General features: G+C 56.7%; 39 protein-coding genes and 5 pseudogenes. 9 read left to right on the forward strand and 35 right to left on the reverse strand.

Features of this window, described 5'->3' with window-relative positions; genetic code table 11:
- Positions 1-79 precede the first annotated feature (79 nt).
- Together EJA70_RS17105 and EJA70_RS17110 are read right to left on the reverse strand one after the other, a co-directional pair.
- Positions 80-427 (reverse strand): hypothetical protein, encoded by a 348-nt coding sequence (locus tag EJA70_RS17105; RefSeq protein WP_158832213.1) that lies wholly within the window; start codon positions 425-427, stop codon positions 80-82.
- A 225-nt stretch (positions 428-652) separates the two neighbouring features.
- Positions 653-796: pseudogene (locus EJA70_RS17110) on the reverse strand (DNA-binding protein); the annotation flags it as partial.
- Positions 797-1129: 333 nt separating this feature from the next.
- Between EJA70_RS17110 and EJA70_RS17115 the strand changes: the two are divergent.
- Positions 1130-1927 (forward strand): class I SAM-dependent methyltransferase, encoded by a 798-nt coding sequence (locus tag EJA70_RS17115; protein WP_158832217.1) that lies wholly within the window; start codon positions 1130-1132, stop codon positions 1925-1927.
- A 153-nt stretch (positions 1928-2080) separates the two neighbouring features.
- On the opposite strand, the gene EJA70_RS17120 is transcribed toward EJA70_RS17115, so the two are convergent.
- The 17 genes from EJA70_RS17120 to EJA70_RS17200 form a co-directional block, all read right to left on the reverse strand.
- On the reverse strand, positions 2081-2773 hold the full coding sequence (locus EJA70_RS17120; RefSeq protein WP_158832219.1) for an N-acetyltransferase: 693 nt from the start codon (positions 2771-2773) through the stop codon (positions 2081-2083).
- Between the two features lie 114 nt (positions 2774-2887).
- A complete protein-coding gene (locus EJA70_RS17125) occupies positions 2888-3679 on the reverse strand; it encodes a ChbG/HpnK family deacetylase (protein ID WP_158832221.1) in 792 nt (263 codons plus the stop codon).
- Entirely contained in the window at positions 3651-4835 is a 1185-nt protein-coding gene (locus EJA70_RS17130; protein WP_158832224.1) for a GNAT family N-acetyltransferase, read from the reverse strand. Before EJA70_RS17130 ends, EJA70_RS17125 begins: the two co-directional genes overlap by 29 nt.
- Before the next feature lie 4 nt (positions 4836-4839).
- Positions 4840-5529 (reverse strand): N-acetyltransferase, encoded by a 690-nt coding sequence (locus EJA70_RS17135; RefSeq protein WP_158832226.1) that lies wholly within the window; start codon positions 5527-5529, stop codon positions 4840-4842.
- A 313-nt stretch (positions 5530-5842) separates the two neighbouring features.
- The gene (locus EJA70_RS17140) at positions 5843-7765 is read right to left on the reverse strand and encodes a hypothetical protein (protein ID WP_158832228.1); all 1923 of its coding nucleotides are present in this window, start codon (positions 7763-7765) and stop codon (positions 5843-5845) included.
- On the reverse strand, positions 7762-9066 hold the full coding sequence (locus tag EJA70_RS17145) for a lipopolysaccharide biosynthesis protein (protein WP_158832230.1): 1305 nt from the start codon (positions 9064-9066) through the stop codon (positions 7762-7764). The genes EJA70_RS17140 and EJA70_RS17145 overlap by 4 nt, the downstream gene beginning before the upstream one ends.
- On the reverse strand, positions 9063-10064 hold the full coding sequence (locus tag EJA70_RS17150; protein WP_158832232.1) for a polysaccharide deacetylase family protein: 1002 nt from the start codon (positions 10062-10064) through the stop codon (positions 9063-9065). The genes EJA70_RS17145 and EJA70_RS17150 overlap by 4 nt, the downstream gene beginning before the upstream one ends.
- A 13-nt stretch (positions 10065-10077) precedes the next feature.
- Positions 10078-11214 carry a glycosyltransferase gene (locus tag EJA70_RS17155; RefSeq protein ID WP_158832234.1) on the reverse strand — a complete coding sequence of 379 codons (1137 nt, stop codon included), beginning with the start codon at positions 11212-11214 and terminating at the stop codon, positions 10078-10080.
- On the reverse strand, positions 11207-12175 hold the full coding sequence (locus EJA70_RS17160; RefSeq protein WP_158832236.1) for a glycosyltransferase: 969 nt from the start codon (positions 12173-12175) through the stop codon (positions 11207-11209). Before EJA70_RS17160 ends, EJA70_RS17155 begins: the two co-directional genes overlap by 8 nt.
- Complete coding sequence (locus EJA70_RS17165) at positions 12172-13545, reverse strand: O-antigen ligase (protein ID WP_158832238.1); 1374 nt, start codon at positions 13543-13545, stop codon at positions 12172-12174. The genes EJA70_RS17160 and EJA70_RS17165 overlap by 4 nt, the downstream gene beginning before the upstream one ends.
- A complete protein-coding gene (locus EJA70_RS17170) occupies positions 13542-14633 on the reverse strand; it encodes a glycosyltransferase family 4 protein (RefSeq protein WP_158832240.1) in 1092 nt (363 codons plus the stop codon). The genes EJA70_RS17165 and EJA70_RS17170 overlap by 4 nt, the downstream gene beginning before the upstream one ends.
- Positions 14630-16222 carry a Wzz/FepE/Etk N-terminal domain-containing protein gene (locus EJA70_RS17175; protein ID WP_158832242.1) on the reverse strand — a complete coding sequence of 531 codons (1593 nt, stop codon included), beginning with the start codon at positions 16220-16222 and terminating at the stop codon, positions 14630-14632. The genes EJA70_RS17170 and EJA70_RS17175 overlap by 4 nt, the downstream gene beginning before the upstream one ends.
- A gap of 16 nt (positions 16223-16238) precedes the next feature.
- The gene (locus tag EJA70_RS17180; RefSeq protein WP_158832244.1) at positions 16239-17264 is read right to left on the reverse strand and encodes a polysaccharide biosynthesis/export family protein; all 1026 of its coding nucleotides are present in this window, start codon (positions 17262-17264) and stop codon (positions 16239-16241) included.
- 21 nt (positions 17265-17285) lie between these two features.
- A complete protein-coding gene (locus EJA70_RS17185) occupies positions 17286-17933 on the reverse strand; it encodes a CpsD/CapB family tyrosine-protein kinase (RefSeq protein WP_008084477.1) in 648 nt (215 codons plus the stop codon).
- Positions 17933-18679, reverse strand: a complete 747-nt coding sequence (locus EJA70_RS17190; protein WP_008084479.1) for a sugar transferase — start codon at positions 18677-18679, stop codon at positions 17933-17935. Before EJA70_RS17190 ends, EJA70_RS17185 begins: the two co-directional genes overlap by 1 nt.
- An 18-nt stretch (positions 18680-18697) precedes the next feature.
- The gene (locus EJA70_RS17195) at positions 18698-19735 is read right to left on the reverse strand and encodes an NAD-dependent epimerase (protein ID WP_158832246.1); all 1038 of its coding nucleotides are present in this window, start codon (positions 19733-19735) and stop codon (positions 18698-18700) included.
- Positions 19732-21084, reverse strand: coding sequence for a UDP-glucose/GDP-mannose dehydrogenase family protein (locus tag EJA70_RS17200; protein WP_008084483.1), 1353 nt, complete (start codon positions 21082-21084; stop codon positions 19732-19734). The genes EJA70_RS17195 and EJA70_RS17200 overlap by 4 nt, the downstream gene beginning before the upstream one ends.
- A gap of 390 nt (positions 21085-21474) precedes the next feature.
- Between EJA70_RS17200 and EJA70_RS17205 the strand changes: the two genes are divergently transcribed.
- The 7 genes from EJA70_RS17205 (at position 21475) to EJA70_RS17235 (ending at position 28882) form a co-directional block, all read left to right on the forward strand.
- A complete protein-coding gene (locus tag EJA70_RS17205) occupies positions 21475-23172 on the forward strand; it encodes a sulfatase-like hydrolase/transferase (protein ID WP_158832248.1) in 1698 nt (565 codons plus the stop codon).
- 198 nt (positions 23173-23370) lie between these two features.
- Complete coding sequence (locus tag EJA70_RS17210) at positions 23371-24024, forward strand: ABC transporter ATP-binding protein (RefSeq protein WP_045123215.1); 654 nt, start codon at positions 23371-23373, stop codon at positions 24022-24024.
- Positions 24021-26492, forward strand: coding sequence for an FtsX-like permease family protein (locus tag EJA70_RS17215; protein ID WP_158832250.1), 2472 nt, complete (start codon positions 24021-24023; stop codon positions 26490-26492). Before EJA70_RS17210 ends, EJA70_RS17215 begins: the two co-directional genes overlap by 4 nt.
- The gene (locus EJA70_RS17220) at positions 26482-27549 is read left to right on the forward strand and encodes a lipocalin-like domain-containing protein (RefSeq protein WP_158832252.1); all 1068 of its coding nucleotides are present in this window, start codon (positions 26482-26484) and stop codon (positions 27547-27549) included. Before EJA70_RS17215 ends, EJA70_RS17220 begins: the two co-directional genes overlap by 11 nt.
- Positions 27550-27778: 229 nt before the next feature.
- A complete protein-coding gene (locus EJA70_RS17225; RefSeq protein ID WP_158832254.1) occupies positions 27779-28021 on the forward strand; it encodes a hypothetical protein in 243 nt (80 codons plus the stop codon).
- Positions 28022-28031: 10 nt separating this feature from the next.
- Positions 28032-28214 carry a hypothetical protein gene (locus EJA70_RS17230; RefSeq protein WP_158832256.1) on the forward strand — a complete coding sequence of 61 codons (183 nt, stop codon included), beginning with the start codon at positions 28032-28034 and terminating at the stop codon, positions 28212-28214.
- An 83-nt stretch (positions 28215-28297) separates the two neighbouring features.
- Positions 28298-28882, forward strand: coding sequence for a hypothetical protein (locus EJA70_RS17235; protein ID WP_158832258.1), 585 nt, complete (start codon positions 28298-28300; stop codon positions 28880-28882).
- A 332-nt stretch (positions 28883-29214) separates the two neighbouring features.
- Here the strand turns inward: EJA70_RS17235 and EJA70_RS17240 are convergent, their stop codons facing one another.
- Positions 29215-30042, reverse strand: a complete 828-nt coding sequence (locus EJA70_RS17240; RefSeq protein ID WP_158832260.1) for a glycosyltransferase family 2 protein — start codon at positions 30040-30042, stop codon at positions 29215-29217.
- A gap of 225 nt (positions 30043-30267) precedes the next feature.
- Between EJA70_RS17240 and EJA70_RS17245 the strand changes: the two genes are divergently transcribed.
- The gene (locus EJA70_RS17245) at positions 30268-31080 is read left to right on the forward strand and encodes a VanW family protein (protein WP_158832262.1); all 813 of its coding nucleotides are present in this window, start codon (positions 30268-30270) and stop codon (positions 31078-31080) included.
- 15 nt (positions 31081-31095) lie between these two features.
- On the opposite strand, the gene EJA70_RS17250 is transcribed toward EJA70_RS17245, so the two are convergent.
- From EJA70_RS17250 to EJA70_RS17320, 15 genes and pseudogenes are all read right to left on the reverse strand, one after another.
- On the reverse strand, positions 31096-31593 hold the full coding sequence (locus tag EJA70_RS17250; protein ID WP_158832264.1) for a hypothetical protein: 498 nt from the start codon (positions 31591-31593) through the stop codon (positions 31096-31098).
- Between the two features lie 30 nt (positions 31594-31623).
- The gene (locus EJA70_RS17255) at positions 31624-32094 is read right to left on the reverse strand and encodes a hypothetical protein (RefSeq protein WP_158832266.1); all 471 of its coding nucleotides are present in this window, start codon (positions 32092-32094) and stop codon (positions 31624-31626) included.
- Positions 32095-32116: 22 nt separating this feature from the next.
- Positions 32117-32380 carry a hypothetical protein gene (locus tag EJA70_RS17260; protein WP_008084184.1) on the reverse strand — a complete coding sequence of 88 codons (264 nt, stop codon included), beginning with the start codon at positions 32378-32380 and terminating at the stop codon, positions 32117-32119.
- Positions 32377-32706: a hypothetical protein gene (locus tag EJA70_RS17265; protein WP_158832268.1), complete on the reverse strand. Its 330-nt coding sequence runs from the start codon at positions 32704-32706 to the stop codon at positions 32377-32379. The genes EJA70_RS17260 and EJA70_RS17265 overlap by 4 nt, the downstream gene beginning before the upstream one ends.
- A 184-nt stretch (positions 32707-32890) precedes the next feature.
- Positions 32891-34144: a hypothetical protein gene (locus EJA70_RS31125; protein WP_256677695.1), complete on the reverse strand. Its 1254-nt coding sequence runs from the start codon at positions 34142-34144 to the stop codon at positions 32891-32893.
- Positions 34145-34516: 372 nt separating this feature from the next.
- On the reverse strand, positions 34517-35110 hold the full coding sequence (locus tag EJA70_RS17275) for a permease (RefSeq protein WP_158832270.1): 594 nt from the start codon (positions 35108-35110) through the stop codon (positions 34517-34519).
- Positions 35111-35492: 382 nt separating this feature from the next.
- Positions 35493-35913 (reverse strand): annotated as a pseudogene (locus EJA70_RS17280) (contractile injection system protein, VgrG/Pvc8 family); the annotation flags it as partial.
- 80 nt (positions 35914-35993) lie between these two features.
- Positions 35994-36725 carry a hypothetical protein gene (locus EJA70_RS17285; protein WP_158832272.1) on the reverse strand — a complete coding sequence of 244 codons (732 nt, stop codon included), beginning with the start codon at positions 36723-36725 and terminating at the stop codon, positions 35994-35996.
- A 296-nt stretch (positions 36726-37021) separates the two neighbouring features.
- Positions 37022-37597 (reverse strand): hypothetical protein, encoded by a 576-nt coding sequence (locus EJA70_RS17290; RefSeq protein WP_158832274.1) that lies wholly within the window; start codon positions 37595-37597, stop codon positions 37022-37024.
- 324 nt (positions 37598-37921) lie between these two features.
- Entirely contained in the window at positions 37922-38647 is a 726-nt protein-coding gene (locus tag EJA70_RS17295) for a hypothetical protein (RefSeq protein ID WP_158832276.1), read from the reverse strand.
- Between the two features lie 248 nt (positions 38648-38895).
- Positions 38896-39069 (reverse strand): annotated as a pseudogene (locus EJA70_RS17300) (contractile injection system protein, VgrG/Pvc8 family); the annotation flags it as partial.
- A gap of 99 nt (positions 39070-39168) precedes the next feature.
- A pseudogene (locus tag EJA70_RS17305) lies at positions 39169-39312 on the reverse strand (type VI secretion system tube protein Hcp); the annotation flags it as partial.
- Between the two features lie 14 nt (positions 39313-39326).
- A complete protein-coding gene (locus tag EJA70_RS17310; protein WP_158832282.1) occupies positions 39327-39995 on the reverse strand; it encodes a hypothetical protein in 669 nt (222 codons plus the stop codon).
- A gap of 1107 nt (positions 39996-41102) precedes the next feature.
- A complete protein-coding gene (locus tag EJA70_RS17315; protein ID WP_158832278.1) occupies positions 41103-41354 on the reverse strand; it encodes a hypothetical protein in 252 nt (83 codons plus the stop codon).
- Between the two features lie 2 nt (positions 41355-41356).
- Positions 41357-41611 (reverse strand): annotated as a pseudogene (locus EJA70_RS17320) (type VI secretion system tip protein VgrG); the annotation flags it as partial.
- Positions 41612-41685: the final 74 nt, after the last annotated feature.

Genomic DNA, 41685 nt, shown 5'->3' on the forward strand with positions numbered 1-41685 from the left:
TGCGATCTTTTGATCTTGTTTTAAGATCAAGATCAAAAGATCGCAGCCTGCGGCAGCTCCTACAGTGGGCGTTCGGTATTCAGTGTTGTTGCCGGCTCAAACACTCCAGCAAACAACCAGGATCCAGCACCTCGTCATTCACATAAATCCCGCGTTCGGCATCGTACGTGCGAATAAACACCCGCACCGTCGCATCCGCCACCGTCGGCAGTTGCGAATCGTAGAACTCATGGTCATCCGGGATCACCACAAAATCCTGCGGCGCCGTATCGTCGTAAGGCTTGGGCGGCGTGGAATTCAGCGAATACGGGGCAGGGTGGGCAAAAGGCTGGTTCGGCCCGTAGTAAACAAAATTGCTGTCCAGCGCCTGCGCCTGAGTGGCAGCAAGCAGACAACCCAGCAACAACAGCCGATCGAGCATTAGCATGGCGGCACCTGCGAGTGCGGTATTCCCCAAGGCTATTAACTATAGCTGCCCACGCCACTAACGCCCGATCCACATCGGATCCCTGTAGGAGCTGCCGAAGGCTGCGATCTTTTGATCTTTGAAAGCAGGATCAAAAGATCGTCCGAGCGCGGCCCGAGCCTGCTGCAGCTCCTACATTCAGGAAACCGGGTGGATCGTATGTCTAGGCTCTGCACATAGATCCGTCCCACACGTCTTGAGCACATAGCCGATTGCACGAAGAAACTCTTCGTTATCCCCGTCTGCAAGAACCTGGGACAGGTATTCGCTGATGGCTTCGTCACTGTCCAGCAATGCTGCCACGTCGAAATTCGTTAACTTCTGGCTCATGGTTAAACCTCCTTAGCTATTTTTTGTGCGCGTCGGATGTCTGCGCTTCGTGAGGATATCCATGTGAGCCGAGTTGAATAGTCAGCCGTGTCCGCTATCTGTTTTGATAATTCGCCGACACTTGTAGGCATAAACACTCAGATATGTAGGAGCTGCCGAAGGCTGCGATCTTTTGATCTTGATCTTAAAACAAGATCAAAAGATCGTCCGAACGCGGCCCGAGCCTTCGGCAGCTCCTACAGGGGGAATGGCTTACAAGTTTGCAACAATCGGGATTGGCGGGGTGATCTAGACTCGGTTTCGCTCAATCACGAGCATCGTTTGGAGTGCGCCATGGAAGTGCCCAACAATAAAACCGCCATCGAGAGCAATCGACAGGCGTGGAACGATTCCGCCCGCCACCATGAGGATTCGCCTGACTGGCAGGCCTTGCTTGCCGAAGTTGCGCAGGCGGATTTCTCTTGTCTTGATGAGACGTTGAGCGGGTTGCTGGAGGTCGATGGTAAGGATGTGATTCAACTGGGCTGTAACAACGGCCGCGAGAGTCTGTCGCTGTTTGCCCACGGTGCGAAGAGTGTGGTCGGGGTCGATCAGTCGGCGGCGTTTCTCGATCAGGCGCGTGAGCTGAACAAGCGTTCACCGCACAACGCTGAATTCATCGAGACCGATATCCATCATTTGCCGGCGTCTTTGCACAACCGTTTTGACGTGGCGCTGATCACCATTGGTGTCTTCGGCTGGATGCCGGACATTGGCGAGTTTTTCCGCCATGTCGCTGCGACGCTGAAACCGGGTGGCAAACTGGTGATCTACGAAACCCATCCGTTTCTGGAAATGGTTGATCCCGATGCCGAGGATCCGTATCGCCTCGACAGCTCATACTTCCGCAACGAGCCGTTTGTGCAGGAGGAGCCGATTGTGTATGTCGGTAAGGTCGAGCAGCAGGCAGCGAAGTCGTATTGGTTTGTGCACACGCTGGGGGATATTTTCAGTGGTGCGATTGCGACAGGGCTGAACATTGCGCACTTCAGGGAGTATGCGCATTCGAATCGGGAAGAGGTGTATGACCAGTACCTGAATCGCGAGGCGCAGATGCCGATGTGTTTTACCCTTGTCGCTATCAAGGCCTGATATTTATCGTTGCGGCTACTGGCCTCATCGCTGGCAAGCCAGCTCCCACAGGATTTTGTGTCGTACAGATATAAGCGGTACACCGCAAAACCCTGTGGGAGCTGGCTTGCCAGCGATGGCAGCCTCAAAGAGGCCACTCATTTCAGATCTGAATCAAGCCTGCGCCGCCGCACTCACCACCGGCCGCCCCGGTTTGCGCAGCGGTTCCAGCCGCGAACCCTCATACCGCGTTTCGCGGAAAAACTTCCAGCGGCCAAACAGGCAATACACGTGCATCACGCGCCCCTGCTCGTGATAGCCCATCCGCATATGCAGCTTCAGCGCCGGAATGTTGTGCGTCTCGCAAACGTCCACCACCTTGTTGCAACCCTGCGCCGCCATGGCCTCCCACAGCGCCACCTGCACGTCCACCGAAAGGCTGCTACCGAAGTAGGTGCGGATCATCTCGCCGCCAAACTCAAAGAATTCACCCGGCTTCACCGGGAACGTGCAGCCGTAATAATGACGGTCGTGATAGTCGCGAATGCTGCCCCAGATAAACCCGACCGCATGCCCGTCCGCATCGACGTACATGTGCCCGGTGTGACCCTCGGCGGCAAGTTCTGCCATGGTCTCGACCCGGTCGCCAAAATGCTTTGTGAACGCAACAGCATTCTCCGCCGTGATGTCGACTTTGCGCAGGCCCTCGTAGGGGCGCAGCTTGTGCGGCGGCATCGGGCTGACCAGGTCGCGCTCCATCCACAGCAGCTCCCAATGGAAAAACACGTAGCGTTTCCACAGCGTGCCGAAGGTGCGGCCGAGGCCTTTCTGGCGGATGCGTTCTTGTAGTTTAGTGATGACGCTCATGATGCCCTCCGTGGCCGTAGCCCGGGTGTTGTGGATGGTGCTTTTGAGGGTATAGATCACCCGTGCAAATTCATTTCAAAGTGCCATCTTCGAAAGTATTGCAAGGTATGTAACTCAATCGAGTGCCGCGGCACCGCGTAGAAAATCCTTGTTCAGATCGGTGTAGGAAACCCGTGCAACACCTGCCAGCCGCTGCTCTAGCACGCGGCTCAGGGATTCGTCGGGGTTGAGGTAGGCGTCACCGAAGTCGGCGTCGAGTTGCGTCGGGTGTGCGACGATTTCCAGCACGCCGTCGGTCGGCGCGCTGTCATTACGCAGGTCGATCGGCGTGCACACATAGTCAGCGGTGATACCGGCCAGACTCTGCAGACGCCAGTTGAGCAAACCCTTGAACACACGCTTGGGCAGATTGAGGTTCTGCCCCAGGTTACGCGCCAGCCGAATCGGCACACCTTGCTGGGCGGCAAACCGCGCGACGATCTCGCCAATCGGCCAGATGTTGTGCACGTGCTGATGCGAATCGATATGGCTGGGGCGCATGCCGTGGTCGACGCAACGCTGCCACTGCGCCTGCAACTCCTGATGCACCGCGTCACGGTCTTCGCGGCCGAGCCAGAGGCTGTGGCGCGGCAGGCTAAGGTCGAACACGCCGTGGTCATCGCAAAAGGTGCGGCGAGCAAGAATCGCCTGGCTCAGGGGGCGTCCGTAGGTCAGGTTGAAATGCAAACCGACCCGGCCTTGCAACGTCGGGTGTCGGGCCATGGCACATGCCGCTTCAAACGCCGGCATGTTGGCCATCGCGGTGGCAGAACTGATGACCCCGGCCTGAAACGCGGCAAAGATCACTGCGTTTTCGTTCGGGCTGAGGCCGAAATCGTCAGCGTTGACTATGACTTGGCGAGGCATGTTCGCCCTCCGTGGTGACCGCGACAGGTTTCAGTGGTGGTTTCGCCGGCTCGGCACGCCGCGCGCGCCAGGCTTGCACGAGCGGTTTGAGTCGATGCCACAGGCGCAAGCCCAGTCCGAGCACAAGGCCACTTGGCCGCCAGGAATAGAAACTCCAGCGCCAGTGCTCAAGTTGCCCGGTCATGCGTTCGTGCAGTTGATGGCTGGAGTTTTCCAGGCTGACCCGCGAGGCATCGATCCAGCGCCAGTTGTCGTCCAGCCCCCAGCGAATCCATTCCTCCAGCAGCACCCGGCCGCTGCCCAGGTCGGCGTATTGCGGCAGAAAGGCGAGGTTGTAATCGTAGAGCCGACCCTGCTCCAGCAGGCCGAGGCGATAGCTGATGCAGCGGCCGTTCAGCTCCAGCGTCACCACGCGCACCAGACCTTGGCCGGCGAGGGCGGTGAAGGCGCGTTCGATCAATTGCCGGCTGTGTTCGCTGGCAAAAATCCCCACGCCTTCGTCACCTTTCCAGCTCACCGCTTCGACTTCGCTGATGGCTTGCAACAACGGCCCCATGCTTGTCGCATCGGGAATGATCCTGCGCACTTGGGCACCACACGCGGCAATTCGCTTGCGCGCGCGCCGCAGCTTATAGCGTGGATCGCCAGACACTTCTTGATGATCGGCCTCGCTGATCAGGTGCACCGGCACTCGACAACTCAGCCGTCGTTCACCGGTGGAGCTGTGCGCCATCCATTCGGTGAGCGCGCTTTCTTCTCCGGCAGGTTCGGAGAGTTCATTGAGTTGCAGCAGCGCATGGGGCAGACGTTGGCGAATCATATCCAGCGCCTGACGCATGTCCTCACCGCCCAACGACGACAGCAGTGCCAAGCGATCTGCCAGCGGATACCCCAAGTGATGCAGCACTCGAAACGGCACGCCGGCAAAGCGCTCGCGACTCGCCACGAGCGGCAGGCACAAACGCAATTCGTCCGCTTCCCAGCCCAGCAGGATGTGCAACCGCTCATCCGTGCCAAGGGCCTGCTCGGCCGCGCACAACCAACCGAGGTTGTTGAACGGCGTGTGATCCGTCACCCGCAAGCGCAACGCTTCATACGCTGCTTCGGGGAAATCGGCGGCGCACAGTGAAGTGCGCCATTCAAATCGCGTCAGCATAGGCTCAGGCCGCCGTGGCTGTTACGGGTGGACGGGACGGTTTGCGCAACGCATCCAGACGCGAGCCGCTATAGCGGCTTTCGCGGTAGAAGCGCCAGCGACCGAACAGGGTGTACACATTCATGATGCGGTTTTGCTCGGTGTAGCCCATGCGCAAGTGCAGCTTGAGCGCCGGGATGTTGTGGAATTCGCAGACGTCGACGACCTTGTTGCAACCTTGCGCGGCCATGGCTTTCCACAGCTCCAGTTGCAGGTCCACCGACAGTTCTGTGCCCCAATAGGCGCGGGTCAGTTCGCCGCCGAACTCGAAGAACTCGCCGGGTTTCACCGGGAACATGCAGCCGTAGTAATGCCGGTCGAAATAGTCCCGCGAACTGCCCCAGATAAACGCCACGGCATCGCCCTGATCGTCCAGGTGCATGTGCCCGGTGTGGCCCTCATTGGCGAGTTCGGCCATGGTGCCGACGCGGTCGCCGAAGTAACGGGCGAAGGCGCTGGCGTTGTCTGGCGTGATCTTCACCACCCGCAGCGGCGGGTAGGGTTTGAGGTTGTGCGGCGGCACCGGGCTGACCAGATCGCGCTCCATCCACAGCAGTTCCTGGTGGGAAAAAATGTAGTGTTTCCAGGCTTTCGCCAAAGTGGCGCGCAGGCCTTTTTGTTTGATGTGTTCGCTGAGTTTGCTGACGATGCCCATGTTGTGTACTCCTGAACCTTGGCACGGCGAACCCTGTGGGGTGAGGCTTTTGTGGTGAGGCTCCTGAGGTAACGGGGTTCTGTGGTGATGAACTTTTGTGGTGAGGGGATTTATCCCCGATCGGCTGCGTAGCAGTCGTCGCTTCTCTAACTTGAAAAGCGGGGGCCGCTTCGCAGCCCATCGGGGATAAATCCCCTCGCCACAAAAACTGTTCAACACAACTTCCATCACCACAAACTCCCTTCATAAAAAAGCTTCATCACCACAGTTTTCAGGTTCGCCTGGCCTTTCTCATGATTGTTCGGAATTGGCTTCATGACGCGATCCAGCTCAGTGCAAACAGGGTCTGGCCTGGCAGATCAAAGCTGACGCGTCCATCGCGGCAGGTGAACGGTGCGTCGCGGCTGCGGTTGTCAGCGCCGAAGTAGCGTAGGGCGCCGTTGTTCAGCGGGCACTTGGCGCCGCTCAGATTCATGCGTTGCAGACGCGTGCCTTTGTTCACCCCGAGCAAGCCACGCTGCTCGTCGCCGGCCATCGCCAGCACATCGACTTCAAAGGAATCGTTCTCCAGCCACAGCACCTGATGCAGCCAGTGCTCAGCGATAAACTGCTGCGCCAGACCTACAGGTTTCAGCTCGAAGCGCTGTTCATCCGCCGAGACCCGCAACATGCCTTTGGGATACTGCGGCTCATCGGCAGCCTGGAACCAACTGAGCATGCTCAGCAGTCCATCCTGCGAAGCGTTGATCACTACCGACGCCCACCACAGCGAAGCGTAGTGGGTTTCCTGATCGTAGGGGCTGAGGCTGGAGCCGCTGGACATGTTGGTCTGATCGAGCAGCAAGGCTTTGCGCGGTTGACCTTGGCTGTCGAGGCCAACCAGTTCGGCGGCGCGGCGCACGCTGTCGCGATAAACGCGCGTGGCGAGCAGGTCGCGAATCATCCATTCGTGCCACGCCAGCGCATCGACCTGATCGCCGGATTCGCTGAGCAAACGCCGCGCCCAATCGATCCCGCGCTTGCCCGCCGCGTTGTCGGCGAACGGCCCGTTGACCAGGCGCGAACTGGCCGGCATGGCAATGCGCACGCCGGCCTTGGCATTCGCCGGGTCGCTGCGTACCTGCCGGGCCATGCTGGTGAAGATCGCCTGATACTGCGCGTAGCTGGAGTAATTGAGGTTCGGCTCGTCGGCAAACCCAATGTAGTGCGTACCTTTGCCGCCCAGCGCACGCGTCCCGGTCAGCCATGCATCGAGGCCGCTGTTGCTCTGTAGATCGGCGCGCAGATCGGCCTGACGCTGACTGCCGGCCAGCAAGGTGATGTCCTGCTTTATGTCGAAACGATCCTGGTACACCTGACGGAACGCGTCTTCGAAATGCGGATTCTTCGCCATCACATCAACAAAGCTGTAATAACTCGCTGCCGTCGGTTTCAGCGCATCCAGCGCCGCGTGACTGGCGGGCGGCGGCATTACGTAGGGCAGGGCGATGCCCAGATCCGGCGTGCGACCGAGGACTTTATCGTGCAGGGTCAAACGGGTTTGCCCGGCGTCTTCGCGCAGCGGTTTCAGTTGCTGCGGATTCTGTGCAAACAGGTTCGCCGTGCCATCGAGCCAGAACGCCGCTTTGCCGCTGCCTTGCAAACGCAGGCGCCAGATTTGCTCGCGCTCGCTGACCGGCAGGGCCACCTGATCAAACTGCCAATAGGCGCGGTAGGGTTTCAGCGCCAAGGTCAGTTGCTGATCATCGCCTACCCGCTGCGCCTGCAAACCACTGACACCGCCATGAAACTTGCCGGCCAGTACCGCGTGCTCACCCGGCGCAACCTTGAAATACAACTCGTCGCCATTGTGCGTATCAGCGCTGAAATGCACTTTCGCCGGGGCGAACAACGCCACCGTGCGCTCGTCGTGTTCGACGCGGTAATTGCGGAAGCTGTAGCCAGGAATCTCCAGCCGATAACTGGCGGCGCCGGGCAGCAACGGCCAGCTCTGACTGCCACGCACTTCGCTGGCTTTTATAAACCGCTCACCCGCCAGTTTGCCCTGACCATCGAGCAGATACAGGTGCTCCTCATTGGCCTCGGCCTGCCACGCCGGCGTCCAGCGCACAGTCACCGTGTCCGGCCGATCAGCTTGCAGATACAGACTGCCGTCACGGATCTCGCCCCAGCGCATCGACGCGGCAAAGGCGTCCAGCGACAGGCCGAGACCGAGCAGCAGCGCCAAGCCTTTCATGCGGTTTTCCGTTGCAGCATCAGCCACATCGGCATGACGTCGCGCGGCAGAATGATCAGCGTTTGCCAGAACGGCACGCCGCTCAAACGGCAATACAGCACCAGCATCGCCACGGTTACCGCCAGATAGGCAATCGACGAAGCCGCCGCCGCGCCGACAATCCCGTACGCCGGAATCATCACCAGGTTCAGCGCCAGATTGAGCAGGGCGCCCAGACCCATCAGCAACGACACCGTGCCGGGGCGATTCTTGCCCAGCAGATCCAGACGCAGAATGCTCGCATAGCAAAGGCCCAACAGCCCCGGCAGCAAGGCGAGCAGGGCTGGATACGCCGGTTGGTACACCGCACCAAACAAGGTGACGATCAGCCATTCGCCAATCACCGCCATGGTCAGGCAGGCGCCGAGCATTACCGTGGCCGTCAGGCGCAGGGCCAGCGGCGTGACCTTGTCCATGCCTTCGTCCTGTTGCAACAGGCGTTTCATCAGTGGCGTGGTCACCGCTTCCGGGACGATCAGCAGCAGTTCGGCGGCGGCGCTGGCCATGGCGTAATGACCGAGCGCGGTGCTGCCGAGCAAGGCGCCGATGAACAGATAATCCGAGCGCAGAATCACTTGCTGGAACAACAGATCCGGATGACTGCGCGCGCTGTAGCGCAGCAGTTCTTTCTGGCTGGCGCGGTCCCATTGCAACTGCAATGGCTGCGCACGTTTGAGCCAGACCCAACCGGCCAGCACCACCAGACTGATCCCGGCCAGCCAACTGATCAACGCCGCTTCGAGGGCGGCGCTTTTCCACATCCAGAACAGCGCAAGAAACAGCAGCAGCGGCGCCAGCGACTCGACCAGACGCAAGGCGTTAAACGCAACCACGCCACCCGAGGCGTTGTGCAGCGTCAGCAAACCACTTTTCAGCACCGTCAACGGTACCGCCAACAACAACAGCCAAGCGAGCAAGCCGAGCTGCATCGTGACATCCAGTTCGCTACCGAATTCACGCACCAGCGCCACCACCAGCAAGGTCAGCAACGCCGCGAGCAGGCAGCCGAACACCAACACCTGACTCAGCAGCAAACCCATCGGCCGCTGCTTGGCCGCCTGATAACCCACGGCCGAATTCAAGCCGCCACTGGTGGCCGCGCTGATCAGATCCGGCAGGGTGCTGAGCAGCGCAAACAGCCCGCGCTCACTCGGCCCGAGAATCCGCGCCAGCAATACGTTGCGCAGCAAGCGCAGGGCGATCATCGCCAGTTTGGTGCCCATGCTCAGCGCCAGATGCTTGAGGTAGTTGCTTCGGCTCATGGCCGCGCCCCGCGAAAAATCCGCCACGACAACAACTCCGGATTGCGTGCGGTGCGCTGGCTGACCCCGAAGCGCGGCAGGTTCAGCGGATCGCTTTCGCCGCGATAAATGCCGGTGCCGGTGCCCAGCGCAAACGGATATTCATGATTGGCAATCTGTTGCCGCACGCGCTCGTCGTTGTCGCCATTGGGGTAGCAATACACCGGCAGCGGCCGGTTGCAGCCGTTGTACAGGGCATCGCGGCTGCGAGTGATTTCTTCGTCCAGGCGCACATCGTCGAGGCCGGTGAGGATCGCGTGACTGGCACCGTGCGGGCCGAAACGCACCAGACCGGAGGCCTCCAGCGCGCGCACCTGATGCCAGTCCAGCGCTTGCGGTTGTGACTCCTGCGGGCACTCATCGGTCAGCCGTTCCAGCTCCTGCGGGTCAATCGACTTCAACCCTTGCAGGTAATGCAGCAGCGCCAGGCTGCGCCGGTCGACGTCGATGTCATCAAGCAATACCGGCAGCGGGTGATGCAGGCTGTGCAGGCATTCGATCAAATGCATCCGCGCCTTGTCGCCGTGGCTGCCCCACAGGGTTTCGCCGAGGCTTTCCCACCAGAAGCGCTGGCGGCTACCGATGAAATCGGTGGAGAGAAAAATACTCGCTGGCACCTGATGTTTTTGCAGCAGCGGGAAGGCATTGACCGCGTTATCGCGCCAGCCGTCATCGAAGGTCAGCGCCACTCGCGGACGCTCGGTGCGCAGCGAGTTGGGCTGGAGGATTTCCATCAGCGGCACGCAATCGAAATGCTTGCGCAGCCACACCAGCAAATGCTCGAAGGCTTTCGGCCCCACGCACAGTTCGTTGCGGTGCGGCAGATCGGCGGCGCGGTCGTTGGCCAGCACCCGGTGCAGCATCAGAATCACCCCGGCGCCGTGCAACTGGTTGCGGCCCATCGACGAGTTGAGATAGAGCCAGCCACTGGTGCGTTTTATCAGTTGTTTGATCGCCATGGCTTCGGTCCTCTTAACGGTTCTGTTCGGGATTCCACTGGGCATACCGCTGACCGCGCAGGAACTGCCACAAACCGAGACTCATCCCGGCGAGGGTGACCAGCAGAAACGCGGCGAGGCGGAAGGGTTTTGGCAAGCGGTGTTGCGAATCCAGCAGCCCGGCAATCGCGATGGCGTAGCCGAACAGTTGCGCGATCAGGGCGAGGCGATAGAAACCGTGGTCGTCCCACAGCCAGAAGTTGCTCAGCAACAGCGGCAGCAACAGGATCGGGGCCAGTCGGCGGATCAGTTTGTGGCTGATCAATGCGATCGAGTACAGGCCATATTTCAGCGGATTGAGCAGCTCGCGACGTTGCGCGAGACTTTGCAAACCGCCGACGGTGACGCGCTGACGGCGACGGAATTGTTTGTCCGCCTCATCGACACCGTGGTCGATCACTTGCGCTTCGGGCACATAGACAATGCGTTTGTGCGCGACCGGCGCGCAGGTGCTGATAAAGAAATCATCGTTGACCTCGGCCGGCACGTTCTGGAACAACTCGCGGCGCAGGGCGAGCAGGGCGCCGTCGGCGGAGACCATGCAGCCGGTGCGGTTCTCGACCCGGCGCAACCAGCCTTCGTAATGCCGATAAAGGCTATCGCCAACGCTCAAGCCACCGCCGGTGACCGGGATCACCATGTGCCCGGCACAGCCTCCGACCTGCGGATCATTCAACGGTGCGAGCAGGTAGCCGAGGGTTTCGCGCGACCATTGGTTATCGGCATCGGTGAACACCAGAATGTCGCCAGTGCTCAGGGCTACGCCGGCATTCAGCGTCGCGGCTTTGCCCTGGCGCGGCAGGTCGAGAATGGTGATGCGCGGGTCGACGACTTTGTGCGCGCAGGCCACGGTGTCATCGGTCGAACCGTCGCTGGCGAGAATGATCTGCAGGGTCGCTGGCTGATAGTCCTGCGCCAGCAACGTGCGCAACTTGTGCTCGATATGCCGCGCCTCATTGTGTGCGGCAATCACGATGCTGACATGCAGCGGCGACGCCGGGGTGTGGCGCCAGGCCGGAAACAGCGGCGCGACCAGCGTCAGCAGCAGCGGGTAGCCGACATAGGCGTAGACCGGCAGCAACAGGCACATCCAGAAAATGAACTCAGCCACGGGCGGGCCTCCTGGCGTTCCAATGACACAGACTCAAAATGAACGCGGCGCCGGCCAGGTGCAGACGCACCCAGTGCAGGCCCCACAGTTGCAGGGTCAGGCCTATATCGTGGTGTTTGGCGCTTTGGCGCAGGCTGAGCACCAGACCCGGCAGGCTGGTGATGGCGACCATGATCGCCGCGTGATGCGGGAAGCCATCGAGCAGCGCCGAAATCGCCAGAAAATCCAGCAACCATACGAACAGCGACAGCATCGGGAAACGCAGCAGGCGCAGGCTGAAGCCATGGGTACGCAGCAGTTGCAGATGACTGCCCTGACGCCACATCTCTTTGCCCATCCACTCGCGCCAGTTCATTTCGTAGCCCCAGTGCAGGGCGACGTTGTCATTGATCGACAGCAGTCGCGCGCCCTGTTCGTGCAGGCGCAGGGTGAATTCCTTGTCCTCGCCCGTGCGCAGGGTTTCGTTGAAACCACCGACCTTGTCGAACCAGCGCCGGCGCATCAGCAGGTTAGCGCTGGGCAGCCAGTCGACAGCATGCGAGGCCTGCGACGACACGCGCAAGGTCCGGCGTTGCCATGCGGTGGCGTACCACGGCGCTTCGGCGGGGGTGTGCAGATCCAGGGCGAAAACATCGGCCTGGCCGCTGGCCTCCAGTTCGAACAGGGGCTTGAGCCAGTCTTCGGGCATTTCGATGTCGGCATCGATAAACGCCAGCCACTCACCGCTGGCGATGGCCGTGCCGCGATTGCGCAGCGCCCCGATCAACAACCCCGGCAACTCCAGCACTTGCGCACCGAACTGGCGGGCAATGTGCGGGCCGTCATCGCTTGAGCCGTTATCGACGACGATCAGCTCGCACTCGACATTGGCGGCGAACGCAGCTTTTTGTGCGGCGAGCAAGGTGCGGCCAATGTGCCGCGCCTCGTTGAACATCGGAATGACGATGCTGATTCGGCTCATGCCTTCGCCTCCGTCGTCAGCGGTGCCTGCTCGGCTTTCAGGCGCAGCACGCTGGTCAGCGCGAGCATGATCCACACGTACTTCTGGTTCGGCGCGCTGAGGAACATCAGGAACAGGGTCAGCGACAGGAAGCTCACGCCCATGTGGGTCATCAGGTCTGCCTGATAGGAATCGCGGCGCAACATCCACGCCGCCCGTGCGCGAATCAGGTTGTACAGGCCGAGGCCGAGCATGCCGACAAACAACAGCCCGGCAGGAACGCCCAATTCACTGAAAATTTCCAGATAGGTGTTGTGCGCCCGGCGGTACAAGTCGCCGATCTTGCGGTTGGCGGAAAACGCTTTGGCGTAACCGGTGGTCGCGTAGTGCAGCGGGAAGGTGCCGGGGCCGGAGCCGAGCAGCGGGTTCTCGCGGATCATCTGGCTGCCGACGACGATGTACGACGCACGGCGGCCGAGGGATTCGTCATCGTGACCCTTGGCGCCAGCGCTCAACACACTCAGCGACTGGATACGCGCGAGGTAACCGGCGGGCATCGCGTAAATCGCCAGCGGAATCACGATGGCCGCGCCGAGCATGGCAAAGCCCAGATGCCGTGGACGAATCCGCGTCAGTTGCGTGCGGTAATGCCAGCAGCCGATCAACAGGCTCAAGGCCAACACCACCAGACCCGAGCGCGATTCGGTCTTGGTCATGCCGCCGAGCAACAGCAGGCAGCAACCGCCCCAGAACAAGCGGTGCAGCAGGTTCGGGCTGCGAATCACCAGCAGCAGGCCCATCGGCACGGCAAAAGCGATCAGCAGGGCGAAGGCGTTGGGGTCTTCGAGCAGGCCGGCGGCGCGGCCCTGATCCTGGAATTTGGTCGAGAACATCGCCATCGCGCAGGTAGTGCTGACGGCGAGGGTGACGAGGCGGGCGAACAGGTCAAGGTTCAGCTCACGGCCAATCAACAAGGTGATGACAAACAGAATCAGACCGACACTGAGTTCGCGCAGGTGCCCGAGCGACATGCCCATGTCATCGGTATTGAGCAGGCTGAGAAAGTACAGGACCATGAACCAGATGAGGTAGCGCCAGATATTGCTGCGCAGACGCTCAGACGGAATCTGGTGCAACGCCAGTTGTAGCATCAGGATCACCGCCAGCCCTGCACCGAGCAATTTGCTCCCGGAAAACGAACTGTCCTTGAAGAAACCTTCGAACGGCACCAGTGCGGCAATGCCCAGCAGGCCCCAGGTCGGTTTGCGATACAGCACCGCAAAACCCACCAGGCCGAGCACCACTCCCGGCGCCAGATACGGATAAGGGCTGGCCAGCAAAGCGATGCAGACCAGTCCAAGAAAACTGACGATCGAGAGCGGGAAAATCATGCGCGTGCCTCCCGTGCCGTGCGGATGTACAGCTGCGACCAGCGTTCGGCCAGGGCCTTGAGGTCGTAGCGATCCTGTTGCGTGCGTTTTGCGTTGTCGCGCAGCTGCGCGGCCAGCTTCGGCTCGGTCAGCAGCGTGTCGAGCTGACGGGCGAGGGCGGCGGTGTCGGTCGGTGCGGCGAGCAGACCGTTGTGACGGTCTTGCAGCACGTCGGGAATCCCGCCGACAGCGAACGCCACCACCGGCACTCCGGCCTGCATGGCTTCGAGCAAAATCATCGGCGTGCCTTCGGTGCGCGAGCTGATCACCAGCGCATCGAGTTGCTGCCACCACGGTTGCATGGCGGTCTGATAACCGGGCAAGCCAATCCGCTCGTGCAAACCGGCGTTGTCGATCCGCGCCTGCAGCACCTCGCGCTCCGGGCCGTCGCCGAGCATCACCGCATCCAGTTGCGGATGTTGATGACACAGCGGAATCAGCGCGTCGAGAAACAGATCCGGGCCTTTCTCACTGCTCAAACGACCCACGTAACCGGCCAGCCAGCGTTGCCGATTCGCATCCGGCACCATGGCTGCTGCCGCCGGCAAACCGTTGGGGATCACCTGCAACTTATCCGCCCGCACGCTGGCCTGACGGTGCAGCGTGGCAATACTTTCCGCCACGCACACCACCCGATCCACCGACGCGGTGCGGCACAGTTGCAGGCTGAGCCAGGTGTAAAACTTCTGTTTGCGACTGCGCGGGGTAAACCCGTGCTGGGTGATCACCAGCGGCAGGCGCCATAACGTCGCGCCGACCCAGCCGAACAACAGGCCCTTGAAATTGTGCGTGTTGATCAACGGCTTTTCACCGCGACGCTGGCGCAAGTGCCGCAGCAACTCCCCAAGCCCGGCACAGCCACGACAGTCGACCCCGGCCTCGCGAAAGCGCGCGATCAATTCTGGCGGCGCGTCGAGGAACAGCACCTGATGCTGCCCCGGCGTCGCCAGACAGTGATCCAGCAACATCCGCTCGGCCCCATAGAAACCGCCGCTGCTGAGCAAATGAATGATCGGCAGCGCGGCCACAGGGGAGGGCGCGGTGTTCAATTGCGCACCCAGTGCAGGAAGCTCGGCACGGTCCAGTTCTTGTGCGGATTGCTTGGCAGCGCGTTCTGGTCGTTGATCACCAGCAGCACCGGTACGCCCAGTTCGTGGCTGATTTGCGCTGGGTGTTTGAAACGGTGATCGAAGAACTCACGCACGTAGACCAGGGCAATCGCCAGCAGCAACCCGGTGAACAAGCCGAACGGAATGATCAGGCCCGGTTTCGGGAACGCCGCTTCGGTTGGTTCGAACGGCGGGCTGAGCACCCGGGCGTTGGACAGATCGTCGCTGAGCGAACGGGTGGTGCTGCTTTCGGCAAAGCGCTGGGCGTAGGTCGAGAATGCGGCATGCATCGCATCGATCTCGGTGTCCATCTGCCGCAGTTTGCTTTGAGTCTGCTGCAACTTGTGGATGCGGTTTTTGAAGTCAGCGATGCGCGCGGTTTTCTGATCGATGACTTGCTTGACCACCGCCAGATCGTTGGTGCGTTCCTGAATGCGGTTGCTCACCACTTTGAGAAACTGTCCGCGGGTGCGGGAGATCTGCTCACGGGTCAGCAGCATCGGTTCGCTGCTCGGCTGAAACACTGCCAAATCGTTCATGTAGCGGCTGACCTGTGTGGTCAGTTGCTCACCGAGCTGTTTGATTTCCCGATCCTCGAACGCCACGTTGTCGACGGTGGTGGTGAAGGTGTAGGGGAAGGTGTAGTCGTTGAGCTTGTTATTGCTCGCGGCGGCGAGGCTGGTTTTCAAGTATTCGAGCCAGCGCTGGCTCTGCAGCAGACGATCCTGGTACAGGTTCAGCGCCTGCTCTTCGGTGTTGATCGCGTTGAGACGGAAGGTGATTTCTTCCTTCGGATCCGACGAGCCAACGCTTTCCAGCAAGGCCTGACGGTTACCTTCGAGGCCATCGAGACGCACTTGGTAGACCTGCTTTTTCGACTCGTAGAAGGACTGCGGCAAGTCGATTGATTGCAGGGCCTGACGGCTCACCAGATAGTTCTGCAAGAGGGCGGCGACAAACGTCGTGCCCTGATGCGGATCAGGGAAGCTGTAGATGATCGAGATCACGTTGGAACCTGGCAGCGTCTCGATTTTCAGGCTGTCGATGGCCTGCTGGGTCAAGGCATCGAGCGCGGTGTCACGCACAGGATCGGTCTCAAGCCCGAGCATATTGCGCACCGGGTTGATCACGTACTGGCGCAGCGGCGAACTGACGTAGCGCTTGAACGGGTCGGCCACCAGTTTGCTGAAGATGCCCGGCGAAGGTGTGTACTCACCCTTGTCGCGCAGTTCGCTGATGGTCTGGCGGATCAGCGCCGGCGAACGGAGGATATTGCTCTCGGTTTCCATGTCCGCCAGCGACGGCGGAATGAACGTGGCGTTGTCCACCGTGAGCGACGTGGTGGCGTCACCCTGAGAGAGTTTTTTCGACTGCACGATGACCTGCGCGGTGATATCGAAGCTCTGTTTGAGCACCAGCGGCAGGAGCAGGGCGATGACTGCAAAGATCAGGAAGACCCGTTTCACCAGTTGCTTGTTGGCGAAGAAGATCCTGAAGAACTCATGCAGGTAGTTTTCCTTTGGATTCATGTCGGTCACCTGAGAGTCAGTTGTTGTTGCTGTCTTTGTTGTCGACGCGGTAGCCGAAGCTGAATCCGACGCCCTGGAACAGCACCACATCAGCCAGTTGCCGGGCCAGTTCGCCGGCGCTGGCCAGTTTGGTTTTCGGCACGTAGAGCATGTCGTCCGGTTGCAGGTAGGCGATTTGCGGCGCCTCACCCGACAGGGCCTTCTCGACGTCGTAACGCACCGCCTGCACCTGATTGCCGTTGCGGCGCATGATCACCACCGAATCAAGGCGTGCCTTGACGTTGGTGCCACGAGCCAGGGTCAGCGCTTCCAGTACCGAGACCGGCCGGCGGATCGGGTAGGAACCCGGTTGGCCGACTTCGCCGAGCACATAGATTTCGTTGCCGGCGGTGGACTTCAGCAGCACGTCCACGGTCATCCGGCCGGGCAGTTGCGCGTACTTCTTGTTGAGGAAGGTTTCCAGTTGATTGACGGTCATGCCTTGCAGCGGCACGGCGCCGATTTCCGGGAAACTCGCGTAGCCGTCGGTGCCGACGGTGATCTCGCGGCTCATGCCGGTGGCCGGGTGATTCAGCGCGCTTTTCAGGTTTTGCTCATTGGTCAACGGGCTGATGATCTGCACGGTCAGCTGATTGCGATTGGGCTGGAACAGCTGTTTACGTTGATAGGCACGCTGGATTTCTTCGCGCGCCTGATCACTGGTCAGCCCGGCGATTTTCACCGAGGTGTTGGCGCCCGGCAGTTCGATGGTGCCGTCGGGCAGCACCAGTTGATTGCCGTTGAGCTGGCTGGCAGCGGTGAAGTTAAGACCGATCTGGTCACCTGACTGCACACGGTAAGCGTCCGAGCCGCTGGTGCTGATGTGGAAGATCACGTCGAGTACATCCTGCGGACGCAGGGTCTGCTCGATCTTCGGCATATCAGTCGCCTGGGCGTTGGCCGGCGTGGCGGTGAGGATATTCACCGGCATGTTCTGGGTTTCGGAGGTGCTGGAGCAACCTGCAAGCGGCAGCATCAGCAGCACAAGAATCTTGGCGTTCATGGCGTCATCCTTCGCGTTCGCTTAGAGGTTTTTGTAAAGCCATTTGGGCATGTAGTACTTGCGCCGGTTGAACACGCTGCCGACCACTTTTGCCCCGGCCTGAGTCAGGCGTTGCACGGCGGCCTGGGCGACTTCCCAGCGGGTGTCTTCGGCGCGTACGACAAACACCACGCCATCGACCTGAGTGCTGATCACCAGCGTGTCGGCGGCGGAATACACTGCGTCGCCGTCGATCACCACAAAGCGGTACTGGCTGCCCAGTTGATCGAGCAACGGGCTCAGGCGCTCGGCGGTCAGGTGTTCCATGGTGCGGATCGGCCGGCCGTTGGGCAGCACGTGGAAGGGCAGGCTCGACACCTGCACCACGCAATCCTGCAACAACGGTGGGTTGTCCGGGTTGAACAGCAAGTCGCGCAGGCCGCGTTCCTTGCTCAGGTTCAGTTGCTGGGTGAGGTTGCTCGCCGACTGGCTGGCGTCGACCAGCAGCACCTGGCCACTGCTCATTTGCGCCAGTTGGCTGGCCAGCGCCAGTGCGCTGGTGGTGGTGCCGGCGCCGGGGTTGGCGGCGGTCAGGAACAGGATCCGCAGATCAAGATCCAGCACGGTCGAGGTCAGGTTCGATTCGCTGGGGTTGGCAATGCTCAGGCTTTTGTTGGTTGAACCGTCCATTAGCTTGCTCCGTGGCCGCTGAATACTTTGAAAGGGGTTTTCAACAGAATCTTCAGATCAAGCAAAAGGCTCTGCTCGGCGATATAGCTGAGGTCCAACTCAACGCGCTGGTCGAAGTCGATATTGCTGCGCCCGGAGATCTGCCACAGGCCGGTCATGCCGGGGTAGATCGCCAGACGGGCGAGGTGACTGTCCTTGTAGCGGTAGGCGTTGAACGAGGTCGGACGTGGTCCGACCAGGCGCATGTCGCCGGTCACTACATTGATCAGGTTGGGCAGTTCATCGAGGCTGGTGCGCCGCAGAAAACCGCCGATGCCGGTGATGCGTGGGTCCTGGTCAATCTTGAAGTCGATGGCGTCGGCACCGTGTTTGTTGAGGTGACGCAGCGACTCTTTCAATTCTTCGGCGTTGGCGACCATGGTGCGAAATTTGTACATGCCGAATTTGCGACCGCGATAACCAGTGCGCTTTTGCACGAACATCACCGGGCCTTTGCTGGAGTACTTGATGGCCAGTGCGAGCCCGAGCAACAGCGGCGAAATCAGCAACAGAATGGTCAGCGCGCCGAGGCAGGCGACCACGCGGTTGGTGCGCGACAGCTGCCATGGGCGACCGCCGTCACGGCCGGTGAACCAGCCGCGACCCTGACGGTGAATCGCTGCATCGAGGCGCATTCGTTGTTCCGGATCCATGCGCTTGTCGCGCTGCAGTTGTTGGATCGGTACACCTTTTTCATGTCCAGTCATAAAGTCCTCCGCTGATGTTCAGCCGCGAGCGGCGCGTGGGCGATAGGCAGTGGGGTAGTAGTCGCGAAACCATGCGATGAAGCGTCCAAGTCCTTCGTCCAGCTCGATGCGTGGCTGGAATCCGGTGGCCAGGGCCAGGTCGCTGGCGTCGGCACAGGTGTTGAGCACGTCGCCCGGTTGCAGCGGCAACAGCTCGACAATGGCTTTCTGGCCGAGGTGTTTTTCCATCAGCGCCAGATAGGTTTTCAGCTCGACCGGGTGCTGCCCGCCGATGTTGAACAACCGCCACGGCGCCATGCTGCTGGCCGGGTCGGGCTGCTCGCGATCCCACTGCGGGTTGACCTGCGGGGGGTGTTCGATAAGGCGGGCGATGCTTTCGACGATGTCGTCGACGTAAGTGAAATCGCGTTGATGTTCGCCGTAGTTGAACAGCTTCAGTGGCTCACCTTCGCTGATCGCCCGGGCGAACTGGATCGGCGACATGTCTGGCCGGCCCCAAGGACCGTACACGGTAAAAAAGCGCAGGCCGGTGCAGGGAATGCCGAACAGGTGGCTGTAACTGTGCGCCATCAGTTCATTGGCTTTTTTGGTGGCGGCGTACAGCGACAGCGGATGATTGACGCCGTCCTTCACCGAGTAGGGCGTGTGCTGGTTGGCGCCGTACACCGAACTCGACGAGGCGTAGATCAAATGCTCGACCGGGTGATGCCGGCAGCTCTCCAGAATGTTCAGGAAGCCGTTGAGGTTGCTGTCCAGGTACGCCCGTGGATTTTCCAGCGAATAACGCACCCCGGCCTGCGCCGCGAGGTGAATCACCACCGCTGGGCGTTCGCGAACAAACAGCGCCTCGATGGCCGAAGCATCGGCCAGGTCAACCGTTGCGAGCTGGAAATCGCCGACCTGCTCGCGCACCCATTGCACGCGATCGTGCTTGAGTTGCGGGTCGTAGTAACTGTTGAAATTATCCAGCCCGACCACCGAGTGCCCGTCGCGCATCAGCCGCAACACGCAATGAGCACCAATGAAACCGGCCGCGCCGGTGACCAGAACCTTCATGGCCGTAGTCCTTCGGGCGCGATGTGGCGCAGGCCGATGCCGCTGTAGTGCAGGCCGGCGGCGGCCACTTGTTCCGGGTTGTAGAGGTTGCGGCCGTCGATGATCACCTTCGAACGCAGCTTTTCCGCGAGCAATTCGAAATCGACCACACGGAAGTTTTTCCACTCGGTGCAGATCACCAGCGCATCGGCGTCTTCGAGGGTATCGTCGCGGGTCGCGCACAGGTGCAGGTCGTTGCGGTAGCCGTAGAGGCGGCGGCATTCGGACATGGCTTCCGGGTCATAGGCCTGCACGCTGGCACCTTCGGCCCACAGCGCGTCCATCAGATAACGGCTTGGCGCTTCGCGCATGTCATCGGTGTTCGGTTTGAACGCCAGGCCCCAGACCGCGATGGACTTGCCGGCCAGCCCTTGCGGGAACTGTGCTTTGAGTTTGCTGAACAGAATGTGCCGCTGCAGGTCGTTGACGTCGGTGACGCTGCGCAGCAATTTCAGCGGCATGCCGTTGTGTTCGGCGGTGTGCAGCAGGGCGCGCAGGTCCTTGGGAAAGCACGAACCACCGAAGCCGCAGCCCGGATAGATGAAGTGGTAACCGATGCGTGGATCAGAGCCGATGCCTTTGCGCACCGCTTCGATGTCGGCGCCCAGCAGTTCGGTGAGATTGGCCAGCTCGTTCATGAAGCTGATGCGCGTGGCGAGCATCGCGTTGGCGGCGTACTTGGTCAGCTCGGCGCTGCGGTTGTCCATGAACATCAATTTTTCGTGGTTGCGGCAGAACGGCGCGTACAACTCACTCATCTGCTCGCGCGCCGCGTCGTCGCGGGCTCCGATGATGATCCGGTCCGGGCGCATGCAGTCGGCGAGGGCACTGCCTTCCTTGAGGAATTCCGGGTTGGAGACCACGCGCACGTTCAGCTCGGATTTGCCACGAAGCAGCAGTTCGCTGTTGGCAGCGGCCAGCACCTGATCCGCCGTGCCCACCGGCACCGTCGATTTGATGATCAGCGTGCGATCGGCCTCCATGTGCGAGGCGATCTGCCGGGCAACGTTGAGCACGTGGCTGAGGTCGGCGGAGCCATCCTCATCGGCAGGCGTGCCGACGGCGATGAAGATCAACTCGGCGTGCTCGACCGCATCGCTGGCCTGGGTACTGAACAATAAGCGCCCGGCTTTAATGTTTTCTTCCAGTGTGCTGGATAAGCCCGGTTCACTAATCGGAGGAACTGCTTGTTGCAGTTGCTTGATTTTATTCGGATCAATATCCACGCACAAAACGCGATGTCCAACATCGGCAAGTGCCGCTGCTTGTATCAGGCCAACATAGCCCGTACCAAATACGCTCACGTCCATATTGGCGTGCCTCGTAAGACGGTGGAAAGAGTTCGAAATGAGACTGTCAAAAGGGGTATAGCGCAGGGTGGGAAAAGCGTGTCAGCAAAATGACATGTTGCACCTGTATAACAGCCCCAATTTTGGGGGCGATTGGCCATCAAGTGCTTGCTATTGCTGGATTTGTCCCGTCCTTGACGCTTTTTTCACATTTAAAAGAAAACGATAAACGGTCGAAGGCCGCGAATTTAAAGGCTTTCAGCAACTTGAGTGTGTCAGATTTGAGTCAACGTTTTTTTGACGCTTTATCGAAAAGTCAGCCATTTCTTGCGCTTTGATGGCCGGGTGCTAGTGTCAGATTTTGACCGACAAAACCTTGACCCTTTGCCGTCTCGCGCGACCGGAAAAGCCATGTTTCGATACCTCAAAGAACTGCTTTTAGTTATTTATCTGCTGCTTTATTGCGAATATTACATTGAGCGGTTAAATGCTATCGGCCTCGGTTTTGCTGTAGTTCTTTTTGGCGCGATGTTTTTGGCGCTTACTTTAGCGTTATATCTAACGGCCTATATACGACAGACCCTCGTTCGACATTTATTCGCATTGGTAATGTTTGCCTCTGCGGTGTTTTTTGACGTCTATACACGGGTCACCGCCGATTACCTGAACTACAGCAGTTTTGTCTCGCTGGTGTATTCCGGTGGCTTCATCCAGGAGGCCGCGTATCAGTATCGCGATGCGATCCTCCACGGCGTGCTCAACGGCTTGTTGCTGCTGTTCGGCATCGGTCTCAAGCCTCGCCATTCGCTGGTCATACCCAATGCGTTGCGCGTGGCCGCACCGGTGTGCGCCGTGTTGCTGCTGAGCGGGGTGCTGTTTTTACGTGCGGGTGAGGGCGCCCGTGGCTTGCCGATCATGTACACGCCGCTGGCTTACCTGAACCTGTTTGCCTACGAAGCGTTGCACAACACCGTCGGCCCGCGTGAACCGGTAACGCTGGCGCGCGGTTCGCAACCCGTCGGCCATGACATCGTGCTGATCATCGACGAAAGCATCTCCGGCAATTACCTCGACATCAACGCGCCATTCGGCGTGCACAGCAACCTCAAACAGGCGCACTCAGGCGTCGACATTTTCAATTACGGCTACGCCGCGTCCATTGCCAATTGCAGCGCCGACACCAACGTCACCCTACGCTACGGTGGCACCCGCGCTGATTACATGCGCATCAACAGCACGCTGCCGTCGATCTGGCAGTACGCGAAAAAGGCCGGGCTGCGCACGGTGTACATCGACGCCCAGCGCACCGGCGGCAATCTGCAGAACCTGATGACTGACACCGAAAAGAAGGATATCGATGAGTTCGTGCAATTCGACCAGACCAGCGTGCGCGATCGCGACATGGCGGCCGCGGCGAAACTGATCGAGTCGCTCAACGACGACAAAGCGGAGTTGGTGGTGATCAACAAGGTCGGTGCACATTTTCCGGTGCACGACAAATACCCCGATGCGTTCATGGCGTACCGCCCGACCTTGCCGCGCGGGCAGTTCACCGAGGTGGCGGATACCGGTGAGCGCACCGGTTTCAATGGCCAGCCCGATGATTGGGTGCTGTACCGCAACGCCTACAAGAACACCGTGTTGTGGAACGTCGGCGAGTTTTTTGCGCGGGTGTTTGCCCAGGCCAATCTGAATAATGCGTTGCTGATTTATACGTCTGACCATGGTCAGGATCTGCATGAGCGCGGTAATCCGGGGTTGAACACGCACTGCGGTGGCGATCCGGTGGAGGAGGAGGGGTTGGTGCCGCTGGTGGTGATTCAGGGCAGCGATCTGAAAACGCTGGACTGGTCAGCGAAACTGGCCGTGAACAAGGATCGCTCCAGTCACTACAACATTTTCCCGACGCTGCTGCAGTTGATGGGCTATGACCTGGCGGGGATCGAGGCGGTTTATGGCAAGCCACTGAGCGTGGCCACGGCGGATGAATTTACCTTCAACTATCGGTTCAATGCGCGGTTGGGGGCGAAGCCGGAGTGGAAGCATATTGATCTGGGCAGCATTGTCACGCCGACGCAGGCGCCGGCGAGTGTGGCGGCGGGGCAATAGATTTTGCAGTGGCAGGGCCGGCCTCATCGCTGGCAAGCCAGCTCCCACAGGGATTGAAGCTGTTGCAAATTTTGAGTACACCACCGGACACTGTGGGAGCTGGCTTGCCAGCGATGAGGCCGTTCAATTCACCGCAAGATTCCGAGCGGTCATCGGCATCCGCTATCCTTGCCCCACACTGACCGATCAGGTGGCGGCATGCTTCGCGTTGAAAACGTTTTCAAAAGTTATCTCACTCCTCAAGGACCGTTGCCCGTGCTGCAAGGCGTCGACCTGACGCTGGACGCCGGCAGCAGCCTGGCGCTGATGGGCGAATCAGGCAGCGGCAAAAGCACGTTGCTGCATTTGGTGGCCGGTCTGGACAAGGTCGATCGCGGCAGCATCCGCAGCGGCGAGCATCGGCTGGAGGAGATGAACGAGGCGCAACTGGCGAACTGGCGGCGTACTGAAATCGGTCTGGTGTTCCAGCAGTTCAACCTGATCGGCAGTCTGCGCGTCGAGGACAATCTGGCGTTTCAGGCGCGTCTGGCCGGGCGCCATGAGCCGCGCTGGCAGGCGCATCTGGTGCAGCGCCTGGGCCTGGGCGATTTGCTCAGGCGTTATCCCGAACAACTTTCCGGCGGCCAGCAACAACGGGTCGCGTTGGGCCGGGCACTGGCGTCGCAGCCGAAACTGCTGTTGGCTGATGAACCCACCGGCAGCCTTGATGAAGCGACCAGCGATGAAGTGCTGCGGCTGCTTCTCGAATTGCTCGATGACACGCCGACGACCTTGTTGATGGTCACCCACAGTCAGCGAGTCGCGGCGCAATTGGCGCAGCGCGTGGTGCTGTCCAAAGGTCGGCTGACGTGAGGGTTTTTCGCCAGACCCTGCGCGCGCTGCTCAGCCATTGGCGGCGCCATCCGGTGCAGTTTTTCAGTGTGCTGACCGGGTTGTGGCTGGCGACCAGTCTGCTGACCGGCGTCGAAGCGCTGAACAGTCAGGCCCGTGACAGCTACGCCCGCGCCAGTCGGATGATCGGTGGCGAACCGCAGGCCAGCCTGAGCACGCCAAGCGGGGCGACGTTTACCCAGCAGTGGTTTGTCGATCTGCGGCGTCAGGGCTGGCCGGTGTCGCCGCTGTTGCAGGGCCGCCTGACGCTCAAAGGTCACGAAAACCAGCGGCTGCAACTGATGGGCATCGAGCCGGTGTCGCTGCCAACGGATTCGGCGGTGGCCGGGCAGGCCATGCCGATCGAGCGCATCGTCGAGTTCTTCACGCCTCCGGGTAACACTTGGATTTCCCCGGAAACCCTACAAGCCCTGAACCTCGCCGAGGGTGCCACGCCGCAGACAGTCAACGGACGTTTACTGCCGCCGCTGCTTGCACAAAAGGACATGGCGCCGGGCGTGTTGCTGGTGGACATCGGCATGGCGCAAACCCTGCTCGAACAACCGGGGCAGCTGTCGCGGCTGTTGTTGCCCAAGGATTTCCACGCTGAGTTGCCGTCGTCATTCAAAGGCCAGTTGCAGCTGAAAAGCAGCGATGAGGAAAACAATCTGGCGCGCCTGACCGAGAGCTTCCATCTCAATCTTGATGCCTTGGGATTTCTCTCGTTTCTGGTTGGTCTGTTCATCGTCCATGCCGCCATCGGTCTCGCCCTGGAACAGCGTCGAGGCTTGCTGCGTACGTTGCGCGCCTGTGGTGTCAGTGCGCGGATGTTGATCGGTTGTCTGATCGTCGAGCTGGGTGTGCTGGCGCTGATCGGCGGACTGTTCGGCGTGGTCAGCGGCTACTGGCTGGCCAGCGTCTTGTTGCCGGACGTCGCCGCCAGCCTGCGCGGTTTGTACGGCGCGGAAGTGGCGGGGCAGTTGCGCCTGAGCCCTTGGTGGTGGTTGAGCGGCATCGGTTTGAGCCTGCTCGGCGCCATGCTCGCGGGCGGCAACAGCCTGCTGCGTGCGGCGCGTTTACCGTTGCTGGCCGTGGCCGACCCGCAAGCCTGGCATCAGCAATACGCGCGATGGTTGCGTCGTCAGGGTTGGCTGGCGGCCGTCCTGCTGGTGGTGGCCTTGGCGGCATTGATCTGGGGCGACAGCCTGGCCAGCGGTTTTGTGCTGATGGCCGGATTGCTGCTCGGCGCTGCACTGGCGCTGCCGGTGTTGCTCAGTGCGATCTTGAATCAGTTGTTGGGGCGCAGCCGTTCGGTGCTCGGCCAATGGTTTCTTGCCGATTGTCGCCAGCAATTGCCGGCATTGAGCCTGGCGCTGATGGCGTTGTTGCTGGCGCTCGCCGCCAATATCGGTGCGGGCAGCATGACCGGCGGTTTTCGCCAGACCTTCAACGACTGGCTCGAACAACGCTTGAGCGCCGAGCTCTACATCAACCCGAGCAATCCCGCGCAGGCTCGCGAAATGTACAGCTGGCTCCGACAGCAGCCGAACGTCACTGCGGTGCTGCCCAACTGGCAGGTCTCAGTGACGTTGCAAGGTTGGCCAGCGGACGTCTTCGGCGTGATCGATCACCCGCATTATCGCGAGCACTGGCCGTTGCTCGATGCCAGCGGCGGCGATCCGTGGGGGCACCTGGCGACGGATGATGCGGTAATGCTCAGCGAACAACTCGCCCGACGCCTGAAACTGCACGCCGGTGAACACCTGGCGATTCCCACGCCGAATGGAACGTGGTCGCCGCGCATCGTCGGCATCTACGCCGATTACGGCAATCCCAAGGGACACCTGCTGGTCAACGTCAATCACCTGTTGCGCGGCTGGCCGCAACTGACGCCGAACCGCTTCAACCTGCGCATTGAACCGCAGAATATCGCGCCGCTGCTGAGTACGTTGCAAGCGCGCTTCCAGCTCGATGACAGCCGTATCGTCGATCAGGCGCGGCTCAAGGGCTGGTCGGTTCAGGTGTTCGAACGCACCTTCGCAGCGACGGCCGCATTGAACAGTCTGACCCTGGCGGTCGCGGGCGTGGCGTTGTTTATCAGCCTGCTGACGCAAAGTCAGAGCCGCCTGGGGCAGCTCGCGCCGTTGTGGGCGCTGGGCGTCACGCGGCGGCAACTGATGCTGCTCAACCTCGGGCAAACCTGGCTGCTGGCGGTGTTGACGCTGGTGTTGGCGTTGCCTTTGGGGATTGCCCTGGCGTGGTGTCTGGACGCGGTGATCAATGTGCAGGCGTTTGGCTGGCGCCTGCCGTTGCGGGTGTTCCCTTGGCAATTGCTGCAATTGATGGGGTTGGCGTTGCTGGCGACGTTATTGGCTTCGGCATGGCCATTGTATTCGCTGTACCGCACGCAGCCGGCGGATTTGTTGAGGACGTTTGCTCATGAGGATTAACCGCGCGGTGCTGATGCTGGTGCTGCTGCTCGGCGGCTGCGATCAACCCGCGCCCGAACAGAAGGGCTTTGCCGGTATGGGCGATGAGGCGGCGGCATTCACTGCGGTGGTACCGGGGCGGGTGTTCAGCTTTCCGGCGGATCACGGCGCGCATGACGGCTTCCGCATCGAATGGTGGTACGTCACGGCCAATCTCAAGGATCAGCAGGGCCGCGAATTCGGTGTGCAGTGGACGTTGTTTCGCAGCCCTTTGAAAGCGCTGCCCGAGCAAGCGGGGTGGGGCAATCAGACGATCTGGCTGGGACATGCGGCGGTAACGTCCGCCGCTGTTCATCACGCCGCCGAGCGTTATGCACGGGGCGGCGTCGGGCAGGCGGGCGTGCGGGTGGCGCCGTTCGACGCGTGGATCGATGATTGGCGGTTTGCCAGTCAGGCCGCCGATCCTTTGAGTGACCTGCAACTCAGCGCTCGCGATAAGAATTTCGCCTATCAACTGCACCTCACTTCCAGCCGTCCGCTGGTGTTGCAGGGTGACCAGGGTTTCAGCCGCAAATCCGCAGAAGGGCAGGCCTCGTATTACTACAGTCAGCCGTTTTTCCAGGCCAGCGGCACCTTGCAGATCGACGGCCAGACTTACAGCGTCAGCGGCCCGGCGTGGCTCGATCGCGAATGGAGCAGCCAACCGCTGAGCGCCAACCAGACTGGCTGGGACTGGCTCTCCCTGCACTTGGACAACGGTGAAAAAGTCATGCTTTTCCGCACTCGGCAGAAGGACGGCGCGCCGTACCTGACCGGCACCTGGATCGCCGCCGACGGCCAGACGCAAACCCTGCGCAGCGAGCAGATCACGCTCACCCCGCAAGACACCGCCGAAGTGGCCGGTCGCAAAATGCCGATACGCTGGGCGATCCGCATCCCCGACAAACACCTCGACATCTCACTCGATGCCCTCAATCCGAATGCCTGGATGAACCTGCGCATCCCCTACTGGGAAGGCCCGGTGCGCATCAGCGGCAGCCATCCGGGCCGAGGCTATCTGGAAATGACCGGCTACTGATCAACTCAACATACAACCCCGGAAATGCCTACCGATTGAACCTACAAACCGATGTAGGAGCTGCCGAAGGCTCGGGCCGCGTTCGGACGATCTTTTGATCTTGTTTTTTGCAGGGCAAAATCAAAAGATCGTCCGAACGCGGCCCGAGCCTTCGGCAGCTCCTACAGGGGTTCGGTTGAACTTGGTGGAGTGTGCGCTCCTCTACAGGGAAACCTATGGAGGATTGGCCATGAGCGACGACCTGCAACCCCCGGATGTGAACACGTGGCAGCGTCTGTTCGAGGATGAGACTTACTGGCAGCAATCCCCCGACGCCCACTATTTCGACCTGCAACGCATCGCCGACGACCTGCTCGGCCAAGGCGCCATCGACCTGGAGCAGTGGCAGATCCTGCGCGCCAAAGCCGATGATTTGCACAAGGATTCCCCCGCCGTAAACGTCGCCCGTGAACTGGACGACCCCCAAGCCTGAGGACAGCCCCATGAAACCCATCACCCAAGGCGAACACCCCGACGAACCCCGGCCACCGGGCGAAACCGAACGCGACAACGACGCACTGCGCCCCACCGATCCAAAACAGCGCGAGCACAGCGGCAAAGGCACCCCCAGTGGCGAATCGACTGCGCAGGACACCGCAAAGCAACAAACCAAAGCCAAGCCCTGAACAGCGTCTATGCTCAGTGGCACGCCCGCGCCGAACACACGTCGGCGATGGCGCTGCCATTCATCACAGGGAAAGTATCGCTTATGAAGCTCAACGCACTGGCCAAGGCCATCACCCTCGCAACTGTACTGTCCACCACCAGTTTTACGGCACTGGCTGCCGATATTCCGTTGTCCGCCACGGTTGAGGCGGATAAGGTCACCACCAAAGTGATTTCCGTCGATGCGGCCAATCATCAGGTGGTACTGGAAGGCGCCGAAGGTAAGCCGGTTCACGTTCAGCTCAGCGACAAGGCAAAAAACCTCGGCAATCTGAAGGCCGGCGATAAGGTCGATATCGAAGTGCAGCGCTCCGTCGCCGCTTATCTCGATACCGATGTGGATAAAGGTCTGCCTGGCTCAGTCGAGCGTACCGGTGAGTTGCGCAAGGCCCCGGGCAGCGATAACCCCGGCGGCGAAGCGTTCCGTCAGGTTCAGGTACAACTGAAAATCACCAAAATTGATTTGAAGAATAATCAGGTAACGCTGGAAAACCCATCGGGGCAATCGAAAACACTCGACGTCAAACGGCCAGAGATTCAGGCGAAACTCAAGGATTTGAAAGAAGGCCAGAGCGTCATCGTCACTTACACCGATATATTAAAAGTGACCAGCGAGCATGAGAGCTGAGTATTAACTCTACAGAATGATTATTCTTGTACAGCTTGTTGTATGAGAATAATCATACTATTTGAGTTCAGCAAGAGGCTGTAAAGTTTGCCGGGAAATATCGGCGATACACAGTTTTTAACTTTTCAGTACATAAATTTCATGATTATGCCTGACGACATAAGCGCCAACTTCCATTAAAATCCCTTCCGTTCGCCCAGTGTCAGGGCTCTTTACCGGTGCATGGATTGCCAGGCCATTACACTGGGCGAACACCTCATCAGAGGTGTATGTATACAATTTCAGATAAAAAACGGCGACTTATAAAAGTCGCCGTTTTTTATTGCCACCGATCAGGCTGATGTGCGTATAGCCGGTTTACCGTGTTGCCCCTGAAAGCGTTTGAGCGTGGCCTGATACATTTTGGTTCGCCGATGTTCTTTGCCGTAGGTGCCTGCCGCCGCCACGGTGCCGGACTGGATATGGTCGAGGTAACGGAATATCTTGCGCGGCGAAAGAAACTTGATGCCATAGCCGCGCGCCGCCATGCGGTCCTGTAGCGTGTAACCCGGCACGCGATCATCCATGCAGAAGTGCAGGCCTTGGGACTTCATCAACCGAGCATTCCACAAGGTGCAGAAACTCTTCAGATGAGTTTCCCTGTAGGGTTTTGGTTCTTTCGTGCGCAAGCCCAACTGTTGTTTTGCGCGACGAACATAGTGCTTGCAAAAACGCGAAGTTAAGCGCCAGGTATCTCTCAATGCACCGCGATTGATTTGCTCGACACAACCGACCGCGGCGATATCCGCAGACTTTGTGCATTCATGCATCATCATTGCGAAGACTTCCTTGTCGTAGACAAAGGTGTCGGTGTGCAACAAAAACAGATAATCGCTTTCAACTTTCTCCAGCGCCAGATCCAGTGCCTTGCCATGGGCAATGTGTCCAGGCTCTTTGCCCGGTGAGCGCCGTTCGATCAGATTGATCCAGTCCAGCGAACGCAAGTAATCCAGACTTTCATCGGCTGAATCATTGTCCACCACCCACACTGGAATCCGCTGTTCCTGAACGTGCTCACGCAACAACTCCAGACACATACGAGTGAGGTCCGGGGTCTTGTAATTGACCAACACAAGACTGAACTTCGACGGCAGTGGTGCGGGTAAATTGAACGCGCTCATGGGCAAAGACTCATCCACGGATAAAGGGGCGACAGTGCTTTCTTGAGCTCGGATGCTAACGGTGCAACCTTAGGCGAACCTTAATTTGCCGTTTTCGCAGCGGGGCGCCGTTGTATCGAGATGAGACCGGGCCAACGCCACAGCTTTTTTTTCGTCAATTACACGCTAGAATGCGCGCCCTTTTAACGCCTCAAGGATGATAACGGCGTCGCCGTTGGGTCACGGATGAAACCACTTTCCCTCTACCACCCAGCCTTGTACTGGCTGCGCGTGTGGCAAAAAAGACTGTTCCGCCAGATCGCCTGGCGCTGCTCCAGCAAACGCTACGCCCGACCGGCCGCCACCGCCGAACGCCTGCCGTATCGCTACCTCAAGCACACCTCGAAACTGATCCGCAAACTCGGCGACTCCGACCTCGTCCTGCAACACAACAAGGTCATCAACCTTAAACTCGCCGTTGCCGCCATCGACGGCGTCACCATTGCCCCCGGCGAACACTTCTCCTTCTGCCGCCTGGTCGGCCGTCCGACACGTCAGCGTGGCTATGTCGAAGGCATGGAGCTGTCGTTCGGCGAGGCGCGACGTGGCGTTGGCGGGGGCATCTGTCAGTTGAGCAACCTGATCCACTGGATGGCCATTCACTCGCCGCTGGTGGTGGTCGAGCGTTCCAACCACAGCTTCGACCCGTTCCCGGATGAGGGGCGCGTGCTGCCGTTCGGCTCCGGCGCGGCGATTTTCTATAACTACATCGATCTGGTGCTGCACAACCCGACCGACCGGCACTTCCAACTGAAGTTGAACGTGGGCGAGACGCAACTGGAAGGCGAATTACTGTGTGATCAAGTGCGCGATTATCGATATCACGTGTTTCAGCAGGCGCACCGGTTTGTGCGGGAGGCGGGCAGGGTGTTTCGCGAGAATGAGATCTGGCGAGAGATCAGGAACAAAGGCCAGGTCGGTGAATTGGTGAAACGCGAACGGCTCTATCGCAACCGCGTGGTGGTCAAGTATGCGGTTGCCGACGAGTTGATCGAATAGAGGGTTTTTACCTGATCAGTTTCTGAAGTAAAGCTCATCCAGTTGGCGTCGACGAATTGATACGTACTCGTTCCAGACGGCGGGGAAGTCCTGATCTTTAGTCAGCGGAAAGGTCAGGTAAATGTGCTTGCCGACCACCTGGATGTATTGACGCGCACGTTTGAACGCGGGCTGTTCGTAGAGCGAAATACTCTCGTCGTAGGCGTCGTGGTAGTGATGAATACTCATGCGGTGGGGCGCGATCATCGCCCGGGCAAAATCAATCACCCAGCTACTGTCCACGGCCGTGCTCAAATAACCGTAAACCCCATCGCTTGATAGCCGAATACACGACTGGGCCTGCGTGCCTTCATCGTCATTGACCACAATGATCTGGTCGGCGAAGTACTGAATACTCCTGTCGTCAGGCCCTTGCAGGAGCAAGCCCCAACCTTCTGCGCCCATGCGGAACTCACCGTTGTTTTCAAAGGTGGCGGTCCAGCCATTGGCCAATGTGATCACGTGCTTATTCATGGGGTCTTCCCTGGTTCATTTGATTCGACGTTAAAGCTTTTCCAGATCGACAGTGCAACCTCTGTCCTTCAGCCTTTGCAGTTCCTCAGCGAATGAGTACTTCGGCAGGTCCTGATTTTCCTTGTCGTACACCTGCCGGAGCAGTCGGAACAGCACGCCAACCGTTGTTTTACTTGTTTCATCAAGGGCCTCAATCACGTCGTAGCCTTGCGCCGATAGAAAAGTGATTTTGCTTTTGAGGACGTAATAAGCAGTGATGTTGCAAAGCAGTCCCTGCGCGTCAACATAGTTTTCCTTCAGGGTTACGACATATGTTTCGAAGAGCCGGGTCAGGGTATTTTGCGGAGTGTCCTGCGTGTTCAGTGCAGCACACAGGCCTTGCCAATTGCCGATATGCAGGTGATCACCCCAGTCGCAGCCGCGGGCGAAGTAGCGTCCGTTACCTTTGAAAAAATCCGGGATCTCATGCTGATCCAGAGCCGTTTGGAAACTGTCGATCACGGAGTATTTCCTGCGGTGGTTATCAGGTGGCGACGCCACGGTCCGAACCGGGCGCGAACATCAGGTGTTCATCTTCCAGCCTGTTCCGGCAGCGCTCGACAAATGCCAAGGCAGCCGCTGAGTCGATCAGGAACAAGGCGTAGGATTTCTCGCTGATTGCGTAGTATTCCTCATAATCGACCAGACGATTGCTCACGGGTATGGACACGTAATGGCGACCCGTGGTGGTTTCGACACCGAGGGTGAAGCGTTCAGTCCGGTTGACCAATGTTTCGTCGAACTTCAATTGTCACCTCGCTCGTTTGCTTCAATACGTGGTTCGTAGCCTGACAGTCTGTTCGTCAGGCTATCGTCGTCTGAATACTTTTGCTTGAGCTGTTTCAGACGCTGGTCGGTTCCTTTGCAGGCGTGATTGATTGCGCTGATGACCTGGTCGAGGTTGTCGGGATCCGTCGGATCAGGCTCGGGGATGTCGGCGCGAAGCGTGTCACAGGTGGCTCGGTCGTTGATGAAAACGGCGACGTCGGCGGGGAGTTGGCTGTGGGCATTGGCTGCATTGGACATAAACGGGAAGGTCAGCGCGATGAGCAGGAAGAAGGGGGCGGCGTTCATGGTTTGTCTCGTGATTGGTGCTTTTTTCGGGCGGTGCCGGCTGAGTGGCTGCCATTGCGTTCACGCTGTGCTACATCCAGTGTATAAATAAATTTGGCCTCATTTTCGACACCTGGCTCGCCCTGAAACAAGCTTGCAGCTATTTCAGGCTCAGTCAGTTTTCGAAGAGACATATCTATCCCGCCTATCCTCTATGGATATTGTCGTAGTCAGTTGCTTTAGGAGTGGAGTTAATGCCTTTGTTCTCTTGAGAGTGATAATAGTCTTCGATGCTCAATGTGGAGTCAATTTTGGCCGTCAAAATGCACGCTTCAGTTTGCCAAGGATAATTCAGGTTTTTATTCATCATGGCAGGTCGTTCGGTGCGATCCCATACTTTGTACTTAGTATCGCGCCAACGGCGTGGTGGTCGGTTGGAGAGTTTGTCATGAGCCACAGTGGTTGGATCTAGATGGCGGAATTGTTCAAGGATCGGTAACTCCGGCAATGGCTGACTTACGTCCATGTAGCGCTGCAAGGTATCCCAGAATGCCAGGCATTCTTCACGACTCATTCCTAACGATTGGACCTTGCCTCCAAGGAAAATCTCGAAATCACTGTAACGGTGATGTAACCAAATAGCCGTACTGCTGTTGCCGTGGGGAGATGGTCGCAATTCCATCGATGCATCGAATTCATAAAATGGTGCAGCGAAGGCTGGACGAAAACGGCGAGCGACGGTGAGTATTCCCGTTTTTCTATTGAATTCGCTGCCATCGTGCTGGAAAACTTGTAGGTACTTAAAAAATAAGTAGTCCCACCCTACCAGTCCCATGGCTACGCTAACTACCATGGCTGCACTTCCTACCAGTAGATTTCCGCCGTACACAGGATTGCCATAATCGATAACTGATGCCGTAGTGCATGTCAGGATGCCAAACGACATTTGGGTTAGGTATTTTTTATATTTTGGCTCGTCAGACCACATGAACCAGGAGCTAAATCCCATCATTAGAAGGGCGAATAGTGGAATTATTGAAGCGATCGCCATGGAGGAGTACGTACTATGGTTCTTCATCATGTGATCTAGAGGTCGGGATATTGCCCCGGACATAACCAAAGTCCAAAATGTCCAAGGTACAAAGGCGATGCAACTCCATTTTAAAAACGGGTGCAATATTTGGATCCTGTTTGAGTTGTCAAAGCGCCAGTGTTCATTGTTTTTAGCGTAGGTTTCTTTTCTATCTTCGGTTTTCTCACGGTTATTGATTTGATGAAGCTGCGCACTTACGTCCTGCCAAGGCTCAAGATTTGCATAGTTTGCCCAGTAGAGAGCGCTTCGAAGTAAACGAAAATTCTTCGATTCTCCAGCCCGTTTGTGAGCAGGTAATTTAGGAATTACCTGACTATTGAATGCCGCAATTCCATATCTATCGGGTTGTAATTCTGTAGAATTCATGTTTTTAAGAAATCTCTCTGTTCTATCAACCAATAAGGCACGTCGTCTGCCCCACCAATATTAGTTGGCTGAGGAGCAGAATATAGCTCTGATGAATTTGCGTCGGTTGTGGCAGAAAAATATAACAGTACTCCCGAGGTTGTAGAATGAATTTTGGCGGTCAAAATGCACGGTCAGATTGTCAAGGGTAATTCAGGTTTTTATTCATCATGGCAGGTCGTTCGGTGCGATCCCGTACTCATGAATCCATTGCCACTGATTTCAGTTCTTTTCAATAGTCTGTTAGTTTACAATGTTTAGTGTTTGTGATTGTTTGTCCTCTAGCTATTTTTTTGGAAGGTGAAACTGAAATTCTAGGATTAGAATCTTTAATTACCATATCCATTCGCGCTCTGTGAAGACTGCATTTTGTGGGAGTATTTTACGAAGTGTTTCTATATAGTTTTCGAATAATTCTTTTGTTGGTCTAGCTTCAAAGCCGACCATTAATTCTGATTCTTGGGCTACGATGATATTTCTTTTTCTATCAATGGTGACAAATTTATAATCGCCCCAGTTGGATGATTTTTCAATATGGGGCGTGTTGTCCCAGCTTAGAAAAAATTTGGCTGCTATAATTGCCATGCCAGCAGGGCCGGCGAGCATGATAAATAATGCCGGGTCATATGCGATGATGCCGATAATGGATGCTAGGAATAATGCTGAAATAACTTTTAATATTGTGGCGGCAGCTTTCGGGAAGTTAAGTCTTGATTCTTCTATCCCTGATACATCGCTAATTGTGTAAGTATAGATTTTTTTTTGCCGGACAACGAGTATCCACAAATAAACGCACATCAGGGTCCATACGATTCCAGCGTGAAGGCTTAGGAATACAGATCGCTCTGGTTCGGGCAAAAGAATAACGTAGGTTTCGTAAAATCCATTCGTGATCGCCGTTAGCCCTATTAGAGTTAAGATTGCCATACCTATGTCCATATGCACTGTGTCTCGAGGTAGCGCCTTTGTTGTCCACGTCATTAGTGGTTTTGCATGCGTCGATCTTTCGTGGTTCGAAAATTCTTTGGCTTTATCCGTATTTTCATTTTTCATAGCAGGAAATTTTCATTAATTAAGAATGGGGAGTACGGTTGCATTGTCGCGTCCTCCGAGTTTCTGCACGGCTAAGTTGCTCTTGTCTAAAAGGTTTAAGCGTGCGTCTTTCTGGTCGTCTACTCCATCATCTGTAAGCTCCAATTGGTAGCGGTAGCCTCTATCGCCTTCACCAGAAGCAAGAATTTCAGTAGGGTACCAGATCTGGAATTCAATATTTTGAGCGTTAGCAGTGAGAGGAACTCAAGTTTGCCTTGAGTTTCGGGAACAACGTGTGGTCATTGCCGAAGATCAGTTTGTGCGGCGCGGCGCTGTGCTGGAAGTGGTAGTGAATGCCTTCTTCTTCGCACAGACGCTGGATGAAGTGCAGATCCGATTCGTCGTATTGCATGCAGTAGATGCGCTCGGGGTAGACCGCGCCGGTCTGAAAGGCGTAGGCATTGCTGGATGCCGTGTTCTTCCAGCACCTGGCTGATGATTTTCGGCACGCTGAGGTTCTGAAAGATGCGCTGGTTGATGCGGTGCGCGAGGTACGCCAGTTGTGGGCGCAGGGTCAGCGAATAGCGCGTCAGGCGTTTGCCCGAGTCGCCCTGCGCGGCGCGGAAGATCTGGCCGTGGATGCCGCTGACGTCGGGCTACAGTTGCAGGAAGGCCGGTTTGTGCAGGAGGGTTTCGAGAACCACGATGTTTGCTCATTGGCCAACTCAGGTTTAAAACGAAAACCTAGTTGCTAGCTCTTTGGTCGTGCAAAAATAAATCAGTTTTTGTCGCGTCCCTCTTCAAAACTTGTAGACGGTCGAGTAAGTTTTTTTGCGAGTACTAAGAATTTGTCAATGTCAGCTTTAGGTAGGTGTACCGGTATATATAGATAGTTGTCTTCAAGGCGCATTTTTGGATTGTGACGGCGCTGGACGGCGACTAAATTTCGCTTTCTATCAGTAATTACGAGATTTGGTCGATCCCAAGTGAATCTTAAACTTTTTGTCGGGTTTTTCCAGTTTAAAAGATGTATGGCACTCACTATAGAGACTCCAGCGGGACCGGCTAGTAGCCATGCTGCTGATGGGTTGAAAATAATAAATACTAAAACTGCGAAGAGGAATATTCCAGATAGCCATTTGAAGAAGGTTCCCGCAAGCTTCGGGAAGTGGGTTTTGTATTTAACATCGATTTCTTTATCGGTAACTACGTAGTGGTATATATATTTTTGCCGTATCACTAATATCCAGAAATATAAAGTCATGCAGAGGCATACAGTTCCGAAGTGTGCGCTTAGAAATATTGATCGTTGTCGTAGTGGGAGCTCAAGATAAAATATTTCATATATTCCATTTAAGAGTGCAGTTAGTCCGATTAAGGTAAGTACAATCATGCCCATGTCCATGATTGAAGTATTGTGAGGTAGAGCTTTAATTGTCCAAGACATCTGGACATTGCCCGCAATTGGTGCCTGTTCGATAGCGTTTTTGTCTGGTATTGAAGTAGTCATTTATTTTTCTTAAGCGGAGCTTGCACCAAGGCGCCACGCATTCGACCGCCTAGTATTTGATTTAGATGTGTGTGATTAACAAGTTCTTTTTATGTCCTTATTCCTGTCAGTGTATTGGCTGGCTGTTCAGATTTAAAGATATTGCTTGGTGTTTTAGCGCTCACCATTTCCAGTCTTCCTCAGAAAAAATTGCATCATCTGGAAGTATTGTGTGAAGGTTTTTAGATACTCATCGAACAATTTGTCTGACAGTCGGGCTTCAAATCCAACCATTAAGTTGGTTTGGTGGATTACTATTATATTTTTTTTCGATCAACTGTTACAAATTTATATTTATCCCAGTTGCTACTCGTTTCGGTATGTGTTTCATTTTTCCAGCCTAAAAAGAATTTTGCAGGAATTATGGCCATGCCGGCTGGCCCCGCAAGTATTAGAAGCATTGAGGGGTCGTATATGCATGCGCCGATAATCGCTATCAAAAAAAACGCTGAAATTGATTTAAATATATAATTCGCTATTCTTGGAAAGTGTAGTTGTGACTCTTGGGTTCCGAAAGTTCGATTGATTTTATAGTGGTAGATTTTTTTTTGGCGAACGACAAGCTTCCATAAGTAAATTGTCATAATCGTCCAGGCGAACCCTGCGTGGAGACTCAGAAATGTCGATTGATCTTTTTCAGATAAGTTCAAGATATAGACTTCGTGCATCCCGTTTGCTATGGCCGTTAATCCGAGTATCAGCATTGCCGCCATGCCGATATCCATAAACCTGGAGGCGTGTTGTCGCGTTTTTATCGACCACTCCATAATAGGAAGAAGTCTATTTGTATTTTTAATATTGGCGAGGGTTGGAGTGTCGTTATTTTGGCTCATTATCTTTTGCTCCATTTACTCGAGAATAGGAAGAACTGCTGCATTTTCACGCCCTCCTAATTCTTGTACTACGAGAGTGCTGTCATCCAAAGAACTAATTCTAGTATCATTTTGGTCATTGATTCCGTCGCTTTACATCTGTATACATTCAAGATACAAAGATGTATGTCTCTCTTTGTTGATAGAGCCATGCGACCACCGTTTTTCTCCCAACGGTGCAAACGGGTCGTTGGGTTTTTGATCTATGCTCCAACTGTATCAAATAAAACTGGCAAGTTCTATCTGCGTCTTTTTGATTTGTTGTTTGATCCGGGTTTTATGCTGCTACCATGGCCAGCGCTCAACACGATACTCTACAGATTCTGGAAGTAATTCGTGCATTATTTTCAAACAGTAATGAAGTGTTTCTTTGTTCGGTAAGCGCATATTGAACCCAAATAATGGGTTGTTAGTGCATGTGGCGATTACCATCAATCTGTCCTGATCTATAATAACCAAGTCGTAAGTGCTCCATGCTACCGAATTGTTTTTTACTTTGTTCTTCCAATTTATAAAGAATCTGGCTGAGCCTAAAGCCATTGCAATCGGCCCAATCATGAAGGCAAGAGATCCTGTGAACGCCGCAACAGAAAAAAAGAGTATTACGATGGCGATGGCTGAAGATTTGAATATGGGCGTTGCAAACTTCGGGAAGTATAAATATTTCTCAACTTCTGCGCCGTTTTTGGTGATTCGATAATTAAATACGGTTTTTTGGCGTGTCATCATTAGGAATATAAGAAAAAGGCCATAAGCGATGCCGCAAATCGCTAACCAAATATCTAGATTTTCATGGATGTTATCCCGCATATACCAAGTAATACCCAAGCAAATTAGTGTGGGTATTAGCATCATGACCACAGGGCCGAGATTTATGTCCCTTAATGGTTGCTCTAAAGAGCGAGTTGTCCACGCCAATAGAGCCTCGCTGGAGGGCTGGGGGGGAGGGCTGTCGCTTTCTAAGTTGGAGTCGTTTGTAGTGTTGGTCGGTGTTCTTCTGATATCGTTCATGTTATGTCTTTTTAATCTAGAACAAAAACAAGCGACTCATTCCGGCTTGCCGATTTAACTTGCAGTTTTTTACTCAGACCGTCTGCCTCTGTTGAACCATCCGTGCTTATTTCGACTTGATAAAGGTTACCACGATCGTCGCTATCACCGCTGACAATGCGGGATGAGTACCATATTTGGAACTCTAAATAGTTTGTATTTTCTCCAAGTGGTACCCACGCCTGCCAGATAAAGCCCTTTCCTGGATCTACGCAGTAAATGCGTTCGGGGTAGACCGAGCCGGTCTGGAAGGCGTAGGCATTGCCCTGGATGCTGTGTTCTTCCAGCACCTGGCTGATGATTTTCGGCACGCTGAGGTTCTGGAAGATGCGCTGGTTGATGCGGTGCGCGAGGTACGCCAGTTGCGGGCGCAGGGTTACTGCCCGCAAAAGCGGGTCAACGTACGCGGAAATCTGGAGGGGCGTAAACAACATCGACCAGCAGAGCTGGCCGATGTTTGTAGCGATGAACCGTAATTGAACGACTGGAGCACGCCAGTCATCGGATCCCGAAGTACTGGATACTTCGTGGGGCCAGGTGATTTTGCGGTAGGTGAAATGCACTTCGTCCAGGTGGGTGAAGTACGAGTTGCCTGGATGCTGGCAGTTGTACATTTTGTTGTTGATCGCGGCATAGGTAATCATGAACGATGAATATTATCGAAGTCATCAGCTTTCGGAGTTGCATGTATCCCTTTTGCTTCTTGAGCGCGGTAATACGCCTCAATCGTCAACGATGGATCGATACGCGCTTTCACGATACAGGGTTCTTTTTGCCATGGATATTCTTGCAACTGTTTGGCCAGAGCCTTCTGGCCGCCTGTAATCCATCCTTTCTCCGACTGATCTCTCCATCGTCGTGGGTTGCGGCCAGTTTTTGCGTCGTGGGCCACTGTCACGGGATCAAGATGGCGACTTTGCTCAAGTACAGGCAGGTCAGGCAACGGTTGTGTGACATCCATGTAACGTTGCAGGCAATCCCAGAATGCCAATGTATTCGGCTGGTCAAGGCCTAAGGCGTGAACTTTGGTGGCTAGGCATACCTTGTTGTCGGTATATCGGTGATGCAGCCACAGGGCGTAGTCGTGAGAACCATAACCACTAGGCAGTAGTTGGAGCACCGGATCAAATTCTTCAAAGGGTGCTACAAAAATTCTACGAAAACGTCGCTTGAAGCGGAGCATTCCGTCGAGGCGATTGAACTCGCTTCCGTCGTGGGTGCTCATTCTGCCGTACAGCCACAGCAGGCTATCAGTCCCTACAGTTGCTACGAAATAAAGAAATGTGCCTAGCCAGAGGCAAACTTGCATGCTGTCAGTTCCAAAAAGTGAACCATACCTCCATAAAACGGTACCGGCGAAAATTACGAAACCGCCGATTTGGATCTGATGCACCAGTTTTTTGCCACTCATGAATAGCGCAAGTGAAATATACATGGCAGCCACGACAGCTATGCATCCAATTAACATATAAAACGCATTAACATCGCTTCTCCCTGTGTCGGGGACGAACTCAATGACTATTCCGAGTCCCCAAACAGCTGATACGAAAGAGATACAAATTAATTTAAGTATAAATAGTAGGTGTGGAATCTTAGTGGTGCTTTGAAATTGCCAGCGGTTCGCGTTGCAGTATGTATTTTCAGTGTGTCCCGTCTCCCGCTGTCGGCGATATGCAGACTGTTCTTTACTCTCTAATTGGGCAGTGACTTCCATTTCTGGCTCTATGTATGCGTAGTGACCAAAAGCAAGATGAGTATCAAAGGTGCCTGAACGATTGAAGTCTTGTGCCGATTTGGGTGGCGGCAACGCTTCTTGGTTGTTGCTGTAATATGCACTTACAGCATATGGAGTGTCCAATTTAAATGTCATACAGGGAACTCAGTGATTTCAATTTGCCAATAGGGGGTGTTTCATTTGCAGGCAGATTGTCTGGCGGTAGTCGACGGTTTGACGGTGAAAATGCTGACCAGTTTTTAGGGCTGGGCTGAGGTAAAATCAAATGCTCGTCTTGCTGATCTGAGCTTAATTCAAACTGAGCACTAATTTTTAAGCCTTGAGTCACCCGAACATTATAACGATCTAGGGGGCTAAGCTGAATTATGGCTAAGCTTGCGGGTACGATGTAAAGCACGCTAGTCGAGTCCAACGAAAGTGCTGCTACCTTAGGCGCTGCAGCGGGTACACGATGGTAGCGTTTTACGTCGAAAGGACCGTTAATTCGCAAGCTACTTTGGAACTCTTGAGTGATCAATTGAAATTGCTTGGTATTCTCGAACATTGACAATAGTGGAGAGCTGAGAACTATAGCCCAGTCCTGATCGTCTAGAGCTTGTTTCTGAGGTACAACGCATTGAAGCCCCGAAGTTGGTATTGGCGAGCGATCATGATCCGCTTGTTCTAAAGCCTTGCGGTGAGCTACGGGTGCTTTTTTTCGCCATTCGGCCAACCGTTGTACGAATATTTGCGGTTTTCCGAAATGCCGAGTAGTTGCTGATAGGCAACCTGCGGATCCTTCAAGTGAGAAAAACGCTGACCATTGCCCAAAGCATGATCCAGCATTCCCGCTTCGGCAAATTTGCTACCGAATGGGCCTTTTTTCACCACTATCTCTATGTCACTGCCGGTCAGCAGATTGGCAGCGATAGTACCTCCTATAGCCAGAACCATGCGCGTTTGCCCGAGTCGCCCTGCGCGGCGCGGTAGATCTGGCCGTGGATGCCGCTGCCGTCGGGCGACAGTTGCAGGAAGGCCGGTTTGTGCAGGAGGGTTTCGAGGTCCAGCGACGGTTTTTCATTGACCAGTTCCACCTCGAACACGAAGGGTTGGCTGATGGCTTCCCGGCCTTGCAGGGTAAACACCTGAAAGTCGGCCGGGAGACCTTCGATGGTCAGGGCAAAGTGGGTTTCATTGGCCGGCGCGAACATCCGTTGTTCCTCGTGCTGTACAGCGGCGCTCGTCGACGGCCGCGAAAGCGGGTCAACGTACGCGAAATTCTGGA

It is taken from the genome of Pseudomonas sp. PB103, from assembly GCF_009764635.1.
GTDB lineage: Bacteria > Pseudomonadota > Gammaproteobacteria > Pseudomonadales > Pseudomonadaceae > Aquipseudomonas.

Coding starts and splice junctions, on each gene's coding strand:
- EJA70_RS17125 (WP_158832221.1), bottom strand. CDS start 3,679: ATGCCTCGCCAAGTCATAGTCAACGCTGACGATTTCGGCCTCAGCCCG.
- EJA70_RS17235 (WP_158832258.1), top strand. CDS start 28,298: ATGAAGCTCAACGCACTGGCCAAGGCCATCACCCTCGCAACTGTACTG.
- EJA70_RS17250 (WP_158832264.1), bottom strand. CDS start 31,593: ATGAATAAGCACGTGATCACATTGGCCAATGGCTGGACCGCCACCTTT.
- EJA70_RS17220 (WP_158832252.1), top strand. CDS start 26,482: ATGAGGATTAACCGCGCGGTGCTGATGCTGGTGCTGCTGCTCGGCGGC.
- EJA70_RS17105 (WP_158832213.1), bottom strand. CDS start 427: ATGCTAATGCTCGATCGGCTGTTGTTGCTGGGTTGTCTGCTTGCTGCC.
- EJA70_RS17275 (WP_158832270.1), bottom strand. CDS start 35,110: ATGGCAATCTTAACTCTAATAGGGCTAACGGCGATCACGAATGGATTT.
- EJA70_RS17205 (WP_158832248.1), top strand. CDS start 21,475: ATGTTTCGATACCTCAAAGAACTGCTTTTAGTTATTTATCTGCTGCTT.
- EJA70_RS17120 (WP_158832219.1), bottom strand. CDS start 2,773: ATGAGCGTCATCACTAAACTACAAGAACGCATCCGCCAGAAAGGCCTC.
- EJA70_RS17185 (WP_008084477.1), bottom strand. CDS start 17,933: ATGGACGGTTCAACCAACAAAAGCCTGAGCATTGCCAACCCCAGCGAA.
- EJA70_RS17225 (WP_158832254.1), top strand. CDS start 27,779: ATGAGCGACGACCTGCAACCCCCGGATGTGAACACGTGGCAGCGTCTG.
- EJA70_RS17240 (WP_158832260.1), bottom strand. CDS start 30,042: ATGAGCGCGTTCAATTTACCCGCACCACTGCCGTCGAAGTTCAGTCTT.
- EJA70_RS17310 (WP_158832282.1), bottom strand. CDS start 39,995: ATGCAAGTTTGCCTCTGGCTAGGCACATTTCTTTATTTCGTAGCAACT.
- EJA70_RS17290 (WP_158832274.1), bottom strand. CDS start 37,597: ATGAGCCAAAATAACGACACTCCAACCCTCGCCAATATTAAAAATACA.
- EJA70_RS17175 (WP_158832242.1), bottom strand. CDS start 16,222: ATGAATCCAAAGGAAAACTACCTGCATGAGTTCTTCAGGATCTTCTTC.
- EJA70_RS17295 (WP_158832276.1), bottom strand. CDS start 38,647: ATGAACGATATCAGAAGAACACCGACCAACACTACAAACGACTCCAAC.
- EJA70_RS17285 (WP_158832272.1), bottom strand. CDS start 36,725: ATGACTACTTCAATACCAGACAAAAACGCTATCGAACAGGCACCAATT.
- EJA70_RS17180 (WP_158832244.1), bottom strand. CDS start 17,264: ATGAACGCCAAGATTCTTGTGCTGCTGATGCTGCCGCTTGCAGGTTGC.
- EJA70_RS17265 (WP_158832268.1), bottom strand. CDS start 32,706: ATGAACGCCGCCCCCTTCTTCCTGCTCATCGCGCTGACCTTCCCGTTT.
- EJA70_RS31125 (WP_256677695.1), bottom strand. CDS start 34,144: ATGAATTCTACAGAATTACAACCCGATAGATATGGAATTGCGGCATTC.
- EJA70_RS17150 (WP_158832232.1), bottom strand. CDS start 10,064: ATGGCGATCAAACAACTGATAAAACGCACCAGTGGCTGGCTCTATCTC.
- EJA70_RS17160 (WP_158832236.1), bottom strand. CDS start 12,175: ATGAGCCGAATCAGCATCGTCATTCCGATGTTCAACGAGGCGCGGCAC.
- EJA70_RS17195 (WP_158832246.1), bottom strand. CDS start 19,735: ATGAAGGTTCTGGTCACCGGCGCGGCCGGTTTCATTGGTGCTCATTGC.
- EJA70_RS17165 (WP_158832238.1), bottom strand. CDS start 13,545: ATGATTTTCCCGCTCTCGATCGTCAGTTTTCTTGGACTGGTCTGCATC.
- EJA70_RS17140 (WP_158832228.1), bottom strand. CDS start 7,765: ATGAAAGGCTTGGCGCTGCTGCTCGGTCTCGGCCTGTCGCTGGACGCC.
- EJA70_RS17145 (WP_158832230.1), bottom strand. CDS start 9,066: ATGAGCCGAAGCAACTACCTCAAGCATCTGGCGCTGAGCATGGGCACC.
- EJA70_RS17130 (WP_158832224.1), bottom strand. CDS start 4,835: ATGCTGACGCGATTTGAATGGCGCACTTCACTGTGCGCCGCCGATTTC.
- EJA70_RS17135 (WP_158832226.1), bottom strand. CDS start 5,529: ATGGGCATCGTCAGCAAACTCAGCGAACACATCAAACAAAAAGGCCTG.
- EJA70_RS17315 (WP_158832278.1), bottom strand. CDS start 41,354: ATGGTTCTGGCTATAGGAGGTACTATCGCTGCCAATCTGCTGACCGGC.
- EJA70_RS17190 (WP_008084479.1), bottom strand. CDS start 18,679: ATGACTGGACATGAAAAAGGTGTACCGATCCAACAACTGCAGCGCGAC.
- EJA70_RS17200 (WP_008084483.1), bottom strand. CDS start 21,084: ATGGACGTGAGCGTATTTGGTACGGGCTATGTTGGCCTGATACAAGCA.
- EJA70_RS17245 (WP_158832262.1), top strand. CDS start 30,268: ATGAAACCACTTTCCCTCTACCACCCAGCCTTGTACTGGCTGCGCGTG.
- EJA70_RS17210 (WP_045123215.1), top strand. CDS start 23,371: ATGCTTCGCGTTGAAAACGTTTTCAAAAGTTATCTCACTCCTCAAGGA.
- EJA70_RS17230 (WP_158832256.1), top strand. CDS start 28,032: ATGAAACCCATCACCCAAGGCGAACACCCCGACGAACCCCGGCCACCG.
- EJA70_RS17115 (WP_158832217.1), top strand. CDS start 1,130: ATGGAAGTGCCCAACAATAAAACCGCCATCGAGAGCAATCGACAGGCG.